The 57,671-nt window shown below is 72.4% G+C and carries 45 protein-coding genes; 23 read left to right on the top strand and 22 right to left on the bottom strand.

Annotated features, from left to right (window positions below; translation table 11 throughout):
* Positions 1–87 precede the first annotated feature (87 nt).
* The 4 genes from ACRWK8_RS17055 to ACRWK8_RS17040 all read left to right on the top strand — a co-directional run bounded on the left by ACRWK8_RS17055 (position 88) and on the right by ACRWK8_RS17040 (position 6,029).
* Positions 88–1,254, top strand: coding sequence for an enolase C-terminal domain-like protein (locus tag ACRWK8_RS17055; protein ID WP_431871461.1), 1,167 nt, complete (start codon positions 88–90; stop codon positions 1,252–1,254).
* A gap of 159 nt (positions 1,255–1,413) precedes the next feature.
* The gene (locus tag ACRWK8_RS17050; protein ID WP_378736719.1) at positions 1,414–3,105 is read left to right on the top strand and encodes an SLC13 family permease; all 1,692 of its coding nucleotides are present in this window, start codon (positions 1,414–1,416) and stop codon (positions 3,103–3,105) included.
* A gap of 648 nt (positions 3,106–3,753) precedes the next feature.
* A complete protein-coding gene (locus tag ACRWK8_RS17045; RefSeq protein ID WP_431871459.1) occupies positions 3,754–5,511 on the top strand; it encodes a hypothetical protein in 1,758 nt (585 codons plus the stop codon).
* Positions 5,512–5,855: 344 nt separating this feature from the next.
* Positions 5,856–6,029, top strand: coding sequence for a hypothetical protein (locus ACRWK8_RS17040; RefSeq protein WP_352388623.1), 174 nt, complete (start codon positions 5,856–5,858; stop codon positions 6,027–6,029).
* 5 nt (positions 6,030–6,034) lie between these two features.
* Here ACRWK8_RS17040 and ACRWK8_RS17035 read toward each other — a convergent pair whose 3' ends face one another.
* Together ACRWK8_RS17035 and ACRWK8_RS17030 are read right to left on the bottom strand one after the other, a co-directional pair.
* A complete protein-coding gene (locus ACRWK8_RS17035) occupies positions 6,035–6,601 on the bottom strand; it encodes a TetR/AcrR family transcriptional regulator (RefSeq protein WP_378736955.1) in 567 nt (188 codons plus the stop codon).
* 182 nt (positions 6,602–6,783) lie between these two features.
* Positions 6,784–8,166: a GH1 family beta-glucosidase gene (locus tag ACRWK8_RS17030; RefSeq protein WP_431871457.1), complete on the bottom strand. Its 1,383-nt coding sequence runs from the start codon at positions 8,164–8,166 to the stop codon at positions 6,784–6,786.
* A 138-nt stretch (positions 8,167–8,304) separates the two neighbouring features.
* Here ACRWK8_RS17030 and ACRWK8_RS17025 point away from each other — a divergent pair, with 138 nt between their 5' ends.
* Positions 8,305–9,891: a hypothetical protein gene (locus tag ACRWK8_RS17025; RefSeq protein WP_431871455.1), complete on the top strand. Its 1,587-nt coding sequence runs from the start codon at positions 8,305–8,307 to the stop codon at positions 9,889–9,891.
* A 7-nt stretch (positions 9,892–9,898) separates the two neighbouring features.
* Here the strand turns inward: ACRWK8_RS17025 and ACRWK8_RS17020 are convergent, their stop codons facing one another.
* The 4 genes from ACRWK8_RS17020 to ACRWK8_RS17005 form a co-directional block, all read right to left on the bottom strand.
* On the bottom strand, positions 9,899–10,984 hold the full coding sequence (locus tag ACRWK8_RS17020; RefSeq protein ID WP_378736728.1) for a magnesium and cobalt transport protein CorA: 1,086 nt from the start codon (positions 10,982–10,984) through the stop codon (positions 9,899–9,901).
* Between the two features lie 99 nt (positions 10,985–11,083).
* On the bottom strand, positions 11,084–11,731 hold the full coding sequence (locus tag ACRWK8_RS17015) for an alpha-ketoglutarate-dependent dioxygenase AlkB family protein (RefSeq protein WP_378736730.1): 648 nt from the start codon (positions 11,729–11,731) through the stop codon (positions 11,084–11,086).
* Positions 11,732–11,817: 86 nt separating this feature from the next.
* Positions 11,818–13,620, bottom strand: a complete 1,803-nt coding sequence (locus ACRWK8_RS17010; RefSeq protein ID WP_431871452.1) for a hypothetical protein — start codon at positions 13,618–13,620, stop codon at positions 11,818–11,820.
* A 308-nt stretch (positions 13,621–13,928) separates the two neighbouring features.
* Entirely contained in the window at positions 13,929–15,029 is a 1,101-nt protein-coding gene (locus tag ACRWK8_RS17005) for an EamA family transporter (protein WP_378736734.1), read from the bottom strand.
* Between the two features lie 71 nt (positions 15,030–15,100).
* Between ACRWK8_RS17005 and ACRWK8_RS17000 the strand changes: the two genes are divergently transcribed.
* Positions 15,101–16,021, top strand: a complete 921-nt coding sequence (locus tag ACRWK8_RS17000) for a LysR family transcriptional regulator (RefSeq protein WP_431871450.1) — start codon at positions 15,101–15,103, stop codon at positions 16,019–16,021.
* 56 nt (positions 16,022–16,077) lie between these two features.
* Here ACRWK8_RS17000 and ACRWK8_RS16995 read toward each other — a convergent pair whose 3' ends face one another.
* Positions 16,078–17,007, bottom strand: coding sequence for a LysR family transcriptional regulator (locus ACRWK8_RS16995; RefSeq protein WP_378736738.1), 930 nt, complete (start codon positions 17,005–17,007; stop codon positions 16,078–16,080).
* A gap of 313 nt (positions 17,008–17,320) precedes the next feature.
* Between ACRWK8_RS16995 and ACRWK8_RS16990 the strand changes: the two genes are divergently transcribed.
* The 3 genes from ACRWK8_RS16990 (at position 17,321) to ACRWK8_RS16980 (ending at position 21,643) form a co-directional block, all read left to right on the top strand.
* Positions 17,321–17,863, top strand: a complete 543-nt coding sequence (locus ACRWK8_RS16990; RefSeq protein WP_378736740.1) for a GNAT family N-acetyltransferase — start codon at positions 17,321–17,323, stop codon at positions 17,861–17,863.
* A gap of 426 nt (positions 17,864–18,289) precedes the next feature.
* On the top strand, positions 18,290–19,465 hold the full coding sequence (locus ACRWK8_RS16985) for a coiled-coil domain-containing protein (RefSeq protein ID WP_431871447.1): 1,176 nt from the start codon (positions 18,290–18,292) through the stop codon (positions 19,463–19,465).
* A gap of 96 nt (positions 19,466–19,561) precedes the next feature.
* The gene (locus ACRWK8_RS16980) at positions 19,562–21,643 is read left to right on the top strand and encodes an FUSC family protein (protein ID WP_431871494.1); all 2,082 of its coding nucleotides are present in this window, start codon (positions 19,562–19,564) and stop codon (positions 21,641–21,643) included.
* A gap of 205 nt (positions 21,644–21,848) precedes the next feature.
* Here ACRWK8_RS16980 and ACRWK8_RS16975 read toward each other — a convergent pair whose 3' ends face one another.
* A complete protein-coding gene (locus tag ACRWK8_RS16975) occupies positions 21,849–22,502 on the bottom strand; it encodes a cyclase family protein (RefSeq protein WP_431871445.1) in 654 nt (217 codons plus the stop codon).
* 246 nt (positions 22,503–22,748) lie between these two features.
* On the opposite strand from ACRWK8_RS16975, the gene ACRWK8_RS16970 reads away from it, so the two are divergent.
* Positions 22,749–23,432: a lysophospholipid acyltransferase family protein gene (locus ACRWK8_RS16970; protein ID WP_378736746.1), complete on the top strand. Its 684-nt coding sequence runs from the start codon at positions 22,749–22,751 to the stop codon at positions 23,430–23,432.
* Between the two features lie 278 nt (positions 23,433–23,710).
* Positions 23,711–25,057 (top strand): FAD-dependent oxidoreductase, encoded by a 1,347-nt coding sequence (locus ACRWK8_RS16965; RefSeq protein WP_378736958.1) that lies wholly within the window; start codon positions 23,711–23,713, stop codon positions 25,055–25,057.
* 904 nt (positions 25,058–25,961) lie between these two features.
* Here the strand turns inward: ACRWK8_RS16965 and ACRWK8_RS16960 are convergent.
* Positions 25,962–26,678 (bottom strand): hypothetical protein, encoded by a 717-nt coding sequence (locus tag ACRWK8_RS16960; RefSeq protein WP_431871443.1) that lies wholly within the window; start codon positions 26,676–26,678, stop codon positions 25,962–25,964.
* A gap of 85 nt (positions 26,679–26,763) precedes the next feature.
* Here ACRWK8_RS16960 and ACRWK8_RS16955 point away from each other — a divergent pair, with 85 nt between their 5' ends.
* Positions 26,764–28,767 carry a penicillin-binding transpeptidase domain-containing protein gene (locus ACRWK8_RS16955; protein ID WP_431871441.1) on the top strand — a complete coding sequence of 668 codons (2,004 nt, stop codon included), beginning with the start codon at positions 26,764–26,766 and terminating at the stop codon, positions 28,765–28,767.
* Positions 28,768–28,836: 69 nt separating this feature from the next.
* Here the strand turns inward: ACRWK8_RS16955 and ACRWK8_RS16950 are convergent, their stop codons facing one another.
* The 6 genes from ACRWK8_RS16950 to ACRWK8_RS16925 form a co-directional block, all read right to left on the bottom strand.
* Entirely contained in the window at positions 28,837–29,160 is a 324-nt protein-coding gene (locus ACRWK8_RS16950) for a DUF3040 domain-containing protein (protein ID WP_378736753.1), read from the bottom strand.
* 179 nt (positions 29,161–29,339) lie between these two features.
* A complete protein-coding gene (locus ACRWK8_RS16945) occupies positions 29,340–30,419 on the bottom strand; it encodes an ABC transporter ATP-binding protein (protein WP_431871438.1) in 1,080 nt (359 codons plus the stop codon).
* Entirely contained in the window at positions 30,416–31,177 is a 762-nt protein-coding gene (locus tag ACRWK8_RS16940) for an ABC transporter permease (RefSeq protein WP_431871491.1), read from the bottom strand. Before ACRWK8_RS16940 ends, ACRWK8_RS16945 begins: the two co-directional genes overlap by 4 nt.
* Positions 31,178–31,278: 101 nt before the next feature.
* A complete protein-coding gene (gene modA / locus ACRWK8_RS16935; RefSeq protein ID WP_431871436.1) occupies positions 31,279–32,121 on the bottom strand; it encodes a molybdate ABC transporter substrate-binding protein in 843 nt (280 codons plus the stop codon).
* On the bottom strand, positions 32,114–32,515 hold the full coding sequence (locus ACRWK8_RS16930) for a TOBE domain-containing protein (RefSeq protein WP_378736762.1): 402 nt from the start codon (positions 32,513–32,515) through the stop codon (positions 32,114–32,116). Before ACRWK8_RS16930 ends, modA begins: the two co-directional genes overlap by 8 nt.
* A 218-nt stretch (positions 32,516–32,733) precedes the next feature.
* Positions 32,734–34,371: a glycoside hydrolase family 10-like protein gene (locus tag ACRWK8_RS16925; RefSeq protein WP_431871434.1), complete on the bottom strand. Its 1,638-nt coding sequence runs from the start codon at positions 34,369–34,371 to the stop codon at positions 32,734–32,736.
* A gap of 319 nt (positions 34,372–34,690) precedes the next feature.
* Between ACRWK8_RS16925 and ACRWK8_RS16920 the strand changes: the two genes are divergently transcribed.
* Together ACRWK8_RS16920 and ACRWK8_RS16915 are read left to right on the top strand one after the other, a co-directional pair.
* Positions 34,691–36,007 (top strand): isochorismate synthase, encoded by a 1,317-nt coding sequence (locus tag ACRWK8_RS16920; protein WP_431871431.1) that lies wholly within the window; start codon positions 34,691–34,693, stop codon positions 36,005–36,007.
* Between the two features lie 117 nt (positions 36,008–36,124).
* Positions 36,125–36,574: a GNAT family N-acetyltransferase gene (locus tag ACRWK8_RS16915; RefSeq protein ID WP_431871429.1), complete on the top strand. Its 450-nt coding sequence runs from the start codon at positions 36,125–36,127 to the stop codon at positions 36,572–36,574.
* Positions 36,575–36,701: 127 nt separating this feature from the next.
* Here ACRWK8_RS16915 and ACRWK8_RS16910 read toward each other — a convergent pair whose 3' ends face one another.
* From ACRWK8_RS16910 to ACRWK8_RS16895, 4 genes are all read right to left on the bottom strand, one after another.
* Positions 36,702–38,720, bottom strand: coding sequence for a PhoX family protein (locus ACRWK8_RS16910; protein ID WP_431871426.1), 2,019 nt, complete (start codon positions 38,718–38,720; stop codon positions 36,702–36,704).
* A gap of 388 nt (positions 38,721–39,108) precedes the next feature.
* Positions 39,109–39,963, bottom strand: coding sequence for an ABC transporter ATP-binding protein (locus ACRWK8_RS16905; protein WP_431871424.1), 855 nt, complete (start codon positions 39,961–39,963; stop codon positions 39,109–39,111).
* Entirely contained in the window at positions 39,960–41,057 is a 1,098-nt protein-coding gene (locus ACRWK8_RS16900) for a FecCD family ABC transporter permease (protein WP_431871422.1), read from the bottom strand. The genes ACRWK8_RS16905 and ACRWK8_RS16900 overlap by 4 nt, the downstream gene beginning before the upstream one ends.
* Positions 41,054–42,130: a FecCD family ABC transporter permease gene (locus ACRWK8_RS16895; RefSeq protein WP_431871420.1), complete on the bottom strand. Its 1,077-nt coding sequence runs from the start codon at positions 42,128–42,130 to the stop codon at positions 41,054–41,056. Before ACRWK8_RS16895 ends, ACRWK8_RS16900 begins: the two co-directional genes overlap by 4 nt.
* Positions 42,131–42,324: 194 nt before the next feature.
* Between ACRWK8_RS16895 and ACRWK8_RS16890 the strand changes: the two genes are divergently transcribed.
* From ACRWK8_RS16890 to ACRWK8_RS16855, 8 genes are all read left to right on the top strand, one after another.
* The gene (locus ACRWK8_RS16890; RefSeq protein ID WP_378736778.1) at positions 42,325–43,356 is read left to right on the top strand and encodes an ABC transporter substrate-binding protein; all 1,032 of its coding nucleotides are present in this window, start codon (positions 42,325–42,327) and stop codon (positions 43,354–43,356) included.
* Positions 43,357–43,451: 95 nt separating this feature from the next.
* Positions 43,452–44,753 (top strand): alanine racemase, encoded by a 1,302-nt coding sequence (locus ACRWK8_RS16885; protein WP_431871417.1) that lies wholly within the window; start codon positions 43,452–43,454, stop codon positions 44,751–44,753.
* Positions 44,754–44,904: 151 nt separating this feature from the next.
* Positions 44,905–45,495 carry a GNAT family N-acetyltransferase gene (locus ACRWK8_RS16880; protein ID WP_378736782.1) on the top strand — a complete coding sequence of 197 codons (591 nt, stop codon included), beginning with the start codon at positions 44,905–44,907 and terminating at the stop codon, positions 45,493–45,495.
* 173 nt (positions 45,496–45,668) lie between these two features.
* On the top strand, positions 45,669–47,216 hold the full coding sequence (locus tag ACRWK8_RS16875; protein ID WP_431871415.1) for a pyridoxal phosphate-dependent decarboxylase family protein: 1,548 nt from the start codon (positions 45,669–45,671) through the stop codon (positions 47,214–47,216).
* A complete protein-coding gene (locus ACRWK8_RS16870) occupies positions 47,213–48,532 on the top strand; it encodes a lysine N(6)-hydroxylase/L-ornithine N(5)-oxygenase family protein (protein ID WP_431871413.1) in 1,320 nt (439 codons plus the stop codon). Before ACRWK8_RS16875 ends, ACRWK8_RS16870 begins: the two co-directional genes overlap by 4 nt.
* A gap of 47 nt (positions 48,533–48,579) precedes the next feature.
* A complete protein-coding gene (locus ACRWK8_RS16865) occupies positions 48,580–50,391 on the top strand; it encodes an IucA/IucC family protein (RefSeq protein ID WP_431871411.1) in 1,812 nt (603 codons plus the stop codon).
* Positions 50,392–50,417: 26 nt separating this feature from the next.
* A complete protein-coding gene (locus ACRWK8_RS16860) occupies positions 50,418–52,307 on the top strand; it encodes an IucA/IucC family protein (protein WP_431871409.1) in 1,890 nt (629 codons plus the stop codon).
* Positions 52,304–53,731, top strand: coding sequence for a glutamine synthetase family protein (locus ACRWK8_RS16855; RefSeq protein ID WP_431871407.1), 1,428 nt, complete (start codon positions 52,304–52,306; stop codon positions 53,729–53,731). The genes ACRWK8_RS16860 and ACRWK8_RS16855 overlap by 4 nt, the downstream gene beginning before the upstream one ends.
* Before the next feature lie 53 nt (positions 53,732–53,784).
* Here ACRWK8_RS16855 and ACRWK8_RS16850 read toward each other — a convergent pair whose 3' ends face one another.
* Complete coding sequence (locus ACRWK8_RS16850) at positions 53,785–54,348, bottom strand: dihydrofolate reductase family protein (protein WP_378736795.1); 564 nt, start codon at positions 54,346–54,348, stop codon at positions 53,785–53,787.
* Positions 54,349–54,517: 169 nt separating this feature from the next.
* Between ACRWK8_RS16850 and ACRWK8_RS16845 the strand changes: the two genes are divergently transcribed.
* Positions 54,518–54,880 carry a Uma2 family endonuclease gene (locus ACRWK8_RS16845; protein WP_431871405.1) on the top strand — a complete coding sequence of 121 codons (363 nt, stop codon included), beginning with the start codon at positions 54,518–54,520 and terminating at the stop codon, positions 54,878–54,880.
* A gap of 58 nt (positions 54,881–54,938) precedes the next feature.
* Here the strand turns inward: ACRWK8_RS16845 and menD are convergent, their stop codons facing one another.
* Both menD and ACRWK8_RS16835 read right to left on the bottom strand, forming a co-directional pair.
* The gene (gene menD / locus ACRWK8_RS16840; RefSeq protein WP_431871403.1) at positions 54,939–56,657 is read right to left on the bottom strand and encodes a 2-succinyl-5-enolpyruvyl-6-hydroxy-3-cyclohexene-1-carboxylic-acid synthase; all 1,719 of its coding nucleotides are present in this window, start codon (positions 56,655–56,657) and stop codon (positions 54,939–54,941) included.
* 186 nt (positions 56,658–56,843) lie between these two features.
* On the bottom strand, positions 56,844–57,671 hold an 828-nt coding region (locus ACRWK8_RS16835; RefSeq protein WP_431871401.1), incomplete at its 5' end, for an o-succinylbenzoate synthase.

Below are 57,671 nucleotides of genomic sequence, written 5' to 3'. Positions count from 1 at the left end.
CACGGGCTTGTGACCCGCGTCTCATGCAGCCTAGACTCCGCCTCGTACTTATAAGGGAGTTATAAGACCTGCGACAGAAGGAGGTCCATGAGAATCGTCTCCGCCCATGTCGGCACCATTCCCATCAGCTCGTCGATGCGCAACGCGTACATCGACTTCAGCAGGATGGACTGCACGATCCTGGCCCTGGTCAGTGACGTGGTGGTCGACGGCAAGCCCCTGGTGGGCTACGGCTTCAACTCCAACGGGCGCTACAACGCCACGGCCATCCTGAACGAACGGGTGCTGCCACGGTTGCGGAACGCCGCGCCGGACGAACTACTGGACGAGCACGGTGCGCTCTCCCCCTCCCGAGCGTGGGAGGTCATGATGCGCAACGAGAAGCCCGGTGGACACGGAGAACGCTCCGTCGCCGTCGGCGTGGCGGACATGGCGCTGCACGACCTCGCCGCCAAGGCGGCGGGCGTGCCGCTCTACCGGTGGATCTCCGACCACCACGGGGACGGCGACCCTGACGAGGACGTCTTCGTCTACGCCGCCGGCGGCTACTACGCCCCCGGCAAGACCCTGGGTGACCTCCAGGACGAGATGCGCGGATTCCTCGACGCCGGATACGAGATCGTCAAGATGAAGATCGGCGGCGCCGACCTGGCCGAGGACCTCAGGCGCATCGAGGCGGTCATCGACGTCCTGGGCGGCGACGGGTCCCGTCTGATGGTGGACGTGAACGGCAAGTTCGACCTGCGGACCGCGCTGGACTACGGCCGGGCCATCGACCAGTACGGCCTGTTCTGGTACGAGGAGGTCGGCGACCCGCTGGACTACGGCCTGAACGCCACCCTGTCGGAGCACTACCGCCACCCCATCGCGACCGGAGAGAACCTGTTCTCGTTGCAGGACGCCCGGAACCTGATCCGCTACGGGGGTATGCGCCCGGACCGGGACTTCATCCAGGTCGACCCGGCGCTGAGCTACGGACTGACCGAGTACCGCCGCGTGCTGGACATGCTCGCCCTGCACGGCTGGTCCTCCCGCCGGTGCGTCCCGCACGGCGGCCACCAGTTCTCGCTGCACATCGCCTCCGCCCTCAAGCTCGGCGGCAACGAGTCCTACCCCGGGGAGTTCCAGCCCACGGGCGGCTTCACCGACGACGCCGTGATCACCGGAGGCCGTGTGGCCCCGGGCGACCTCCCGGGCATCGGACTGGAGGGCAAGGCCCGGTTCCACGAGGTCCTCCGGGGCCTGCACGACTGACTCTCCGACCGACGGCGCTCACGTCCCCTGCGCCGTCCCCGTCAACGTCCGGCCGCGTCGAGGCGACGTGCCGGGGCCCGGTCACCCGCACGACCGACGCTCCCCCGAACTCCCGAACGACCTGTGGCGGGTCGAGCCGAGACCAGAGAAGGTGCAGCCATGGCACTCTCCCATCCGCGTTCCCTGTGGGGAAGCCTGTGGGATTCACACCGGCAGATCAAGGAACTCCTGACGTTCTCCTGGCGCGGCGCGCCCCGACGGACGGAGCTGGTGGCGTCCACCGCGGGCGGGGGCGGGGACAGCGGACCCGCTGAGGCCGTGGGTGGAGCCGAGGCCTCGGAGTCGGCCGAGGAGCCCGACGGCTCCGACCCCGGATACACGCCCGCCCGGATCGTCGGCCTGGTCCTCGGGCCGCTGCTGTTCGTGCTGACGCTGCTGTTCTTCCACCCCGAGGGGCTCTCCCCGGAGGGCCGGGCGGTCCTCGCCACGACCCTCTGGGTCGCGACCTGGTGGATCACCGAGGCGATCCCCATCCCGGTCACGTCCCTGCTCCCCATCGTGCTCCTGCCGCTGTCCGGGGCGCTGGACGGGGACGCCGTGGTCTCGGCCTACGGCAACGACATCATCTTCCTCTTCCTGGGCGGGTTCTCCATCGCGATCGCCATGGAGAAGTGGAACCTCCACCAACGCATCGCCCTCACGATCGTCTCGGCCATCGGCACGAGTCCGCGCCGCATCGTCCTCGGCTTCATGGTCGCGACGGGGTTCCTGTCGATGTGGGTCTCCAACACGGCCGCCACGATGATGATGATCCCGGTCGGACTGGCGGTCGCGTACCAGGCCGCCCGCACCCTGCGGGGCGGGGAGTTCGCCGACGACCTGCCGAAGTTCGAGAAGTCCATGGTCTTCGGCATCGGCTACGCGGCCACCATCGGCGGCCTCGGGACGCTGATCGGCACCCCGCCGCTCGCCATCCTCGCCGCGACCTCCAACGAGCTCTTCGGACAGAGCATCTCGTTCGGTGGCTGGATGCTGTTCGGCGTTCCGATCGCCGTCGCCCTCCTCGCCTTCACCTGGTTCTACCTGACCGGCGTCAAGTTCAGGGTCCGGTTCAGGCACCTCCCCGGGGGCAAGGAGATCATCCGGGAGGAGCGGAGGTCCCTCGGCAGGACGTCCACCGAGGAGAGGGTCGTGTTCGCCGTCTTCCTCGCGGCGGCGTTCCTGTGGGTGACCCGCACCTTCCTCTGGGAGGACCTCCTCCCGGGGATCAGCGACGGTGTGATCGCCATCGCCGCCACGGTGGCCCTGTTCACGCTGCCGACCAGCGGCGGCAGGGACAAGAGGATCCTCCAGTGGGAGGACTCGAAGAGGATCCCCTGGGGCATCCTCCTCCTGTTCGGCGGCGGCCTGGCCATCGCCGCCGGGTTCGTCGAGACCGGCCTCTCCTCGTGGATCGGTGAGCAGTTGCGCGCCCTGGACGGGATCAGCATCGTGCTGATCATCGTCATCGCCACCGCTCTCGTGCTGTTCCTCACGGAGATCACCTCGAACGCCGCGACGGCGACGATGATCCTCCCGGTCATGGCCGCCTTCGCGGTCTCGCTGAACATTCACCCGTACGCGCTGATGGTCCCCTGCGCGATGGCCGCGAACTGCGCGTTCATGCTCCCGGTGGGCACACCGCCGAACGCGATCATGTTCGGCACGGGGAAACTGACGATCATGGAGATGGTGAAGGCCGGTTTCTGGCTGAACTGGGTCGCCCTCGCCCTCATCGTCGGGGGCACCCTCTACGTCCTGCCGTGGCTGTGGGGTATCGACCTGATGACCCTGCCTCCCGCTTTCCAGTGACCCGGCGCGAGGCCCGTCTCCCGGGCCGCACGCGACCGGACCCGTGGAAGCCCGGGGTGTCCGTGAACCGGTGATCGGGCCCGGGAGACTGACCGCCACGTGGAGCCCACCGGTCTCCGAGGCCCCCGCGTACCACCGACCGTCGGCCTTCCGGGCGTGCTCGACCGCCCGGAAGGCCGGCGCCGCGAGGCACCGTCCCGCGAGCGCGTCACGCCGCCGCACCAGGCGATGGCGGTCACGAGCCCGTCCCACACGTCGGCATATCCGTACGTGCGGGCCGCCCTTCAGCCGCCTCCACGAGGCCGACCGAGGGCACGGCTCCGCTGGGCGCCGGTGCGGATCACCCGTCCACCGCGTTCCGCACCGGCGGTCACGCGGGTCCAGGGTACGGACTCCCTCCCTGTTCCCGTGCGCGAATTCGGCAAGATTCTCGTGTGGATCACGTGAGCCGAAGCGGCACCTTTATGTCGTAGATTTCCCGTTTGCGCACCTCGTTCACCTGGAGTTCGGGATCTCCGTCGGTGACCAGTGAATATTTCCGGCCTATCGGACACGAATTCTCGTTCGGGTGATCCCGCCGCACCGCTTTCCCTAGGCTCGCTCCGAAATACCCCTTCTGACGAAGCCCCCCTTCCGCCTAGGAGCGTCATGCCCCCGACACCGGAGACCGTCCTGCCGCGCAACCCCTACCGGAACCTGGTTTTGCTGGCCCTGGCCACGCTCTCCGGGCACGGTGACTCTCCCGGCCTGTGGGAGGACGCACACCGACTGGTGACCGGGGCGCTGCCCCGGGGCCGCCGCCACCCGCGCCCCCACGAGTACGCGAGGACCCGCCGCCGGGTGCTGCGCAGATCGCTCCGCCCCCGGAGCTGGCACCCCCGTGGCCGGGCCGGGCTGCGCGTCTCCCCCTGGGACGGGGCGGGTGGTGAGGCACGCGCACTGGACGCGCTCGACGGGCTGGACGCGCCCGCCCGCGCCGCCTACACCCTGATGCGGCTGGAATCCCTGGAGGCGCGGGCCGCCGCCGACCTCCTCCGGTCCGTCGGGGTCCGGGACGCGGCCGCCGCCGTGGAACGGGCCCGGCGGGCACCGTCCACCCCTCCCCTGCCCGACCCCACGGTGGTGCGGGTGAGCGGCAGGGGGTCGTGGCTGCAGCGGCGCGGACTGGTGGCGACGACCGGCGCCCTGGCACTGGGGGTCGCCGCCGCCCTGGGTCTCACCACCGCCGACCCCGGTGGTGGGACGAGCCCCGCCGTTCTCGCGGGCGCGCCCCGCCTCTCCCCCGCCACCGCCCCGGACACCTGGCGGGAGAGCTTCCGGCTGGACCTGAACGCCTGGCACCCCCGGGGCGGCGCCGTGGAGGACGACGCGCTCCTCCGTCGCGCGCTGACGGCCTGGTCCGAACAGGAGTCCGAAGAACGGGGGCTGCCTCCCGGCGCGCCCCGGGTGCTGTTCGCGGGCACCGTGGCCGACCGTGAGGTCGTCCTGCTGCACGACGGCCCGCGGGTCGCGCGCTACACACGAGGGGACGGAGCGGGAACGGAGGTGGTCGAGGTCTTCCCGGAACCCCCGAACGGTGTGGCCAACTGGCCCGCCCTGCGGCTCGCCGACACCGACGAGGGCACCCACTACCTGCTCCCCCCGTGGGTGACGGAGGCCGCCACCGCCCCGCTCGGGCATCCCGACGCCGACTGGTCCGAGGTGCGCCTCCAGCACGGGGTGACGGAGGCCCTGCCCACCGGCGGGTACTGCGGCGTCGGCCCGGTGCTGCGCCTGCGCGCCCCCGAGGTGGCGCACGGCGAGCCGTACTCGGCCATCGACCTGGGCGGTCCGGACACCGCCCACCTGGGGTACATGCCGCCCCCGCCCTCGGAGATCAGGCGACTCGGCCCGCACGAGGTGCTGGACGCGGAGCGCGGCTTCGACCTGTGGGGAGAACTGGCCTGCGCCGGTGGGACACCGGAGGAGCCGGTGCGGACGGTGACCGCGTGGGAGTTCGCGGTCCAGGAGCTGCCCGGAGGCGGCGAGGGCCGCTGGACCTGCGTGCGCTTCGGGGCGCACGACGGCGGCGGGCTGGCCCGCGCGGTGCTGGTCACACGGACCGACGAGGGCACCCGAACCGTGGTCGCCGGTGAACGCGACGGCGGCTGGTCCTGCAGCAACCTCGACCGCCAGGTGGCGGCGGGCACGTGGTGGCAGGACGACGGGAGCCGGTGGCACTACCTGGCCGCCGCCTCCCGCGAGGCCGCATCGCTCACGGTGGCGGGCGGCGCGGAGGGCGCGGCCGAGGACGGTGAGGGCGTGCTCGCGGTGAGCGGTCCGCGCTCGGAGGAGCCGCCGGGCGGGGAGGTCGATCTGACGGCCCTCGACGCGCACGGTGAGGAGATGACCGTCCTGTCGCGCTGAGGCAGAACGCCCGCCCTACCCGGATTCGCCCGGGATCAACGGGCCGGAGGTCACCTCCCGTGCCCGTGACCGCTTCCGGCCATACTCACATGCGTATGCACGTGCAACTGCACCGTCGGTGATATCACTGGGTACAGAGTCCCCCATTCCGGACGGGAGCCAGGGGGTGGCGAACCGGGTGTTCCAGGTCGGGTTCGCTTTGCCACGAACCTCCCGAGATCCCACGGCGCCGCGGTCTCGGAACCGGAGCGGATCCGCTTTCGGCCACGCGCCGTAGTTAGGGTGAACGCATGTCGATTTGGGCGCGGGGAGATCGTACGGGGCGAGTCGGGGAGGCCCTCCTGATGCTGGAGGGGCAGGGCATCATCGACGGGCTGGAGTTCCTGCCCGCCGAGGAGAAGCCCTACCGTGTGCGCGTCCCCGCCGGGATCGTGCACATGGACGAGGACGAGGCCTCCATGTTCGCGTTCGGGGCGGTCGTCGGGTCCTTCGGCAAACTGGCCCGGCAACCGGCCTGACGCCGCTACCTACGGCCGATCGTGCGCAGGATCGCGTCGAGCAGGAGGTCCCGGACCATCGTCCGGTGTTCCGGGGTGTGCGGCACGGTGAGTTCGTTGTTGAGGGTGGACAGGCACAGCCCCACCGTCATCTCGGCGAGCGGCAGTGCCGGGCGTCCGTCCCTGGGCAGTTCCTCCACGAAGCGGCCCACCTCGATCGCCTCGCGGACCGCCTCGATCCAGGGTCCGATCCGCTCGCGCCACCACCGGCGCTGCTCCCCCGGCTCCGCGCCCAGGCCCGAGGCGGCGGCGAGCAGCGCGCCCGACTCCACCCACAGCTCCGTCCAGGCGTCCACCAGACGGCCCAGGTATCCGTCGATGGACTCCATGCGGCCGAAGGTGAGGTCCACCTGGGAGGCGAAGGCGGTCAACCGCACGTCCACGGCGGCCTGGAGCACCTGGTTCTTGTGGTTGTAGTAGCGGTAGACGGTGGACCGGTCGATGTCGACGCCCTCGGTGATCTCCTTGTAGGTGATCTGACTGAAGGGCTTGGTCCGCAGCAGCTCCACCAGACTGTTCTGCAACTGGAGCATGCGCTGCGCGGCCCGGAGGCTCCCGCTGGTCCCGGAACTCGCGTCCTGCGGCGCCGTCATGTGAGATCCGTCCGTCATGAGCCCCCGCGGCCCTCGTGTGCCAACGCCCTCAAGCTTGCCCCAGATCGGGACGTATGCCAACACGCCGTTGGTCCCCCAGGGAACCCTGTGGGTCGCCCCCGCTACCCTCTGCGGGCCCGGTGCCCGGCCAGGTAGTCCCGGTACCAGTGGTAGCTGTCCTTGGGGTGCCGCTCCAGGCTCTCGTAGTCCACGCGCACCAGTCCGAACCTGCGCTCGTACCCGTAGGCCCACTCGAAGTTGTCCAGCAGCGACCACACGAAGTAGCCCCGGACGTCCACCCCGGCCTCGATCGCGCGCCCCAGGGCCGCCAGATGGTCGCGCAGGTAGGCGACGCGCTCCGTGTCGTGGACCCGGCCGTCGTCGTCCGGGCGGTCCGGTTCGGCCGAACCGTTCTCGGTGATGAGGAGGGGCGGGAGACCCGGGTAGCGGCGGTTGAGGTCCACGAGGAGCTCCTCGAAGGTGTCCGGCACGACCGGCCATCCCATGGTGGTGCGCCGCCACGGGCCGGTGAACTCCACCTGTTCGGCACCGACGTCCACGGCGGTGCGCAGGGCCGGGTCCGGTTCGGTGTGCGGGGCGTCGCGGAACATGAGGGGCCGGTAGAAGTTGACGCCGAGGAAGTCCAGGGGACGGCCGATGATCTCCAGGTCACCCTCCCTGCGGTGGGTGGCGTCGGCCAACGGCCCCCAGACCTCGCGTTCGTTGTCCGGATAGGCGCCGGTGAAGAGGGGGTCGAACCAGGTCCGGTTGTGCGGGGTACGGACGCGTTCGACCGCGGCACGGTCCGCGTCGGAGTCCGTCGCGGGGACCAGGTGGTCGGGGTTGAGGGTGATGCCGACTTCCCCGGCCCCGGCGTCCCGGAGTTCGCCCACGGCCAGCCCGTGGCCGAGGAGCAGGTGGTGGGCGGCGGCGAGGGCGCCGACGCCCTCCCTGGTGCCGGGGGCGTGGCGGCCGACCGCGTGTCCCACGAAGGCGCTGCAGAAGGGCTCGTTGAGGGTGATCCAGCGGTTGACCCGGTCGCCCAGGTGGTCGGCGACGATCCTCGCGTACTCGGAGAAGCGGTGCGCGGTGTCGCGGACCCGCCACCCGCCCTCGTCCTCCAGTGCCTGGGGCAGGTCCCAGTGGTAGAGGGTGAGGGCCGGTTCCACGCCCGCGTCGAGGAGGGAGTCGACCAGACGGTCGTAGAAGGCCAGGCCCCTGGCGTTGGGGCCGCCCCGTCCGTCGGGCTGGACGCGGGGCCAGGAGACGGAGAACCGGTACAGGTCCACGCCGAGCCCGGCGATGAGGGCGACGTCCTCCTCGTAGCGGTGGTAGTGGTCGCAGGCGACGTCGCCGGTCTCCCCGCGGGCCACCCGGCCGGGCGTGCGGCAGTAGGTGTCCCAGATGGACGGTCCGCGGCCGTCCTCGGCGGCGGCGCCCTCGACCTGGTAGGCGGCGGTGGCGGTACCGAACAGGAGGTGCGCGGGGAGTCGCGGTGCGAGCATGGGGACCCTTCTTTTTGGGAGCGCTCCCATACTGACGGTCGAACCGGCCCCTGGCAACCCCCGAACCAGAACGGGTCCGGACCCGTCACACTCCTGGGTGCGCCCCGGCGACCGCCGGAACGCAGGGAAAGGGACGGTATGAGCCACACCGACTACTCGCGCATCCTCCTGTCCAGGGACGGTTCCCAGGACCGGAGGATCCGCGAGCTCCAGGAGGACCTGAGCGTCGCCCACGCGCGGATGGACCGCGAGCGCAGCCGCATGCGGTCCGAACTGGGGCGGGTCAGGGGCACGCTGGAGCAGCGGCTCGACCGGGTGTCGGCCACCCTGGACGCGTTCATCGAGCTCAGCGACGTCCGTGCCATCCTCGCGATGTACGACGCCGCCGCCATGGCCCGTCACCGCACCCTCCAGATGCTGGACGGGACCCCCCTTCCCGGCTTGGACCTCACCGACGTCCCCGGGTACTGGCTGGTCCCGGCCGCACGGGGCCTGCACTCCCTCCTGCGGGACGACCTCCCCCGGGCCCGCATGCACTTCGACGAGGCCGCGAGCGTCGACCCGCCGCGTGCCCGCACCTTCGCGGCGCTGGTCGGCGCGCTCACCCGCGCGGAGCACGCCCGCGCCCTCGGCGAGGGCGTCTCCGCGGACCTGCTGCCCCGGCTTCCCCACCCCGACTCCGAGGTCACCCGCGGCCAGCGCGCCCTGTGGATCCTCACCGCCGACGGCTCCTTCGGGGACGACGCCCGCGAACACCTCCTGCTGTCCACGCTGCGCGGCTGGTCGGTCGAGGAGGTGAGGAGCTCGCTGGTCGTGGAGTGGTCCGTCACCGGCCCGGCCACCCAGGGCCGTGGCGCCCGAGCCTCCCGGAGCGGGGGCTCCACGAACGCCACGCCACGGCGTGAGGCCGCCTCGGCACTGGCTCGCCTGCACGAGCGGATCACCCGGATCACCGCGCTGGGAGGTGAGGACTCCACCGCCGACGCGCTCAGCCCGGACCAGGCCAGTTCCGACTTCCTCCGGGACTCCCTGCGACTGCTCGTGGAGGAGGGCAGCCCGGAGGAGGCGCCCCTGCTGGCCGAGGCCAACCGCCTGCGCGCCGTGATCGAGAACAGCGGCCGGGAAGGGGTCCTCCCGGCGTGGGGGGACGAGGTCGGCACCGTGGGCTCACTCCTCCAGCGGGACCTGACCCGGGAGGACGCGCCCCCGCACCGCCGCACGTTCTCGCTGGTCCTCCTACGCTCCGGCGTCCTGGAGGCCGCCGAGGGGCTGGCGAACCAGGCCGGCGGCGCACTCTCCGAGGAGACGGAGGTGAGACTGCACGGGGTCGCGGTTCGCGTCACGTCCTCCGGAGCCGACCGCCAGCAGGTCGAGGAGGCACGTCGGCGGCTGCGTCAGCGCACCGTCCCCGACGGCGGGCACCGGAGGCTCCTCTGGGGCGCAGCGGCCACCACCGGAGCCCTGCTGTTGCTGTCCCTGCTCTCGGGGAACGGCTTCCTGTGGGCGCTGACAGCGGTCGGCGCGGCCGTCGCCGGATACGCCTTCCTCGTGTCCCGACGGGAGGCGGAGGAAGCCGAGACCGTCCTCCGGCACCAGAGCCGCACGTTGGACCGGCAGGTCGGCACGGCGGTGGACGACTGGCGCCGGACCCGGGCGGAGGCCGAGGAGCACGCGGTGACGGCCCGGCGCGACCTGGAGGCGATCCGTTCCCTGCTCGACCCGTGAACCGGCGTCACAGCCAGTCGTTGCGACGGAACAGGAAGTAGAGCAGCAGTGACGAGAGGAACATGAACGCCAGGACGAGCGGCCAGTTGAACACCCAGTGGAAGCCGGGTTGGGGCGCGATGTTCATGCCGAAGACCGACGCGATCAGCGTGGGGACGACCAGGATGCCGCCCCAGGACGACACCTTCTTCATGGCCTCGTTCTGGGCCCGGTCGACCAGGTTGCTCTCCACGGTCATGATGTTGCTCAACAGCTGGCGGAACCCCTCGACGTGGTCCCGGGCGGCCGCCACGTGGTCGGCCACGTCGCGGAGGTGTTCGCGCAGCTCGCCCCTGTGGTGCTGGCCCGGCCGGGGCATGTTGGGTCCGAACCGCTCGGGTCTGTCGAGGGGTTCCATGATCTCGGCCAGGACCTGGCCGAGCGGATCAACGGCCCGTTGCAGCAGGATGATCTGCCGGGCCAGCCGGTAGGTGCGCTGGGAGGCGTTCCTGGCCCCCGCGAAGACGGCGGTCTCCACCTCGTCGATGTCCTCCTGGAGCGCGGCGACGACCGGCGCGTAGTCGTCCACGACCCGGTCCAGGACGGCGTAGATGACCCCGAGGGCGCCGTGGCCCATCATGTGGGGGTTGGACTCCAGCCGGGAACGGATCTGCTCGAAGTCCACCGAGGGGTCGTGGCGGACGGTGATGACCACGTCGCGGGTGCCGAAGACGTGCACCTCCCCCACCTTGATCGTCTCCAGGCGCTCGTCGTAGGTGGCGGGGCGGAGCACCAGGAAGAACACGTCGCCGTAGGTCTCTGCCTTGGGCCTCTGGTGGGCGACGATCGCGTCCTCCACGGCCAGCCGGGGCAGGTCGAACTCCCGGGCGGCCTCCAGGAGCTGGTCCCGGTTGGGTTCGGTGAGGCTGACCCAGGCCCCCAGTGTGGGGTCGGCGCGCACCGCCGCGTGCGCCTCCGCGAGGGTGGCTGCCTCCTGCTGGCGCTCGCCGGAGCGGTACAGGATGATCCGGCACTCACCGGGGGGCGCGTCGGCGGGGAGCGCCGCCTCCTCCCGGCCCAGCGCCATGGTGCGTTCGGGCGCGGATTCGGTCATGGTCTGCCCTTCCCTGGCTGGCCTGACCTGCCCGATCCTGACGCGGAGGGCGCGGGAGGGCGTTCCGACACGCCGGAGCGCGGTCGGACGACCCCGGGGTCAGTCGCGCAGCCCGGAGGCCCGGATGGTGATGTTGAGCCGACCGTTCAGCCCGAGGGCGGGGTCCGCGGTGCCCGGTCGGGTGCGGGGGACCCCGTGGTAGGCCAGCCGGGAGGGGCCGCCGAAGACGAACAGGTCGCCGCTGCGGAGTTCGACGTCGGTGTAGGGGCGGGTGCGGGTCTCGGTGTTGCCGAACCGGAAGACACAGGAGTCGCCGAGGCTGAGCGAGACCACGGGGGCCGGCGACCGTTCGTCGCGGTCCTGGTGCATACCCATGCGCGCGTCGGCGTCGTAGAAGTTGACGAGGGCGACGTCGTAGGGGTCGCCTTCGTACGGGGCCTCGTAGGCGGCCTCGACGGCGCGCCTGGCCAGGTCTCCGAGCAGGTCGGGGAAGGGCTGGACCGGGGTGCCGTCGGGCAGGGTCCGGGAGTAGGAGTACGGAGCCCACTGCCAGCCGAGCGAGGTCATGGACACGCTCATGACCCCGCCGCGCGGCATGGGGTGGCGGCGGGTCCCGGCCGGTCCGCTGGCCCACTCCCGGCACCTGCGGACCAGGTCGGCCTGGGTGTCCGGGGTGAGCCAGCCGGGCAGGTGGACCGCTCCCGGTGCTACGGGGACGGTCGGTGGTCCGAACAGCGCGTCGTCCATGGGTCCATCATGCACGGACGCCCGCGCTCCCGCCCGTGACCGGGCCCGGCGGGGTCGGCACCGCCGGGGCCCGGGACCGAAAGGGGTCAGCGGCGCATGAGGTCGCGGATGTTGACCACGAGCAGGACGATCACGATGAGGACGATGGGCACGGTGATGGCGATACGCCAGTCCGCGATGAAGGCGGCCACCACCCCGACGACGAGGCCGATCACCACCGCCGCGATCGCGATCCCCGTGAGGTACTGGACGAACTTGCGACGGGCCACGGAGTCGATCGCGGCGAACGCCAGAACCACGCCGAGCATGGCCCAGAGCGTCATCTGCCCGTGGAGCAGGAACAGCGTCAGCGCCAGCGAGATGAGCAGGAGGGGCGTGCTCAACGCGACCCACAGGTGCAGGAAGCGGTTGGCGCGCTGCTCACCCGAGGCGTAGGGCATGTGGGGCGCCTTGAGGTGACCGGTCGGTGACGGCACCAGCGGGGTGTCGCTCTCCAGGGAGCGCAGGAGGGTGTCGCGTTCGTCCGCGAGCAGGGCCCGCTTCTCGTAGATCTCCGCGAGCTCCTTCTCCAGTCCCTCGATCCGCTGGGCGTACTCGCGGGCACGCGGACGGGAGGCGGCCTCCCTCTCGAGGGCCATGCGGGCCGAGTCGAGCTGGCGGAGGCGGTCGCGGCGGCTGACGACGTCGCCGTCCAGGCCCCGCAGGCGCGTCTCCAGGCCGCGCACGTGGGAGCGGAGCTCGGCGCGGGCGGCGCTCTCCGTGGGCGCGACCTTCTGGAGCCCGACCCACGCCAGCGGATCGGCCCAGGAGCGGCGGATGGTGCCGTCGCGCTCGTACCGGGGACCGCTGGGGGCGCGCTCGCCCTCGAAGAAGTCGCGGGTGTCGCGTCCCCACAGGCCACGGAAACCGTGCACCCAGGGGGTGTCCTCGTCGATCAGGACGGCGTTCCACTCGCGGTCGCCGCCGGGGCCGAGACGTTCTCCGTCGCCGCGCGCGTAGTCGACGAAGGGAACACCGATCCCGTGCCGGTTGATGGCGGCGTCGGCGCGGAACAGCCGCTGAGTGAACCTGCGCCACCCGCTCACGAGTCCGCGAAGGAACGCGGGGTCCACCTGGATGAGGTAGTCGCCGGGGAGCATCTGGTGGGAGTGCGAGCCCGCGCCGACGTAGATGAGGGGGTGGACGCCGTCCCGGTGCAGGTCGGGGTCGGCCCAGGAGCGGCGCAGGTCGTCGCCGTGGTACTCGTGCGAGGAGGCGCCGACCCACACCGGCCGGGTGGTGCCGTCGGGGTTCTCCACCACGTAGACGGTGACGCGCTCCCAGTCGGCCTCGTGGTCGTTGACCCCGCCGTAGATCGTGCGCCAGTCGTTCATGGCGTAGAAGAACCAGTACTGGAGGACGATGTAGCCGCCCTCGCGGGTGACGCGGCCGTAGTAGGTCGCGCCGCCGTTGTCCACGCGCTCGCGGTAGCGGGTGACGGCGGCGAAGGTGACACCGCCGGGGACGGCGCCCCGGATGAGGAGGGAGAGCTTCATCAGGATGTCGAGGACGCGGCCGAGCACGCCCACGGCGGCCAGGCGCCCGCTCTTGGGGATGACCGAGCGGGCGATGCCCTTGAACCGCCGGGCCTCCTCGCGCAGTGTCTCCTCCTGGACGAAGCGGAGGTGCTTGTGGCGGCCCGGCCACTCCTCCTCGGCCTGGGAGAGCCGGTCGAGGGTGAGTTCGCCCGCGGGGACGATGACGCTCTCGCGTCCGCCGGGCTCCTCGATCCAGAGACTGCAGCTGCGTACGTAGGCGTCCACGTCGGTGGGGAAGAAGAGTTCCCCCTTGGTGCACATGAGCACTGGTTCGTGGGCGCGCAGGAGTTCGAGGTCAGATTTGGCCGCCATGATTCGGACCAAGTTAGTGCATGGGGAGAGGGCCGCGCGCACTGAGGCGCGGTGCGGCGGAGTGGCGCGTGTCATGCCGCCGCCCGGCCCCGGAGAGGGGTGCGGCGACCTCTTCCGGGGCGGGCTCCCGTGGTGGCGTGCCGAGCCCCGTGCCGGAGACCGCGCGGGGCGGTCAGCTGACCGAGGGCGCGCACCCGTCGCGGCTCCAGGGCGTCCGGGAGGTGCCCCACGACCACCTCGGGAGGTACGAAGCGGTCCCCCGCCGCGCCGCGTCCGCCCTCCTGGGGGCACGCGGTGGGGGACCGGGTTCAGGCGGCCCGTTGGGGCTCGCGGTCCTGCGGGGCGTCGGCCGGGGCCGTGAGGTCCCGCACCTCCACCGGGATCTCCGGAAGCGGATTCCCCTCGTGCTGCGCGCTGGCGGTGGCCAGGGAGTCCGGCGGGAGCTCCCCTCCGGCGGTCGGAGCGCCCTCGGACCCCCGGGTGCGGGCGCGACGTCTCCGTACGGTCTCCCTCTGAGGCACGGCGGGCCTGGACCCCCGGTCCCCCCTGGCGGCACCCACCCCCGCGACCACCACCAGGGCCATGCCCACCAGCTGCACGGCCACCGGCGCCTGGCCGATGACGACCATACCCATCACCAGCGCCACGGCGGGTTCCAGGCTGGAGAAGGTGCTGTACCCGGTCCGGCTCATCCGCTGGAGGGCGATCATCTCCAGCAGGAACGGCACCATCGGGAAGAGCAGCGCGATGAGCAGGGTGAACATCACCAGTTCGAGATCGGGCGCGGCGACGGCCGCCGGAGCGCCCAGCGGCGCGGTGACCAGCGCGCCCACGGTCATCGCCAGGGCGAGACCGTGCACGGCCCCGAACCCAGCCCCGACGCGCTGGGTGAGCACGATGTAGCCGACCACGCAGACCGCGCCGGCCAGCGCGAAGCCGATCCCCGCGAGGTCGAGTTCGCTCTGCCAGGGACGGGTCAGGCAGACCACGCCCACGACCGCGGCGACGATCCACACGAGCTCCCGACGGCGACGCATGGCCGCGACGGCGACCACGAGGGTGCCGAGGAACTCGATGGAGGTGGCGGTGCCGAGCTCGATCCGCGCCGTCGCCTCGGAGTAGAACAGCATCATCCCCGCGCTCGCTGTGCCCAGGATCACCACCGCGCCCAGCTCACGCGGGGTCGCGGCGCGCACGGCACGCCACAGGGAGGGGCCACCGATCGCCAGGAGGAGGAGCGCCGCCCACGTCAGCCGGAGCCAGGTGACCGTCGCCGGGCTCGCCTGGTCGAAGGCGGTCACGGCCAGGGCGCTGCCCGTGTGCAGCGTGAACATGGCGACGAGCAGCATGAACGGCGCCGGGACCTGAATCCGGGCACGGCGGGGCGAGGAGAGGAAGGAGCGGATCACCCGACCATTGGACCCATGTCGTTCGTTTCTGTCCACGGACTGATGGTTGATGAACCGTGTAGTTTAGGTTGATGGATTTCACCCGACTTCGACTGCTCGTCGAACTGGAGCGACTCGGGACCATGGCTGCCGTGTCCGAGGTCACAGGCATGAGCACGTCGGCCGTCTCGAAACACTTCGCCGTCCTGGAGAAGGAGGCGGGGGTCCCCCTCCTCGTCCCGGACGGACGGCGGGTGCGGCTCACGCCGGCCGGGCGCAGGCTCGCGGAGCACGCCGTGGACATCCTGGCCCGAGTGGAGGCGGCCCAGGCGGAGTTCGACGGCGACACCGACCCCGTCGGCCGCGTCGACCTGGTGATGTACACGTCGGCGGCGCCGATCGTGCTCCCGGCCCTCCGCCGTCTGCGGCGCGACCACCCCGGGATCGACATCCGCCTGACCGAGTACGAGTCGGACCAGGCGCTGGACCTCCTCCAGGACGGAGGAGCGGATCTGGGGGTGGTGTACCAGTACAGTCTTCTCCCCCGGGAATTCCCGGGCACGCTCACGGTGTATCCGGTGGGAACGGAGGCGCTCCTGCTCTCCCAGCCGTCCCAGGGGGCGGACAGCCGCACGCTGACCCGGCGCCGCCTGCGCGAGCTCTCCGACGCCTCGTGGATCGCCAGCCCCTTCCGTGGCGACGAGGAGGCCCTGCTGCAACGGATGTGCGCCGACGCCGGGTTCACCCCGAGGATCAGGCACCGTGTGGACACCCTGGAGCTGTTCGAGGAGCTGGTGGCCACCGGGGTGGGCGTGGGCGTGGTACCCCGGCTCTCGACCTCCACCCGGCGCGGGGTCGCGCACGCTCCCCTGGGTGAGCTGGGGGGATTCCGTCAGGTGTTCCTGGCCGGGCGCACCGGCGGTTGGGCGTGGCGACCGATCCGTGTGGTCGCCTCCTACCTGCACCAGGCCGCGGAGGACGTGCTCGACGAGGTCCCGTCGCTCCCGTTCTGAGCCCCGGCCACGCGAGGGTCCGGCCGGGAGCCGGACGACGCGGCCCGCCTCCTGGGTCAGCCCGCGATGGCGAAGGGCCCCACTGAGGGGACCGGGACCTTGCTGGCGGCCTCGCGGACGGCGGTGAGCAGCGGCTCGGGGGTGGACCCGGCCCGGGACAGGACGACGATGTGGCGGCGCGCGGTCTCGCGCACCCCGCGTACGACGATCTGCGGGTGGTTGAGTCCCGTCCACGCGAGCCTCGGCATGAGGGCGACCCCGAGGCCCGCCTGCACCATGGAGAAGACGGCGCTGAAGTCGTCGACGGTGTGCACGACCCGGGGCTGGAAACCGGCCTGGTTCGCGGCGGCGGTCACGCAGGAGTTCCACGCCGTTCCCGGCCCGGACATGATCCAGTCCTCGTCGGCCAGGTCCTCGGCCAGGTGCAGGCTGGTCCGGGTGGCCAGGGGGTGCTGGTAGGGCAGGATCGCGTCGAAGAGCTCGACCATGACCGGGTCGCTCCGGAAGTCCGGGTCACCCGCGGCGGGCAGGTGGCTGGTGGACATCGTGACGGCCACGTCCAGGCGCCCGGAGCGCACCATCTCGGCGCTCTCCTCCGGTTCGGCCTGCACGACCTCGAAGGTCCAGCCGGGGTGGCTGGTGCGCAGGCGGGCCAGGGCCGGGGCGACGAGGTCGCTGATACCGGTGGAGAACGAGCCGACCCGCACGACGCCCCGGTCGCCGTCGGTGTACTCGGCGAGGTCGGCGGCGGCGCGTTCCATCTCCGCGAAGATCACGTGCGCGCGCTTGAGCAGGACCCGGGCGGCGCCGGTGAGCAGGAAGCGGCGCCCCTGACGCTCGACGAGGGGGACCCCGGCCTCCTTGGCCAGGGCGGCGAGCTGCTGGGAGACCGCCGACGGCGTGACGTTGAGGGCCTCCGCGGTGGCGGCCACCGTGCGGTGGTGGTCAAGGGCCTGAAGGAGCTGCAACCGCCGAACGTCGATCATGCGTCCCAATTTAGGACAGAACGAACAGGTTTCGATGGTGTTCCGGTCTGATGAACCAGTGTTTCGTGGTGATTCCTTACACATCGTCCACCGGTGCGCCCGCCTCCGACAGCGAGAGCCCAAGAGGAAAGATTTGGCATTTTTTCTCGACAGAGACGTCGCGCTCCCTTTTTCCTCGTGTCACCCCTGTTCCGGTTGATACCGGCACGTACAGTCAGACCCACAGCTCAACCATGGAGTCGTAGAGCGCGACTCCCGGGGGACCGCACCCCATGCTGCTGGAACGGGTGGGAAGAACATGCAAACTTCGCTGATGACCAAACCTGGCTCGACGAACGTCGGCGTTCTCGGCTTCCGCTACCTCGGCGCCCACGAGGTGGAGGAGCTCGCGGACCTGTGGGGCGCCCTGCACCAGCAGCACACGATGACCGCCCCGCACCTTGAGGACATCATCAGCTCGGTGGGCCTGGACGAGTCCTGGCGCCGCCGCCGCGCCCAGTACCTGGACTGGCTCCGCGATCCCGACACCATGGCGATCCTCGCGGAGCACGGCGGAGACCCGGCCGGGTACGCGATGGTCACCGTCCGCGAGAGCGCGCAGGGCAGCTGGGACCGTGGCGAGCGCGTCGCCGTCGTGCAGACGTTCGCGGTCGACCCCGACTACACGGGCACCGGCGTGGGTTCCAAGCTCCTGGAGGAGGTCCGCCGCCAGCTCGCCTCCACGGGCATCCGCGACATCGAGTTCTCCGCGCTGGCCACCGCTTCCGAGGACATCAGCTTCCTGGAGCAGGAGGGCTTCCGCCCCTTCGTCACCACGATGGTCTGCCGCGTGGACGGTTTCGGCGCCCACGACTAGGGAGTGCTTTTTGGATGCTTTCGCCGGTGGCGGCGGAGCCGCCATCGATGCGAGCGGCCGCCAGGCCATCTCTCGCAAGACGAGGAGCGAGAGCGCCCCTACTGTGCGCTGCTACGCAAGCTCCGCGGCTTCGCACAGCGGGGGCCCGCCCGGGGTTGGCTGTCCGAGCTTCATCGGCGCGGCGAGAGGCAGCCTGGCAACGCGAACGCGGAATGATCCACAAAACACGATCTAGGCCTCCCCCCTCCCTCCCAGGCGGGAGGATCCGCGGTGACGGCCCCACGAACCAGCCCCCGCGCGGTCATACCCACGTCCCGCGCGGGGGCTTCTCCGCGTCCGGGCCCGGGCCGGGTCCGGGCCTCCGTCCGGCGACACCCCGCGACACACCCCGGCGCGGGCGGGCGACGAAGCGCTACGCTCGGGCCCGTGGCCTCCTCCGACTCCAGCACCTGCATCTTCCCCGGTTGTACCCGCCCGGTTCCCCGGGGGTCCTCCCCCGGACGCCCTCCGCAGTACTGCGACCTGCCCGAACACACGCGTTGGCGGGCCTGGAAGGAACGGCAGCGACTGGCCCAGGAGGCCGAGAACGCCGAGGAGGCGGCCCGCGCCGAACCGGACGAGAAGTCGGCGGCCACGGCCCCCGCCCAGGGCGCCGAGCCCGTCACCGCCGCCCGGCTGCGCGCGGACGACCTCCTCACGAGGTTCGCGGTCCAGGCCGAACAGCTCAGCGCCACCCTCGACTCCGCGACCGAGGCCTTCGCGACGATGTCCGACCCGGCCGCCGCCGAGGCGCAGGTGGAGGCGGCCCGGCTGGCCGCCGCCCGGCAGGTGTCGGAGGCCGACTCCGCCCGGTTGGAGGCGGAGAACCGCCGCAGGGAGGCCGAGTCCGCCCGCCGCTCGGCGGAGGAGACGACCGCCGCCGCGGTGACCGCCACCCAGGACGCCGAGCGCATGGCCGAGGAGGCCCTGCACCGCAGGGACACCGCCGAGGCCGAACGTGAACGCCAGGCAGAGCTGGCCCGTACCGCCGTCGCCGAACGCGACGCCGCCGTGGCCGAGGCCAACGCCGGGCTGGCGGCCGCCGAGCGCAGGATCACCGAGACCGCCGAACGCGCGCAGACCGAGCTCCTGCAGGAGCGGGCCGTGTCGGCCGAGCGTCTGGAGCGGGTCCTGGAGGAGTCCGAGCGTCTGCGCGCCGACCTGGCCGAGCAGTCCCGCCGCCGGGACGAGGCCGAGTTGGCCGAGCGCGGCGCCCTGGCCCGCGCCGAACACGCGGAGGAACAGGCGGCGCGGAACGCGAGCACCCTGGAGACCGAGCGTGCCCGGTTGGGCACCGAACTGGAGCGCGCCCACCAGAGGCTGGAGTCCGACCGGGCGGCGGCCGAGGCCGAGCGCGGCCGTCTCACAGCCGAGCTGGAGCGCCTGACCAGCGACCTGGACACCCAGCGCCGCAACGCCGAACTCACCCTCACCGAGGCCAGGGAGGCGGCCTCCGCGCGTCTGTCCGTGGCGGAGGAGGCGCGCGACCGCGCACTGGAGCGTGCCGAGCGGGCGGAGAGCGAGCTCGAAGGCGCGAAGGAGGCCGCGGCTCAGAGTGCCTGATAGGGCACATCTGCGGCCTACGTGCCCTTTCGTCACGGTATTTCGGCTTAGGATGGCCACGTGCGAGATCTGGGAACCACTGGCGAGACCGGCCCGCTGAACCTCGGCGGAGACGAGTCCGCCAAGGCCCCGGAGCGTGTCACGGTGGGTGAGCGACCGCGACCGCGCGTCGACCTCAGGGCGATCTTCGGCCTGGAGTCCGGCCCCTGGGCCTGGACCACCGCGCTCCAGGCGACCGTCGCGATGACCGTCTCCTTCGCCCTGGCCTCGCTGATCTTCGGCCCCCAGATCGGCACGCTCGCCGCCCTGGGCTCCATGACCGTCCTCTACGAGAAGAAGACCCCCTACGCGTACCGCGCCGCCGCCCTGGCCCTGGTGGGTCTGGGGTTCGTCGCGGCGGTGACCGTCAACTCCCTGGCCGCCTCACTCTCCCCATGGGCGGCGGTGGCCTCCATCGGACTGACCGCCGGGATCGCCACCTGGGTGTGCGCCGCCTGGCGGGTGGACAAGCCCGGGACGATGTTCTTCGTGCTGGTCGCCACCATCTCCACCATCGCCCCCGGCGGCCTGGCCGAGGTTCCCCTGCACGCGCTGGTCGCCGCCCTGGGCGCGGCGGTGGGCTGGACCGTGTCGATGTCCGGAGCCCCGCTGCGGGCCCGCCACCCCGAGTACAAGGCGGTGGCCGCGGCCTACCGGGAGCTGGCCACCCTGCTGCGGGCGGTGGGCACCGCAGACCTCGACCACGCCCAGCACGCGGCGTCGGTGGCGCTCGCGGAGGCCTGGCGGATCGTGCTGCTCGGCCAGACGCGCGGCTACCGCACCACGGCCGAGGCCGCGCGCCTGCGGGCGCTGCTGCGCTGGGTCTCCGACATCCACCTGGCCGCGACCCAGGTCTGCATGGCCCGGCCCACCGCGCTGCCCGAACGGGCCGCGGACTTCGCCGACCGGATGGCCCTGGCCGTCGCGGACCCGGCCAGCGCCCCCGATCCGGACTCGCTGGACGACCTTCGCCGGGGCATGCGCCCCCGCTCGCTGGAGGCGCGCCTGTACAACCTGCTGTCGCGCGCGGCCCAGTCCGCGCGACGCGGTTCGGACGAGGAGGAGGACGACAAGCGCACCGCGGACCTCCACGACGACCGCTACCCGGCGCTGTGGAGCTCGCTGCGCTCCAGCCTGAGCGGCGACTCGCTGATCCGCCCGACCGCGCTGCGCATGTGGCTGACGGTGACCCTCGCGGGCGCGTTCGGGCTCTCGATGGGCCTGGACCACTACTACTGGGTGGCCCTGACCACCACGGCGGTCCTCCAGGGCGGCAACGTGGTGCTGACCATGAACCGGTCGGTCCAGCGCTCGCTGGGCACGCTGCTCGGTGTGCTGGGCGGCGTCGCGCTGCTCACCCTCGACCTGCCCCTCGTCGCGGTGATCGTCCTGGCCGGGCTGTTCCAGGGCGCCACCCAGCTGGTGGTGGGACGCAACTTCTTCTACGGGTCGGTGCTGCTGACCCCGATGGCGCTGATGCTGTCGTACACCGCCAACCCCTACCCGGTGGCCGAGCTCGCGGGCTCCAGGATCATCGACACCCTGGCGGGATCGGCCTTCGGCATGGCGGGCTCACTGCTGCTGTGGCGGCGGGCCTCCGCCACCCGGCTGCCACAGGCGATCGCGAACGTGCTGGAGAGCACCCGCCAGTGCATGATGGCGGTGCTGGACCAGGACGTGGAGATCACCGAGGAGCGCCGCTACCGTCTGCGCCGTGACATGCGGGCCGCCCTGGTCAGCCTGCGCGGTGTCTACGACAGCGCGATCGGCGACGTCCCCCGGGCCGCCTCCACGCGTCCGCTGTGGCCGGTGGTGGTGGCCACCCAGCGGATCGGCTACCTGGCCCTGGCCGCCCTGTCGCAGGACCGCAGCCCCGACCCCGCGGGGGCCATCACCCTCCAGCGGGTGGACCTGGCCTTCCACGAGCTCATCTCCGCGATGGAGGAGCGCCGCACCCCGAGGCTGGGCGCCCTGCCGCGCCTGCCCGCCTACCCGAGGATCAACATGGAGCTGCGGGCGCTGGCCAACTCCATGACCAGCGCCGTCGCCCAGGACGAGCGCTCCGCCCAGCAGGAGGCCGAACGTCGGGCCCAGCGCGAGCGGCGCCGAGCCCAGAAGGACGTCGACGCCGACCTCTAGCCCGGCCCCGCGCGGTCGCCCTAGGGAGTGTTTTTTTGGATGCTTTCGCCGGTGGCGGCGGAGCCGCCATCGATGCGAGCGGCCGCCAGGCCATCTCTCGCAAGTCGATGAGCGAAGGCCAGCCCGGGGTTGGCTGTCCGAGCTTCATCGGCGCGGCGAGAGGCAGCCTGGCAACGCGAGCGCGGAATGATCCAAAAAACACGACCTAGGGGACCACGGCGAAGGCGCGCACCGGGAACGCCGCCACTCCCCGCACCTTGGCGGGGACCGCGTGGAACCGGAAGCCCTCCTCCGGCAGCTGGTCGAGGAGGCACAGGTGGGTGACGATCGGGACACCCGCCGCCAGCAGCGCGGCCTGGACGGGGCGGGAGCCCTCGGTGGAGGGCGCGGTGTCGTCGACGCTGACCGAGTCGACGCCGACCAGGGTTGCGCCCGACTCCACCAGGGCCTTGGCGGCGGTCTCGGTCAGGTGCGGATGGTCGAACGAACCGTAGGCCTCGGTGCGCCAGTGCCGGTCCCAGCCGGTACGGACCAGGACGGCCCGCCCGCGCAGGTCGAGCCCCGCGAAGGCCTCGGGACCGATCTGACGTCCCTCGGTGGCGGTGACCACCACTCCGGGGAGGTCCGCGACGCGTTCCAGGTCGAGGTCGGCGGGGTCGGCCCCGTCCCGGTAGCGGTGGGCGGGGATCTCGACGTGGGTGCCGGTGGCCCCCACCATGCTGACGCGGCCGCTGCTGTCTCCGTGGCCGGGGACGGCCCCCGCGACGGTGGTGCTCTCCTCGATCACCGGCCGCGGCAGGCCGGGACACGTGCTCATCCCGTCGGTGATCTGGTGGCTGACGTCGACCAGTTTCGCCATGGCTGTCTTCCTCGTTCGCGTCCGGAGGGGACCCCCGACCTGGATCAGAGGTCTAGACCATAAGCCTAGCGCGCGTGTCCCAGGTCACGGCAGTGGTCGGCGACACCGACTTCGACGAACCCGGCCCCGGCGGATCACCACGAACCCGGATAAGCTCTGGTGGCGCGGTCACGGGCGACCCACCCCCTCGTCGCCGCACACCGCGCTCCCACGCGAGTTCCGCGACCCACCGAGAAGGGGCTACCTGTGTCACCGTACGGAGCGGCCAAGGCCGTCGTCGCACCCGTCACCCGTGTGATGTGGCCCCAGAAGGTGGAGGGCGCGCACCTGGTCCCGGAGGACGGCCCGGTGATCCTGGCCGCCAACCACCTGTCGAACTTCGACCCCCTCTTCCTCGGCCTGGCCTGCCCCCGGCAGGTGCGGTTCATCGCGAAGAAGGAGCTCTTCGACGAGAGCACGTTCCTGCGAAGACTGCTCTCCCGCGCCCTCAGGGCGCTGGGGCCGGTCTCGGTGGACCGCCGTCCCGGACAGAGCTCCCAGGAGGCCATGAACAACAGCGTGGAGGTCATCAAGGGCGGCGAGGTGTTCGGCATTTTCCCCGAGGGCTCCCGCTCCCCCGACGGCCGCCTGTACAAGGGACAGACGGGTCTGGCCTGGCTGGCGTTGAGCACGGGGGCTCCCGTGGTCCCGGTCGCGCTCACCGGCACCGGGCACATCCTTCCCCCCGGCCGCAGGCTTCCGTCCTTCAACCGGGTGGGTGTGCGTTTCGGGGCGCCGGTGGACCTGTCACCCTGGGAGGGCCAGGCGGACAGGGCGAAGGCGCGTCGGGAGTCGACCGACGCGATCATGGGCGCGATCGCGAAGCTGTCCGGACAGGAGCGGATCTCCCGGTACGCTGCCTCAGTCAAGGCGGAGCTCGAACAGCAGTGACTTTCCCCACAGCCCCCACGGGGCTGAATCCCCCTTGACGAGGCGTTGACCCCAGACTGAGGGGCCCTTTCGGTGAGGCCACACACGGCCTCTCGCCTGGATCGCGGCCACGGGGTGGCGATCCGGAGCCTTTCCCCTCCCTGGCGGGGAGAGCAGAATTCCCTACCCTTATAGTAGGTTTTTCCGGTGGTGACATCGGATAGATTAGGCAAGCCTTACCTATGGCGTCCGACCCTGGCGCGAAGACTTGGAGCTGTGCGATGACGCGACCACTGCGAGTGGGAATCGTTGGTGCGGGCCCCGCGGGAATCTACGCCGCGGACCTGCTCACCAAGGACGAGACCCTGTCCTCGTGCGGCACGTCCGTCAGCATCGACATCCTCGACAAGCTGCCGTCCCCCTACGGCCTGGTCCGCTACGGCGTGGCCCCGGACCACCCCCGGATCAAGCAGATCCAGGGGGCCCTGCACAAGATCCTCGACAAGCCGGAGATCACCTTCTACGGCAACGTCGAGTACGGCGTGGACCTCAAGCTGGAGGACCTGCGCCGCCACTACGACGCGGTCGTCTTCGCCACCGGCAGCGACCGCGACCGTCCCCTGGACATCCCCGGCGTCGACCTGCCCGGCAGCCACGGCGCCGCCGACTTCGTCTTCTGGTACGACTCCCACCCGGACGTCGCCCCCTCCTGGCACGTCGACGGCACCAGCGTGGCCGTGATCGGCGCGGGCAACGTGGCCGTGGACGTCGCGCGCATCCTGGCCAAGGACGCCGACGACCTGCTGTCCACCGACATCACCGACAACGTGTACGAGGGTCTGCGCGCCAAGCAGATCACCGACGTGCACGTGTTCGCCCGCCGGGGCATCGCCCAGTGCAAGGCCACCCCGATGGAGCTGCGCGAGCTGGACAAGCAGCCCGGCGTCGAGGTCCTGGTGTACGCCGAGGACTTCGACATGGACGAGGGCAGCCTCCAGGCCTGCGAGGAGTCCAACCAGGTCAAGACCAACGTCAAGGTCCTCCAGAACTGGGCGATCCGGGACGAGCGCGGGGCCGAGCGCCGCCTGCACCTGCACTTCCTGCACTCGCCCGTGGAGATCCTCGGTGAGGACCGGGTCAGCGGTATCCGCACCGAGCGCATGGAGCTGACCGGAGACGGCAGCGTCAAGGGCACCGGCGAGTTCGTGGACACCGAGGTCCAGGCCGTCTACCGGGCCATCGGCTACCTGGGCTCGCCCCTGACCGACCTGCCCTTCGACGAGGACCGGGGGGTCGTCCCCAACTCCGGGGGCCGGGTCCTGGACCTGGACGAGAAGCACGTGGACGGCGTGTACGCCACCGGCTGGATCAAGCGCGGCCCGGTCGGCCTCATCGGCCACACCAAGGGCGACGCCCTGGAGACCGTGACCAACCTCGTGGCCGACCGCGAGGCCTTCACCCCCGCCGCCGAGCCCGACCCGGCGGCCTTCCGGTCCCTGCTCGCCGAGCGCGGTGTCGAGTACACCACCTGGGAGGGCTGGAAGCGCATCGAGGCCCGCGAGGAGGAGCTGGGCGCCGAGCGCGGCCGCAAGCGCCTCAAGCTGCTCAGCCGTGAGGAACAGACCAGCGTCGCACGCCAGGCGTAGCCGCGTGTGAGCTTCCCGGCCGGTCCCGTACCCCTTTGCGGGACCGGCCCTTCGTCTTTACCCGATCTTCGCCATGTGGCACCGTGAGATTGCGCATGGAGCTCTCCCCGGGTTCGTGGAACAACTCCTCGGGCGTATGGGTTAGAGTCACTGTTGGTCGGTGTGGTAGCAAGTGTCCCCCGGGCCTCAACTATTGCCTTCGCGGAATACCGTGTCCGGCACCCGCCCCTCGCGGGTGGGCTGATCGGACGGCCAGGAGCCCCGTTGTGCCCCGCGCCGAGAGGCGACCGCCATGCCGACCTCATCCTCGTGCCCCGCTCCCACCGAGGTGGGAGCGGGGCATCGTGGTATCTCCAGGAAAACGCAACGAAGGACGGTCAGGCGTGGACGAACGGTCCCCCCGGCAGCCGGATTCCTCCGGGCCGCCCGAGGATTCGAACGGTACGGAGGCGCGTCGGTCGCGCCCGGAGAACCCCTACCGCATCCCGGAACGGCCCTCGGCTCCCCGCCCCTCGGACACCGGGAACTTCGGGTTCGAACACCCGCGCCCGGTGGACCCGCCGGTGTCGCCGGTCTCCGAACCCGGGGAGTCGTGGAGCGCTGACGCCGGTCAGCATGGCGGCGGCGAGTCCGCGCCCGGCGACGGTCACGACGGGTCGGACGAACCCTGGGGCACCCCGTACCGGGGTGCGCCCCAGGGGTCCGAACGGGATTCCGTGCCCACCGCCGACGAGCCCCGCGAGCCGTGGGACACTCCCGGCACGCCCTCGTCCCCGAGCTGGGGTTCGTCGCCCGAATCCCGGGCGTCGTCGGAGAACTGGGACGCACCCGAGGCCTCCTCCGACAGCTGGGACGCACCTGCCCCGGCCTCCTCCCGGGACGGCTGGGACGCTCCCGCGTCCCCTCAGGTCACTTCGGAGAGCTGGTCCGGTTCGGCTGAGGAGCAGGAGCCGTGGGGTACCCCGGTCCCGCCCTCGAACGAGGACCCGGCGGACAGCTGGGGGTCGCCCCCGCCGCTCTCCGAGTCGAGCCGTGGATCCACCTCCGAGCCACCGGCGCCGCAGACCTCAGCCAACGGCTGGGACTCCCCCACGACCTCGACCGAAAGCTGGGAGTCGACCACCGACTCACAGGCCACGCGGAACGAGTGGAACGCCCCGTCCGGTCCACAGGCACCAGCCGACACCTGGGGAACCACCGCCCCCTCGACCGAAAGCTGGGGATCAGCCCCCGTCCCCCACGCCACGCGCGAGGAGTGGAACACCCCGTCCGGTCCACAGGCACCAGCCAACGGCTGGGACTCCCCCACGACCTCGACCGAAAGCTGGGAGTCGACCACCGACTCACAGGCCACGCGGAACGAGTGGAACACCTCCTCCGGCCCACAGGCACCAGCCGACACCTGGGGAACCACCGCCCCCTCGACCGAAAGCTGGGGAACCACCGCCCCCTCGACCGAAAGCTGGGGAACCACCGCCCAGGCCTCCGAGCCCGGCTGGGGAACCACCCCCGAGCCGCAGCCCTCGACGGACGGCTGGGGCGCGCCCGCGGATGCGTCGTCTGCGCAGTACGGCTGGGACGCCTCGTCCGGGCCGCAGACGCCCTCGGACAGCTGGGGCACGCCGGTCCCGCCTCCGGGATCGCGCGAGGGCGCGCACGCCTCCGGTGAGGAGCCCCACGAGCCGTGGGGCACCCCGGTCGCACCCGTGCCCAGGGACACCCCCGGGCACGCTCCCCAGGACGGCTGGGCCCGGACGGCCCAGGGCCACGAGCCCGTCGGTCCCCCCGCCGAGTCCTGGGAGACCCCGTACGGGGGCCAGCCCGCCTACCAGGGCGACACCCCCTACCCGGGGTCCGCTCCCGATCAGCACGGCGAGCCCGGGGCACAGGAGCGGAACGGTCAGGGTGCTGGCTACGAGTACCTCTACGGCGGAGCCGGAGCGCCCGACGGACCCGGCGGCCCCGAGGGCCCGCGGGGGCCCGGTGGTCCCGGTGACGACGACGGCTACGACGGCTACGACGGCTACGACCAGGGGCCGCCGCCCAGGAAGTCCCGGCGCGGACTTGTCATCGGCGTGGTCGCGACCGTGGTCGTGCTCGCCCTGGTCGGCGCGGGAGCCGGTTGGTACGTCTACACGCTGCCGCAGCCCGAGGAGGCCACTTCCGAGTTCGAGGCCGCCTGGGAGGAGCAGGACTTCGCCCGTCTGGCCGCCGTCACCACCGGTGACGACGCCGAGGCGATCCTCGGCGGAATCGACTCCGGCCTGGGTGTGGACGGTGTCGACGTCGAGGTCGGCTCCCCCACCACCGACGGCGGCACCGGCAGCGCCCCCTACGAGGTCACGCTGTCGCTGACCAACGCCAGTGACTTCGGCTGGGAGGGTGAGCTCCCGTTGGTGCGGGAGGACGGCGAGTGGCTGGTCGAGTTCTCCCCCGAGGTCGCCTACCCCGGGCTCGGTGAGGGCCAGATCCTCACCCGCACGGCCGTGTGGGGCGAGCGCGGACAGGTCCTGGCCGCCGACGGCACCCGTCTGGACGCCCCGGACGTGTCCGGTTCGATCCAGATGATCGTGGGCGAGCTGGGCGAGGCCGACGAGGACGACGTCGAGCGGCTGGGTCCGGCGTACGACGTGGGTGACACCATCGGCAAGACCGGACTCCAGCGCACCTACGAGGAGCGGCTGGCCGGGGAGGCCGCCACGACCATCGTGATGGTGGACGCGGCCGAGGTCGAGGGCGGCGAGGCTCCGGAGGTCACAGAGGAGAACACCGTCGCCTCCCTGGACGGCTCCGACGGTGAGTCCATCACCACCAGTTTCGACATGGGCGTCCAGAACGCGGCCGCCAACGCGATCATCGACGCCGACGACCCCGCCGGTCTGGTGGCGGTCCGCCCCTCGACCGGTGAGGTCCTGGCGGCGGTGAACGTGCCCGGCGGCTTCAACCGCGCCTTCGAGGGCCAGTACCCGCCGGGGTCGGCCTTCAAGATCGTCACCTACAGCTCGCTCCTGGACAACGGTCTGTCGGTGGACGCCACCATGGACTGCCCGGAGGAGTACGAGCTGGGCGGGTGGCCGTTCCGCAACGCGGGCGGCGGAGAGTACGGCCAGCAGTCGGTGTCGGAGGCGTTCGCGACCTCCTGCAACACCGCGCTGGTGCACGAGATCGGCCAGATCCTGAACCCGGAGACCCTCCAGGCCAGCGCCGAGCAGTTCGGGATGAACGCTCCGCTGGACATCGGTGTCACCACCCAGGAGCCGAGCTTCCCGCCCGTGGACAGCACCACCATGATGGGCGCCCAGGGCATCGGGCAGGGCCAGATCCTCACCTCGCCGCTGCACATGGCGACGGTCCCCGCCGCCGTCGCGGACGGCTCGTGGCGTCAGCCGGTGCTGGTCACCGAGCCCGCCAGGGACGACCTACGCGAGCCCCAGGCGATCGGGAACGCCGAGGCCCTGCGTCCGATGATGCGCGAGGTCATCACGGACGGCACGGCCAAGGACGCCGGATTCCAGGGAGACGTGTTCGGCAAGACCGGCTCCGCCGAGTTCGGCACCGCCGACGACGCCGACGAGGACGACGAACTGCCCACCCACGCGTGGATGGTCGGTTACAAGGGCGACGTGGCCTTCGCCCTCGTGGTCGAGGGTGGCGGAGGCGGTGGGTCGGTCGCCGGCCCGCTGGCCGCCAAGTTCACCAACGCGCTGTAGCCGGGCGCGCGTGTGGCCCCGCTCGGAGACGCTCCGGGCGGGGCCTTCGTCGTGGTGTGGCGCCGGCGGTCAGTCGGCGGGCGCGGGGACGCGGTCCGCTGTGCCGCCCTCCGGCGCCGGTTCGGTGCCCTGTGAGGTCTCCGCGGGGCGTGGAACGTCCGGCTGCGGGGCGCTCGGCGTGAGCACGAACAGCAGGACCAGCAGCCCGGCGGTGAAAGCGGCGATCAGTCCGCAGGCGACCCAGGGCCGCCAACTTCGCAGACCGGGGTCGATGGGGGCGTCGGGATCATCGCTCCCGAAGGCCTCCAGGCGTCCGGCCAGCGCCGGAGCCTCCTCGCTGAGCTGTCGCTCTATTTCCGCGAGGATGCGTCGTTCGTGCTCTCGCAGGGACATGGAACCCTCCTCGGCCATGAGGGAAGGACTGTCGTCACCGGATGTCCTGAGTCTCCCCCGGGTACGGTCCGGATATCCAAGGGTTCGGCGTATTTTCGCACCGCATTTCACTGTTGATGGCAGATAAAGCGATTTGTTCCATGATGTGAGAACCGCGTTCCGCCCCGGGGCGCCTCCGCTCAGTCCGGGTAGCACTCCACCTCGGCGGCCTTGACCCCCGCCCAGACCGTGTCCCCCCGGGCCAGCCCCAGCTCGGCCAGGGCGGCGGGGGTGATGTCCGCCACCAGGGAGAGCGGCCCCGTCAGGTGCACGCGGACCTGGTCGCCGAAGCGCTCGATCCCCTCCACTGTCAGCCGCCACACGTTGCGCGTGCTGCCATGGGGGTGCTCCGGGTACAGGGCCACCGCGCGCGGCGGGAAGGCCACCAGGGCGGGGCCCTCGTGCGGTTCGCGCACCGCGACCCGGGCGACGCCGTCCCCGTCCGGACCGGCCGCCAGGGCGACCGACTCCCCCTCGCCCCGACCACGGAAGAGGTTGAGCCCCACCAGGCGGGCGACGTAGGAGGTGCGCGGGCGCCGGGCCACCTCGGCGGGTTCACCACGCTGCACGACCCGGCCCGACTCGATCACGGCGATACGGTCGGCCAGAACCATGGCGTCCAGGGGGTCGTGGGTGACCAGGACCGTCACACCGTCGAAGTCCTCCAGAAGGTGGCGCAGCCTGGCCCGGACGTCGATCCGGGTGCTGGCGTCCAGGGCCGCCATCGGTTCGTCCAGCAGCAGCAGGCGCGGCCGGACCGCCAGGGCACGGGCCAGCGCCACCCGCTGTGCCTGGCCTCCGGACAGCTGCCGGGGCCGCGCGTGGGCGTGGTCGGCCAGGTCCATGTGGTCCAGCAGTTCGGCGGCGCGGGAGCGCGCCTCGGTCCTGCCCGCTCCCTGGCAGCGCGGTCCGAAGGCGACGTTGTCCAGGGCGCTGAGGTGCTCGAAGAGCAGGTAGTCCTGGAAGACCATGCCGATGGGCCGGTGCTCGACGGCGGTGGCGGTCTCGTCGACGCCGTCCACCCGGACGTGTCCCCCGGAGAGCGGGACCAGCCCGGCCAGGGCGCGCAGCGCGGACGACTTGCCCGCCCCGTTGGGGCCGAGCAGGGCGACGATCTCCCCCGGTTCCGCGGACAGGGTCACGTCCAGGGCGAAGGCGCCCCGGGTGAGGCGCAGGTCGGCGTCGAGCCCGCGGGCGGTGGTCGGGGCGGTGGGCCTCACGAGGCGTTCACCCACCTTTCGCGCAGGGTGGCCAGGACCACCAGGGACACCAGGAGCAGGACGAGGCTGAGCACGATGGCGGCCTCGGGGTCGCGCTGCATGGCCATGTAGACGGCCAGCGGCATGGTCTGGGTGGCGCCGGGGAAGTTCCCGGCGAAGGTGATGGTCGCGCCGAACTCACCGAGGGCGCGCGCCCAGCAGAGCACGGCCCCCGCCCCGATCCCGGGCAGCACCATCGGCAGGGTGACGCGGGTGAAGACGGTCACGCGGTCGGCGCCCAGGGTGGCGGCGGCCTCCTCATAGCGGCGGTCCGCACCGCGCAGGGCTCCCTCCACGCTGATCACGAGGAACGGCATGGCCACGAACACCTGCGCGATGACCACGGCGGCGGGCGTGAACGGCAGGGTGAGCCCGAACCAGGCGTCCAGGTACCGGCCCACCAGACCGTTGCGGCCCAGCACCAGCAGCAGGGCCACACCGCCCACCACGGGCGGGATCACCAGGGGGACGGTCACCAGGGCCCGGACGAACCTGCGGCCGGGGAACTCGGTGCGGGCCAGCAGCCAGGCGAGGGGGACTCCGAGCAGGAGCGAGACGACGGTGGCCACGGTGGCGGTGGACAGCGACAGCCACAGGGCCGCGAGCACGGTGGGGTCGGTGACGCGGGCGCCCATGGTGGGCCAGGGCGCGCGGACCAGCATCCCGGCGAAGGGCAGGACGAGGAAGAGCACGCCCGCGACGGCGGGGACGACCAGGATCCAGGGGACCCGCCCGGACTTCGGGCGCGGGGCCCGCCCGGACTTCGGGCGCGGGGCCCGCCCGCGCGAGGCGGGCCCGGAGCGGCCGGGTGTCGCGGCGCTCACGGTGTGCCGAAGCCCGCGTCCCGGAGGACGGCCGCGCCCTCGTCGGAGGTGACCGCCTCGACCCACGCGCTGGCGAGCGCGGAGTCGCCGGAACTCGACAGTACGCCGATCGGATAGTCGTTCACGGCCTCCTCGGCCTCGGGGAACTCCAGTCCCTCGACCCGGTCCCCCGAGGAGATGACGTCCGTGGAGTAGACCAGGCCCGCGTCCACCTCACCCAGTTCGACCTTGGTGAGGACGGCGCGGACGTCCTCCTCGTAGGTGACCGGGGTGACGTCCAGGCCGGAGGCGTCCAGCGCGGCCGTGGTCGCGGCCCCGCAGGGCACCTCCTCGGCGCAGAAGGCCACCTGCACGCCGTCGTCCGCGAGGTCGGCCAGGTTCTCGATCCCGGCGGGATTGTCCGGCGGCACGGCGATCCGCAGGGTGTTGGTGACGAAGACCAGCCCGTCCTCGCCGTGTTCGGCCGCCCAGTCGGCGTTCAGGCCCTCGCCCGCGACCACCTGTTCCATGGTGGCGGTGTTGGCGGCGGCGAACACGTCTGCGGGTGCCCCGGAGTTGATCTGCTGGGCCAGCTCGCTGCTGCCCGCGAAGTTGAAGGTGACCTCGACGTCGGGGTGCCGGTCCCGGAAGTCCTCCGCGATCTCGGTGAAGACGTCGGTGAGGGAGGCGGCGGCGAAGACGGTGAGCTCCCCGGTGAGGGCCCCCGCGGAGTCGGCGCCGTCACCGGGCTCGGTGTCCTCGGCGCCACAGGCGGTCAGGACGACGCAGAGGGCCGCGACGGCGGCGAGCCCGGACGCTGGGGGACGGTGGCCGGTGCGGTGGGGGACGCTCTCACGCATGGAGTTCTCCGGTGGTCTCGACGATGACGTTGGTGGACTTCACGACGGCCGTGGCCGCGCTCCCGATCTCCAGGCCGAGCTCGTCGGCCGCCTCGCGGCTCATCAGGGAGACCACCCGGTGCGGTCCGGCCTGGATCTCGACGCTGGCCATGACCTGGTCGCGGACCACCTGGGTGACCAGACCGCGGAAGCGGTTGCGCGCGGAGGAGACGCGGCGGCCCGGGTCCTCGTCGGCCCCGGCCCGCATGAACGCGGCGAGCTCGGCGCCGTCCACGTGACGGCGGCCGGAGGCGTCACGGGTGGCGGCCAGGCGGCCGGAGTCCACCCATCGGCGCACGGTGTCGGCGCTGACGCCGAGCAGGTCGGCGGCCTCGCTGATCTGGAAGGTCGGCATGGGAAAGAACCTACTACTCGCACATACGAGGTTTTGACGTACTTGGACCTGGCAAATCATAGCTTCGTGGCCCGTATTCGGCGAATATGCCAGACGGAGCCCGACGCGCGACAGGCGGGACCGGGGGCGGGCAGGTCCGGAGGTGGACCCCCGGACACACGAGAACGGGCCCGCCCCCCGTGTGGGGAGCGGACCCGTCGGCCCCGTCGGTTCGGAGGTCAGCCGCGCGGGGCGGCGATCTCGCTGACCGGGCCCTCGGCCCGGTAGTCGTCCAGGGCGGTGACCACGTATCCGGCGCCGTCGTCCAGCGGCTCGGTGTCGGTCAGCGTGGGCTCACCGGTCATGCCGACCAGGTTCTCCGGGGCGAGCGCGGCGCAGTAGGCCTCCTCGTCACCGGCCTCCAGCGCTCGGGCGGCCTCGGCGGGCAGACGGTAGACCGCGTAGAAACGGGCGTCGTCGATGGCCTGCCACTCCACCTTCACCTCACCGTCCCCGACCTCGGCCGAGACCTCGGTGGGAGCGCCGACCCGGGGGCCGTCGTCCTCGGGTGACTCGATCACCGGAGGCAGCGCGGGCTGGGCGTAGTGGGACTCCTTCAGGTGGTCCACCGCGTCCGGGTTGTCGCGCATGCTCTTGATGGAGAAGTAGACGTCACCGGAGACCTCGTCGAGCCCGCCCGAGTAGTCGAGCTGGGTGCTCAGCGCGTCGTCGTCGGTCCAGCCGCTCTCCCCGAGACGGTAGGCGCCCTGGCCCACGTACAGGTCCACGTCGGTGCCCTCGACCTCGTTGGCCCACCAGTCGGTCATGGCCTCGTAGTCGGCGGTGGAGAAGCCCCGCTCCCAGTACAGCTGGGGCGCGACGTAGTCCACGGTCCCCTCCTGGATCCAGGTGCGGGTGTCCGCGTACTGCGCGTCGTAGGACTGCAGGCCCGAGCTGGGCGAGCCCGACGCGTCGGTGCTGTCGTTGCGCCAGATGCCGAACGGGGAGACGCCGAAGCTCACCCACGGCTTGGTCTCCTGGATCTGGCCGTGCACGTCGCGCATGAGCTGGTCGACGTTGTCACGCCGCCAGTCGCCCCGGTCGTCGAAGTCGCCCCCGTGCTCCTCCCAGGTGGCGTCGTCGTCGAAGGTCGCGCCCTCCTGCGGGTACGGGTAGAAGAAGTCGTCGAAGTGCATGCCGTCGACGTCGTAGCGTTCGACGACGTCCATGATGACGGAGGTGACCCACTCCCGGACCTCGGGGTTGCCCGGGTCCACGTAGGCCTCCTTGCCGAAGTCCACCAGCCAGTCGGGGTTCTGCTTGACGGGGTGGTCGTCGGCGAGGTTCTCGACGTCGGGGTCCTGGAGGCCGACCCGGTACGGGTTGAACCAGGCGTGCAGCTCCAGGCCGCGCTTGTGCGCCTCCTCCACCGCGTACTCCAGCGGGTCGTACCCCGGGTCGCCGCCCTGCTCACCGGTGAGGTAGCGCGCCCACGGTTCGAGCTCGGACTCGTACACGGCGTCTGCGGTGGGCCGGGCGTGCAGGAACACGGCGTTGAGGCCCATGTCGACGGACTCGTCGAGCCACTCGTCGAGTTCGGCCTTCTGCTCGTCGGCAGAGAGGCCCGGCTCGGAGGGCCAGTCGATGTTACGGACGGTGGTGAGCCAGGCGCCGCGCATCTGACGCTTGTCGTCGTCGGTCCCGCACTGGGCGGGCGCGGCGATGCCCTCGCCACCGGGGACGGCGGCCTCGGCTCCCGCCTCGGGGCCACCCTCCTTAGCGGAGCACCCCGCCAGCAGCACCGCGGCCGCCGCGGCGGCCGCCGCCCATCGCACTCCGGCTCGCGGCGTACCCACGTCCCGTGCCTTCGAACGCATCAACAACAGATCTCCTTCGGGAGGTCCGCGTGTCGCCGTCCGCTTGGCGCCACGCCGCGAACCACAGTAGGGCAAGATGTCAATTTTCGGACACGATTCGGCCATAATGTGGATAACGTCGCACGCGGTGCTCAACGGGAATCTTTTGCCAGGTCAACGAAGCACCGCCGGGGCGGCGCTTCCGGCAGGCCACACCCCGGTCCGGGCAAAGTTCTCCCCCGGGGCCACGACGAGGCCGGGGAACGGTCCCACCGTGAAACGCCCTGACGGGACCGACCCGGGACACGACGTCCCAGGCCACGTCCTAGAATCGAGTCCCGTGAACGCCGTGCCGCACCCCCAGAAGCAGAGCCATCCGAACCCCGACGCCAGGAAGCTGTTCGTCCGCACCGTCGCCCTGCGTGACCGCGCCGACAGCAGTCTGGTCCGACGTCTTCCCGACGGGGTACCGCTCGCCTGGCTGTCGGGGGACGACGGCATCGTGGGCTGGGGCGAGGCCGCCCGGCTGGAGTGCGCACCGCTTCCGGAGGGCACCGCGCCCACCGACACCAGCCGGTTCGACGAGGCGGCGCGCTGGTTCGACGCCCTGCTGGAGCGCGCCGAGGTCGAGGACGAGGTCGACCTGCCCGGCACGGGACTGGTCACCTTCGGCACGTTCACGTTCGCGCCCACCTCCGCGGGTTCGACGCTGATCGTGCCGCGTGTGGTCGTGGGCCGCCGTGCCGGGCGCACCTGGTTGACCACCGTCACCGACGAGCCCGGCACCCATCCCGAGGAACTGCTGCGTCCCGGTTCCGCGCCGCGTCCCGTCGGCCCCGTGCGGTGGCGTCCCGGTTCGCTGACCCGCGAGGAGTGGATGGGCGCCGTGGCCGGGACGGTCGCGCGCATCCGCGCCGGTGAACTGGAGAAGGCCGTACTGGCCCGGGACTCCTTCGCCGACGCCGACGCCCCCGTCGACGTGCGCGTGCTGTTGGAGAGGCTGCGCACCCGCTTCCCCGCCTGCTTCACGTTCTCCGTGGGCGGCATGGTCGGCGCCACCCCCGAACTCCTCCTGCGCCGTGAGGGCGACCAGCTCACCTCCCTGGTCCTGGCCGGGACCCGTCCCCGGGGCGAGGACACCGAGTCCGACCAGCGCCTGGGTCAGGAGATGCTGGCCTCCGCCAAGGACGTCGAGGAGCACGGGCTGGCGGTGGACTCCCTGCGGGCCGCCCTGGAGCCACTCTCCGAGGAGCTGGTGGTCCCGGCCTGGCCGCACCTGCTCAGACTCGCCAACGTGCAGCACCTGGCCACGCGCGCGCACGCCCGCCTCTCCCCGGAGGTGTCCGCCCTGGACGCGGTGGCGGCGCTGCACCCCACGGCCGCCGTGGGCGGTACCCCCACCGCGACGGCGATGCGCCTCATCGCGGAGGTGGAGGGCATGGACCGGGGCGGATACGCCGGGCCGGTGGGCTGGCTGGACGGCGCGGGCAACTCCGAGTGGGGGATCGCGCTGCGCTGTGCCCACGTGGACGGCGCCCACGCGCGCCTGTACGCGGGCGGGGGGATCGTGGCCGGTTCGGACCCGGTCTCGGAGGTGGCCGAGGCCGAGTCGAAGTTCCGGGTGATGCGTGAGGCCCTGACCGACCCCGAGGCCTGAGCCCCGGGGCCAGCCCTGGCCAGGGCTCGGGGGCCGGAGGCCGGGGCCCGTTCCCCGGCCGGGTACGCGCGGTCGGCGGTTCACACGGGGGAAACACGGGCACGGCAGGCTCGCGGTATGCACGTCACACTGGTCCCCTGGGACGATCCCGACGCCGTCGCGCTCCGCCTCGGCCAGCGGCGGGAGATCGCCGCACGCTACGCCACCCCGGACTCCGAGCCGGGGACCCCGCCCTCCGCCGACGACATCGCGGTGTTCGCGGTGGTGCGCGACGACGACGGCACCGCCGTGGGCTGCGGCGGCCTGCGGGACCTGGGTGACGGACGCGGCGAGGTCAAGCGCATGTTCGTGCGACCGGAGAGCCGGGGCTCGGGCGCGTCGGGGGCCCTGCTGAGCGTCCTGGAGGGGTGGGCCCGCGAGCGGGGCTGGACGTGTCTGCGTCTGGAGACCGGCGACCGCCAGCCGGACGCGGTGCGGTTCTACACGAAGGCCGGGTACGGCCCCATCGCCGCCTTCGGCGCCTACGCGGACGCCCCCGGCTCACTGTGCTTCGAGCGGGCCCTGTGAGGCGCCGGCCCGTGTGAGGCGCCCGCACGAGGAACCGGCCCCGGTTCCTCCCCCACGACGGAGGGAACCGGGGCCGGTGGTCTGCTCCGGGCCGACACGGCCCGGTCGCACCCTCCGGGTGCGGTGATCAGGTGCCGATGTCGCGGCCGCCCTTGTGCCAGGCGCACACCACGGACGGGCGGGGGAAGTCCCCGTCCGGCCAGAGGCTGGTCGGCTGCTCGACCGTGCCGTTCTCGCCCGGGTGCTGCGGCGCGAGGAAGACGGTCTTCTGGTCCTCGGTGATCAGCGGGCCGCACGTCTCGGCCTCGACCGGGACGGTGGCGAAGGTCCGCAGTTCGCCACGGAAGCGGCCCTCGACCGGGACCACGTGCAGGGCGTCGTTGATGCCCAGGCTGCCCGGCTGTCCGTCGGTGGAGATCCACAGGTTGCCGTGCTTGTCGAAGGCCACGTTGTCGGGCGCCGAGATCGGCATGACCCTGGACTTGTCGAACCCGGCGAAGTAGGTGGACTCGTCCTCGGGGTCGCCGCAGACGATCGGCACGATCCAGGTGAACGTGGTGGCCCCGGAGTCGGAACCGTCCTCGATGATCTCCAGGACGTGTCCGAACTTGTTGGGGCCGCGCGGGTTGGGTTCGTCGGCCTGGCCGGGCTCACGCGCGCTGTTGTTGGTCAGCGCGCAGTAGACCTTGCCGGTCACCGGGCTGGGCTCGAAGTCCTCGGGGCGGTCCATCTTGGTGGGGCCGACCCGGTCGGCGGCCAGACGGGTGTGGATCAGCACCTCCGCCACGGAGAAGCCCTCCACGAAGCTCTCGGTGTCGGTGCAGAGCGGGATCCACTCGCCGGTGCCGTCGAACTCGCCGTCGGAGGGCAGCGCGCCCGTGCCGTCGATCTCGTCGGAGGGGCTGTTGCCCTCCAGCCGGGCCACGTAGAGCGTGCCGGAGTCCAGCAGCGTCATGTTGTGTCTGCGGGAGCCCTCGACGTACTTCTTGGCGCTGACGAACTTATAGATGTAGTCGAAGCGCTCGTCGTCACCCATGTACGCGGCCACGCGGCCGTCCTCGGTGAGGTTGACGTTGGCGCCCTCGTGCTTGAAGCGGCCCAGCATGGTGCGCTTGGCCGGGGTGGAGTCGGGGTCGTGCGGGTCGATCTCCACGATGTAGCCGAAGCGGTGCGCCTCGTTGGGGTGCTTGGAGAGGTCGAAGCGCTCGTCCACGCGGTCCCAGCGGCGCCCTCCACGGCTGGTGGAGAAGCCGTAGCGGGCGTAGGGCTCGGTGTCGGGTGCGGCGACGAAGTACTGGTTGTAGTTCTCCTCGCCGCTGAGGATGGTGCCCCAGGGGGTGGTGCCGCCCGCGCAGTTGTTGAGCATGCCCAGGACCCGCGTGCCCTCGGGGTCGGCCTCGGTGCGCAGCAGTTCGTCCCCGGCGGCGGGGCCGGTGAGCCGGAACTCCGTGCCGAGGTGGACGCGCCGGTTGAAGGCCCGTTCGCCTTCGGAGAGCACCCACTGGCCGGTGCCGTCCACCCGGTCCAGTTCCACCACGGAACCGCCGTGGGCGGCCATCGCCACGCGGATCCACTCGAGGTCGGCGTCCGCGCCGTCGGAGTAGCCGCGGAACATCAGTTCCTCGTTGGTGTACTCGTGGTTGACCCACAACAGGCCGCTGTCGTCGTCCAGCGGAAGGAAGCCGACGTAGTCGCAGTTGTAGCCGAACTGCCGCTCCTGGGCCTCGGCGGTCTGGTTGTCGAAGTCGAACTCCGGGGCGTCGGGCAGGACGGGGTCGCCCCAGCGCACGATCACGTGGTGGTCGTAGCCCTCGGGGACCGTGACCGCGTCGAGGTTGTTGGGCTGGACGCTCTTGAAGGTGGGGCGGGGCGAGGGGTGCGGTCGGCCGGGGCCTCTGTCCGCGGCGGCCGGGCTCAGGGCGGCCAGGCCGAGGGCGCCGGCTCCGGCGCCGACCGCCGCTCCCCTGAGCGCGGTGCGCCGGGAGAGCACGCCCTGGAAGATGTCACCGAAGTACGCGTTGTCGCTCCTGTTGGGAGCGGGGTGGAAGCAGGCGTTGCCGCACCGGTACTCGCAGGTCTTGGGGGAACGTCCTCCTCCGACTCCGAGCAGGGGCAGGAGGCGGCGGCGGGGCGCGGATGGGGTCACACGTTCTCCTCGGGGATCGTGACCGCTCACGCGCCCCGTCGGGCTGCGGGGCTCCGCTCGGAGGCGCGACAGCGATCGTGCAGGAGGTCCTGCCTGGTCGCTCACGACCTTGGCCGAGTTTTCACACGCGATGGTGAAACCCGGGTGAACGCGTCGACAACTCCCCAGGCACGCCCGGGGGCATCACCCAGCAAAGTCGTACGAACACACACCGTCGGACCACTTGTGGTGATCCTCGCCTACCGACTCGATCACGTCCAGATGCCTCGCCCGGCGTCGCGGGTGTCTTCTGACGATCTGACCGCATGTGTCACGCCACATGTGCCCCATGCCTCCCCTGAGCCAGTCGCGCTCGAAGCGGTACGTCCCTCCTCGACGGCTCGGCGGGTCAGCGTCCCGCGCGGCCCACGGGGACCACGAGCGGGCCTCCGGAGACCGGGTCCTCGGTGACGACGGCCTCCAGGTCGAAGGCCTCGCGCAGCAGTGCGGGGGTGAGCACCTCGGCGGGCGTCCCGCTGGCCACCACCCGACCGTCACGCATGGTGATGATGGTGTCCGCGTAGCGGGCCGCGAGGTTGAGGTCGTGCAGGACCATCACGATGGTGCGGCCGCCCTGCCGGTGCAGGTCGCGGACGAGGTCCAGGACGTCCACCTGGTGGACCAGGTCCAGGAACGTGGTGGGCTCGTCCAGCAGCAGCAGGTCCGTGCCCTGGGCCAGGACCATGGAGATCCACGCGCGCTGGCGCTGGCCGCCGGACAGCTCCTGGAGCGGGGTGTCGGCCAGCTCCAGGAGGCCGGTCCGTTCCAGGGCGGTGGAGACGGCCCGGTGGTCGTCCCCCGACCACTGCCGGTACCACTTCTGGGAGGGGTGACGCCCGCGCGCGACGAGGTCCGCGACGGTGAGGCCGTCGGGGGCGGTCGGCTGCTGCGGCAGGACCCCCAGCACCTGGGCCACCTCCCGTGTGGGCACCCGGTGGATGTCGCGGCCGTCGAGCTCCACCACACCGGCGCGTGGGCGCATGAGGCGGCCCAGGGCGCGGAGCATGGTGGACTTCCCGCAGCCGTTGGGTCCGATCACGCAGGTGACGGTGCCCTCGACGATGTCGGCGTCCAGACCGTCGACGATGGTGCGTTCGTCGTAGGCCAGGGTGAGGCCGCGGGCGCTCAGCCGCGCCCTGGGCGCGTCGGCCATGGCGGGCGCCGTGTCCGGGAGCGGGCTCGGGTGGGTCTGTTCGGTGGTCACGCCTGGACCTTTCGGTTGCCGCGGACGAGGAGGTACACGAGGTAGAGGGCGCCCAGGCAGCCGGTGACGATGCCGACGGGGAGCTGGACGGTGCCGAAGAGGTTGCGGGCCACGAGGTCGGCCCCGGCCACCAGGGCGGCCCCGACCAGGGCCGAGAGCAGGACCGGCGGCCGTGCCGCGCGACCCAGTCTCAGGGCGATCTGCGGGGCCGCCAGCGACACGAAGAGGATGGGCCCGGCCGCCGAGGTGCCGAACGCGGCGAGGAGCACGGCCAGCGCGAGCATGCCCGTGCGGGCGGCCTCCACGCGCACACCGAGGCTGCGGGTGACGTCGTCGTCGAAGGAGAGGGCGTCCAGCGTGCGCGCACCGGCCAGGGCCAGCGGCAGCAGGACGGCGAGGGCGACCGCCACGGGCAGGGCGTGGGTCCAGGTGCGCATGGAGAGGCTGCCCGCGATCCACACCATGGCCCGGCCGCTGTCGTTGACCTCCCCGAGGGTGAGCATCCAGAGGGTGACGTTCATCAGGACGGTGGACACGCCCACGCCCACCAGCAGGAGGCGGAAGCCGTCGACGCCGCCGCGCCAGGCCAGCCCGTAGCAGAGCGCCCCGGCGGCCAGGCCGCCGATCAGCGCCAGCGCGGGGACCCCGATCTGGGCGAGGGGGCCGCTGACGATCCCGTAGCTGCCGCCGAAGGCCATCACCGCCACCACGCCCGCGCTGGCGCCGTGGGTGACCCCGAGCAGGTCGGGGCTGGCCAGCGGGTTACGCATGATCGCCTGGGTGATGGCTCCGGCGGCGGCCAGCGCCGCGCCCGCGAGCAGGCCGACCACCACGCGCGGCATCCGCACCCGCCAGATGGTGAAGTACTCGTCGTAGCTGGTGCCGACGACGTTGGCCCACACCTGGCCGGGGGCGACGAAGACGTCCCCGACGGAGAGGTTGAGCCCGGTCAGGGCCACGACCACCACGGCGGTGAGCGTCGCGACGGCGACCAGGCGCGGGCGGAGCGGGACCGTGACGGGGCCGAGGGTGATCGCCCGGGCCCGGCGTGCCAGGGGGTCGCGCGGGGGCGGGGGGTCGAGGGTGGCGGTCACAGCGCGAACAACCTCCGGCGGCGGACGACGTGGATGAAGAAGGGGGCGCCGACCAGGGCGAGGACCACCCCGACCTGGAGTTCGCCGGGCGGGGCGAGGAACCGGCCGAGGATGTCGGCGGCGAGGAGGAGGACCGCGCCCATGAGGGCCGAGTAGGGGATCAGCCAGCGGTAGTCGGCGCCGACGATGCCCCGTGCCAGGTGCGGGACGATGAGGCCGACGAAGGCGATGGGACCGCAGGCCGCGACGGTGATGCCGGTCAGGAGGGTGATGGCGGCCAGGCCGACGAGGCGGGCCCGTCCGATGCGGAACCCCAGGGCGCGGGCGGTGTCCTCGCCCAGGGCCAGGGCGTTGAGGGCACGGGCGTTGACCAGGGCGAGCACGGCGCCGACGAGGACGACGGGGACCATCTGGGGGATGATCGACGGGTCGCGGCCGGAGAGGGATCCGACCCTCCAGAACCGGAAGTTCTCCATGGTGGACTGGTCGAGCAGGACCAGCCCGGAGGCGATCGAGTAGGCCATCCAACTGATGGCGGTTCCGGCGAGCGCCAGGGTGACGGGGGTGGGTCCGCGTCCGGGGACCGAGGCCACCGCGTACACGACGACCACGGCGGCACCGGCCCCGGCGAAGGCGAACCAGGCCTGGGTGTGCAGGGCGGTGACACCGAAGAAGTGGATGCCCGCCACGACGGCGAGGGCGGCGCCGAAGGTCACCCCGAGGATGCTGGGGTCGCCCAGGGGGTTGCGGGTGTGGCCCTGCATGAGGGCGCCGCCGAGGCCGAGGCTGATCCCGGCCAGGAGGCCGAGCACGGTGCGGGGCAGGCGGATCTCGTTGACGATCGTGTCGGCCTCGGGCCCCGCGCCGGTCGTCAGGGCCTGCCAGACGGTGACGGGGTCGAGGGTGCGGGCGCCCACGAGCACGCTGGCGGCGAGGGCGACGGCGAGCAGCGATGTGAGCAGCACCAGGCCGCCCAGTCGGCGCGATCGTCGGGCGTCGACGGCGGAACGCGCCGGTTCCCGGGAACGCGTTGCCCCGCCCGCTTCCTGGGTCGGGACTGTGGTCCGGCTCACCCGGCCTCCCCTCAGAGAAAAGGCCAGGCAGACCTAAGTTAGGTTTGCCTAGCCACACTTGGATGATCTAAGTTTGCCACGGTTCACACCAGAGAGTCACCCCGTCCGACCGTTCGTCAAGTTCCGGCAGCTCGTCGCGGCAACCTCGACGGAGCGGCACCGGGACCACCCACACCCCTTCGGGAGCCCCCACCATGAACCACCCCCTCCTCCCCCGCCGCCCGGGGCTGGCCGCGCTGGCGGCGGTCTCCTCACTGGCGCTGCTCACCGCGTGCGGCGCGGCCGGCCCCGGCGAGGACGCCGACGGCGGTGACGGCTCCGGCGACGGCGGGTCCGCCGAGGGATTCCCCCTCACCGTCGACCACGCCATGGGTTCCACCGAGATCCCGGCCGCCCCCGAGCGGGTGCTGCCGCTGGACTTCACGTACGTGGACGCCACCCTCGCCCTGGGCGGGAACGTGGTGGGCTACACGCAGATCGCGGAGAACCAGGACGGTCTGCCCGAGTACCTGTTCGAGAGCGACTGGAACACCGGCGACGCCGACGGGGCCGAGTCGGTCGGACTGCTGTGGGAGATCAGCCCCGAGCTGGTCGCCCAGACCCGGCCGGACCTGATCCTGTCCGCCGAGGTCCGCCACGGCGACGGCTACGACCAGCTCGCCGAGGTCGCGCCCACCGTGATGTCCGAGGACACCGGCGTCTCCTGGAAGGACAACCTGCGCCTGACCGGCGCGGCCCTGGGCCAGTCCGAGGAGGCCGAGCGCCTGATCACCGAGTTCGAGGACCGCGCGGCCGCCATCGGGGAGGAGATCGCCGAGACCCACGACGGAGGGGCCCCCACGGTGTCCGTGGTCCGCTTCGCCGGGGACGCCGAGGGCGTGCGCCTGTACACGCGCAACTCCTACGTGGGAGTGATCCTGGACGACCTGGGCCTGCCCGCCGGCGAGCACACCGAGACCGACTCCGAGGAGATCGCGACCTACCACAGCCCCGAGCGCCTGCTCGACCTGGAGGCCGACCGGATCCTGGTGGCCACCTACGACGACGGCGCGGGCGAGGTGGACGAGTCCAAGGACGACTACGTCACCAACCCGCTGTGGGACCAGCTGGAGGGCGAGAAGACCGACGTGGACGACGACTACTGGATGTCCGGCGTGGGCCTGATCTCCGCTCACGCGGTCCTCGACGACGTGGCCGAGGTCTTCGACGTCGACCCCCGGAACTGACCACCCTCGCGGGGCCCGGGCTCCGGGCCCCCCTGCCCTGCCCTGACCCGCGCACAGTCCGTGCGCGGACCATGACACGCCGAGAGGGAACCACCATGGAACCGCCCCGCTCCTTCGAGCACACGCCCGCCCTGTCCGCCGACGTCCTCCCGGAGGCGGTCCGCCGGGCCGCCCTGGAACTGGCGGCCTCCCCCGGTTCCGGGTACGTCTACGACCCGGCCCTGGCCGCCGACCGCGTGCGCACGCTGCGCGCGGCCCTGCCGGACTGGGCCCGCGTGTACTTCGCGGTGAAGTCCAACGGGTTCGCCCCGGTGCTGTCGCACCTGTCCGAGGCCGTGGACGGGTTCGAGGCGGCGTCGTTGAGCGAGGCCCGCACGGCCCTGGCCGCCCTGCGCGAACGGGAGGGGTCCGAGGGCGCCGACGGCGGTTCCGCCCGCGGCGAGCGGATCGCGGTGAGCGGTCCGGGCAAGACCCCGGAGATGCTCTCGGGCCTGGCCCGGCTGCGGGCCGAGCGGGGCGCCGACGTGGTGGTCAACGTCGAGAGCGAACTGGAGCTGCACCGGACCGCCGCCGCGGCCCGTGCGGCGGACGTCGTGCTCCCGGTGACGCTGCGCGTGAATCCCGAGCGGGTGCCGGTGAGCGGGTCCCTGGTGATGGGCGGCGCGCCGAGCCCCTTCGGTCTGCCCGAGCCCCGGGTTCCGGAGGCGGTGGCGACCGCGATGTCGCTGCCCGAGCTGGACCTGGTGGGGTTCCACGTCCACGCGGTGAGCGGCAACACCGACGCCGTGGCGCACGCCGCCTACGTGCTCTGGTGCCTGGAGTGGGCGGCGGAGACCGCCAAGCGCCACGGCGTGGACCTGCGTGTGGTGGACGTGGGCGGGGGGCTCGGGGTGCCGTTCGAGGAGGGTGACGGTGAGTTCGACCTCGCCGCCCTGGGCGCGGCCCTGACCGCGCTGCCCGACCCGGGGGTGGAGGTGGTGTTCGAGCCCGGCCGGTGGATCGCCGCGCCGACCGGCTGGTACGCGGCTCGGGTGACCGACGTGAAGTCGGCCTACGGCGAGCACTTCGCGGTGGTGCGCGGCGGCATCAACCAGTTCCAACTGCCCACCTCCTGGGAGATCAGGCACAACTTCGCCGTCGTGGAGGGCGGGGACTGGCCCCGGGACCTGCCGCGCCCCGGGGTGGAGGGTGTCTCGGTGACGGTCTCAGGAGAGCTGTGTACACCCGAGGACGTGCTGGCCAGGGACGTGCGGGTGGCGTCGCTGCGTGCGGGTGACGTGGTGGTCTTCCCCAACGCGGGCGCCTACGGCCACGAGTTCGCGATGCCCGCGTTCCTGGCGCATCCGGGTGCGCCGAGGAGGACGGTCGACACCCGCCGCACCCGCGCCCAAACGTGAACTTGAGCACTCCGACGGAGCATTGACTTGATTAGGTTAGCCTGCCCTAATTGAACCCGGCCACACCACGTCACCGAAACACCACGGTCGTTCCGGCGACACACCCACTCCCCCGCGGCACCCCGAGGACCCCGACGAAAGAGCGCCCCCGATGCCCGTGACACCCGCTCCCACGTCCGCACCAGCGCCGGATGCCCAGTGGCACCTGGAGAACCTCCGGGGCCACGACGTCCAGGCCGACCCGAAGCCCTGGATCCAGGCCTACGAGACGGTCTACGCCGACTCCCTGCACCTGCCCGACCACCGGGAGCCCACCTTCGGCGAACGCCTGGCGTTCAGCGCCTCCCGCCCCGGCTTCCGTCTCACGGCCTGCCGTGTCGACGACGAACCGGCCGGATTCGCCTACGGGTACACGCTGCCCGTCACCACGGGCTGGTGGGACGGCTTCGAGCCCCGGCCCGGCGTCGACGCCGGAGAGACCACCCGGGAGCACCCCGGACGCACCCTCGCCCTGTGTGAGGTGCTGGTCCACGACCGCTTCCGCGGCCGGGGCGTGGCGCGCCGGGCCCTGACCCTGCTGATGGCGGGCCGCCGGGAGGAGCGGGCCACCGCACTGGTGGCCGAGGGCAACACCCGTGCCCTGGACCTCTTCCTCGCCAACGGCTGGCGGCACGTGGGCGAGGTCGCCCCGCACCCGGGCTGGCGCGGACACCACGCCCTGGTCCTGCCCCTGCCTTCCTGACCAGGCCCCCGGCCCACCCCCCGACCGACTCGGCCCGCGCCCTCCAGCAGGACGCGCGCCCCCGCACCGCGGCTCCTCCTCTGAACCGTCCGGCACGGCAGCACCCGGAACGGTCGCCGCACCTCCACCCGCCCCGAGCGTTCCGCACCCGGACCCACAGGAGCCCGACACCCATGCCCATCACACAGAGTGACTCGACTCTGACCATGAGCACCTCCGGTGACACCGAGACCGACCCGCCCGTCCCCCTCCTCGCCTCCCGGCTGGCCGGGGCACCCGGCGGACCCGCCACGGTCGCCGCCCTCGTGGGGAGGGCCACCGAGGCACTGACCACAGCCGCCGCCCTCCGCGGCGGCCCCCTGCCCGCACAGGGCCCCGCCGAGGTCGCCGAGCGGGTCCGCGCGGCACTGGGCCCCCTCCTCCCCGAACCCGACGCCTCCGCCGAGGCCGTCCTGGAACGACTCACCCACGCGCTGACCCTCGGCGCCGCCGACCCCGCCCACCCCCACTGCGCGGCCCATCTGCACTGTCCTCCCCTGGCCGTCGCGGTCGCCGCCGACACCGTCGCCTCGGTCCTCAACCAGTCCATGGACTCCTGGGACCAGGCGCCCGCGGCCACCGCGCTGGAGACCGAGGTGGTGGCCGAACTGGCCGGGCTGGTCGGCTACGACGGGGCCGGCGCGGGCGGCGTCGTCACCTCGGGCGGCACCGAGTCCAACCTGACCGCCCTGCTCCTCGCCCGCGACCACGCCCTGCCCGGAGCGGGCCGCCACGGACTGACCGGGGCCTCCGGCACGGCCCGGCCCCGCGTGCTGTGCGGGGAGGTGGCGCACTTCTCCGTTCAGCGCTCCGCCGCCCTCCTCGGGCTGGGCGAGGACGCCGTGGTCACCGTCGAGGTGGACGAGCGGCACCGCATGCGGCCCGAGGCGCTGCGCGCCGCCCTCGAACGCGTCCGTGCGGACGGCGACACGGCCGTGGCCGTGGTCGCCACCGCCGGTACCACCGACCTGGGCGGCGTCGACCCGCTCGACGCGGTCTCCCGCGTCTGCCGGGAGTCCGGCGTGTGGCTGCACGTGGACGCCGCCTACGGTGGCGGCGCCCTGTTCTCCCCGCGCCTGCGCACCCTGCTCACCGGGATCGAGAACGCCGACTCGGTCAGCCTGGACCTGCACAAGCTCGGCTGGCAGCCGGTGGCCGCAGGAATGCTCCTCACTCGCGAGCGCGCCCTGTTCGCTCCGCTGTCACGCTCGGTGGACTACCTCAACCCGACCGACGACGAGGAGGCGGGCTACCCCAGCCTGCTCGGCTACTCGCTGCGCACCACCCGCCGGGCGGACGTCCTCAAGATCGCCGTCACCCTGCGCGCCCTGGGCACCGCCGGGCTGGGCCGTCTGGTCGAGGCCTGCCACGACCTAGCGCTGGAGACCGCCGACCTGGTCACCGCCCATCCGGACCTCGAACTCCTGGCCACGCCCAGCCTCACCACGGTGGTCTTCCGCTACCGCGCCGGAGAGCACGCGGACTCCGTCAACGCGCGTCTGCGCCGCCGCCTGCTCGAACAGGGCCGCGCCGTGGTGGGCCGCACCGCCGTGCACGGACGGGTGTGGCTCAAGCTCACCCTGCTCAACCCCGACACGACCGCCGACGACACCGCCGCGCTGCTCGACGAGGTGGCCAGGGCGGGCACCGCCGAACGGACCGTCCCCGAGGAGACCCGTTGACCTTCCCGCACGACGACCCCCGCGTCCATGACCTCGTGGGGGTCGGGCTGGGCCCGTTCAACCTCGCCCTGGCCGCCCTCTCCGACGCGGTCCCCGGGCTCTCCGCGCGTTTCCTGGAGGCCCGCCCGGACTTCTCCTGGCACCCCGGGCTCCTGCTGGAGGGTGCCCGCCTCCAGGTGCCCTTCCTCGCTGACCTGGTGAGCATGGTGGACCCGACCAGCCGGTGGTCGTTCCTGTCCTACCTGCGTGAACACGACCGCCTCTTCCCCTTCTACTTCGCCGAGCACTTCCACGTGCCCCGGCGCGAGTACGACGACTACTGCCGGTGGGTGGCGCACAGTCTGGACTCCTGCCGCTTCGACGCCGAGGTCACCGCCGTGCGGGCGGAGGACGGCGTGTTCACCGTCGAGTACGCCCGAGCCGACGGTTCCCGGGAGGCCGTGCGGGGCCGCGCCCTGGTGATCGGGATCGGCACCGCTCCGGTGCTGCCCGAACCCCTGCGCGCACTGGAGGGCGACCGCGTCCTGCACGCCGCCGACTACCTCGACCACACGGCCGCGCTGGCCGGGGCGGACGACGTGACCGTGGTCGGCTCCGGCCAGTCGGGCGCCGAGGTCTTCCTCGACCTGCTGCGCTCCCCCGACCACCGCGACACCCGGGTGCGCTGGCTGACCCGCTCGCCCGCCTTCGCCCCCATGGAGTACTCCAAGCTCGGCCTGGAGCACTTCACCCCCGACTACACGGCCTACTTCCACGCCCTGCCGGAACCCGTGCGGGACCGCCTGGTGCCCGAGCAGTGGCAGCTGTACAAGGGCGTCAGCGCCGACACCATCGCGGAGATCCACGACGTGCTCTACGAGCGCGGCATCGGCGGCGGAGAGGTCGGCGCCTCCCTGGCCGCGCAGTGCGAGCTCGTCGACGCCCGCGCCGAGGGGAGTGGCTACGAACTGCGCTTCCGCCACCGTGAGCAGGGGCGCGCGTTCACGGTGCGCACCGACGCGGTGGTGGCCGCCTCCGGGTACGCCCAGCGCGCGCCCGACTTCCTCGCCCCGGTGGCCAAGTTCCTGCGCACGGACGCGCGCGGGCGGCACCTGATCGGTCCGGACCACCGTCTGGAGACCGACCCCGCGCTGTCCGCCCCCATCCACGTGCAGAACGCGGAGCTGCACACCCACGGCGTCGGCACCCCGGACCTGGGCCTGGGTGCCTGGCGGGCCGCCACCATCCTCAACAGCCTCACCGGACGCACCGTGTACCGGCTCCCCGAACGCACCGCCTACCAGACCTTCGGTGTTCCGGACGAGGAGCGCCCGTGACCAGCCCGCCCACCACACCGACCGACCACCGGACGGAAGGGAACCCCTTGCCCGAGACCGCACCCGCCACCACCGACCCCGCCACCACCGACGCCGAGAACTGGCGCCGGGCCGGGCGTCGCCTGCTCGCCCACATGGTCGGTGAGATGGCCTACGAGGAGATGGTCGTCCCCGAGGCCGCTGCCGACACGGCCCCCGGTGCCTCCCCCGCCTGGACCCTGGCCGTGGACGGCGGCGTCTCCTACGGCTTCACCGCGCGCCGGGGCGGGTTCGGCTCCTGGCACGTGGATCCCGACTCCCTCGTCCGCCGGACCCGCGAGGCCGAGGCGCCCGCCTGGGACCCCGCCCTGTTCGTGACCGACGCCCAGGCCACCGTGGGCCTGCCCGGTGACTCCCTGGCCGAGGTGGTCCGCGACCTCCTGGCCACCCACGCGGCCGACGCCCGGCTGGTCTCCTCCGCCCTCGGTGCCGCCGAGCTCGCGGACCTCCCGTACGAGGACCTGGAAGGACACCAGACCGGCCACCCCTGCATCTTCGTCAACAAGGGACGCCTGGGGTTCTCCGCCGACGACGCCGCCCGCTACACCCCCGAGGCCCGGGGCGCGTTCCACCTCGTGTGGATCGCGGTCCACCCCGACCTCGGGCGCTTCCAGTCCATGGCCGACACCGAACGGCACGGCCTGCTCACCCGCGAACTCGACGAGGACCAGCGGACGGAGTTCGCGGAGGCCGTGCGGGCGCGCGGCGGCGACCCCGACGCCTTCCTGTGGATGCCGGTCCACCCCTTCCAGTGGGACGAGGTGGTCGCCCCGCTGTTCGCCTCCGAGATCGCCCTCGGCACGGTGGTGCGCCTCGGCCCGAGCCGCGACCGCTACCGCCCCTTCCAGTCCATCCGCACCCTGATGAACCTGGACCGGCCCGACCGCCTCAACGTCAAGGTGCCCCTGATGATCCGCAACACCCTGGTGTGGCGCGGTCTCTCGGGGACCCAGACCGGGTGCGCCCCGCACACCAGCACCTGGTTGCGCTCGCTCGCCGAGCGTGACCCGTACCTCGCCGAGACCGGGGTGATCATGCTCGCGGAGCGCGCCTCGGCGACCGTCCCCCACCCCGTGTTCGACCAGATGCCGCAGGCCCCCTACCGCTTCCACGAACTCCTGGGCACGATCTGGCGCGAGCCGATCCACGGCCACCTCGCCCCCGGGGAGCGGGCCCGCACCATGGCGTGTCTGCTTCTGGAGGGCGCCGACGGGCGTGCGCTCGTGACCGAGCTGGTCGAGCGCTCGGGGTTGGCGCCGCAGGTGTGGCTGGAGCGGTTCCTGGGAGCGCTGTTCCCCCCGGTCCTGCACTACCTGCACCGCTACGGGGCCTCCTTCACCCCCCACGGCGAGAACGTCGTGCTGGTCTTCGACGGCGACGAGACCCCCGTCCGCGTCGCGCTGAAGGACTTCGGCTCCGACGTCGAGCTGCTCCCCTTCGACCTGCCCGAGTACGCCGAGATCCCCGACCACGTGCGCTCGGTGCTGCACCGGTGGAAGCCCGAGGAGCTGGCCCACTCGGTGTTGTCCGCGATCTGCGCGGGCCACCTGCGGTTCCTCGCCGACATCGTCGAACGCGAGCTGGGCGTACCCGGCGAGACGCTGTGGCGGCTCGCCCGCGAGCAGGTCCTGGCCTACCAGGAGCGCTTCCCCGAGCTGGCCGACCGCTTCGCGATGTTCGACCTCCTCGCGCCCAAGGTGGGCCGGGTCGCCCTGAACCGCGAGCAGCTGATGGGCGGCGGTTTCCACGAGCGCGCCGAACGCGACGCCGAGTTCGACGTCATGCACGGCCTGGTCGACAACCCCCTCGCGCAGCCGTGACCACCACCAGCCCGGAGAACCCGCCGATGACCACCCAGAACCCGACCCGCGCCCAGGTATCGGCCCCCTCCGGGGGCCCGGCCGCCGCCGACCCGGATCCGCTGCCGGTCCCCCCGGAACTCACCGCCGAGCACTGGGACCGCGCCAGCGACCACCTGGCCGCCAAGATGCTCGCGGAACTCTGCTTCGAGTACGCCCTGCGCCCCGAACCCGGCGGTCCGGGGATCTGGCGGGCCCCCGTGCACCCCGGCGCCGCCTACGTGTTCGAGGGACGGCGCACCACCATGGACGGCTGGCGGGTCCACCCCGGCACCGTCGAACGCGAGGCCGCCGACGGCACACGGACCGCAGCCGCGCCCTTCACGCTCCTGCGCGACCTCGGCGCGGCCGGGATCGTCTCACCGGACGTGGAGGCGTTCACCGTCGGAGAGCTCACCGCCACCCTGAGCGGGGACGCCCGCCTGGCCTCCTCCCGCACCTCCAGCGCCGCTCTGGCCGCGCTCCCCCACGCCGAACTGGAGGGGCACCAGACCGGCCACCCCTGGATCTTCGCCAACAAGGGCCGGGTCGGCTTCTCCGCCCGCGACCGCGCCCTGTTCCCGCCCGAGGCCCGGCGCCCCGCGCGGATGCCCTGGATCGCCGTGCACCGCTCCCTGGCCGAACACCACGGAGTCCCGGGCCTGGACCAGGAGACCCTGCGCGCCCGCGAACTGGGGCCCGAACTGACCTCCGCGTTCACCGCCCGGCTGGAGCGGACCCTGCGGGGCTCCGGCACCGAAGCGACGGAGTTCGTGTGGCTGCCAGTCCACCCCTGGCAGTGGGACGAGGTGGTCGTGCCGCTGTTCGCCGCCGAGATCTCCCACCGCCTCGTCGTGCCCCTGGGCGAGGCGGCCGACGACTACCTGCCGCAGCAGTCCATCCGCACCTTCACCAACCTCGACCGTCCCGACCGGCTCAACGTCAAGCTCTCGCTGGCCATCCTCAACACGATGGTCTACCGGGGCATCCCCACCGAGCTGTGCCGGGCGGCACCGGCCAGCACCGGGTGGGTGCACGCCCTGCGCGACCGCGACCCCTTCCTCTCCGAGCGCTGCCGGGTGGTCCTGCCCGGCGAGGTCGCGGCCGTGGCCGTGCGCCACCCCGTCCTGGAGGACATCCCCGACGCCCCCTACCGGCACCGCCAGCTGCTCGGCGCCCTGTGGCGCGAGCCGGTCACCGAACAGCTCGACCCCGGGGAGCGCGCCCGTACCCTGGCCGCGCTGCTGCACGTGGACGGCGAGGGGCGGGCCCTCGTCAGCGAACTCGTGGAACGCTCCGGTCTGAGTGCGGAGGAGTGGCTGCGCGCGCTGTTCGCGGCGCTGCTGCCGCCGATCCTGCACCTGCTGTACCGGTACGGGCTGGCCTTCAACCCGCACGGGGAGAACGCGATCGTGGTCCACGACGGGAACGACCGCCCGGTCCGGCTCGCCGTCAAGGACTTCGTGGACGACATGAAACTCCTCGACACCGACCTGCCCGAGTACGCGGACCTGCCCGAGGAGACGCTGGGCGTGCTCATGCGCTTCGACGCCCGCGAACTCACCTCCTCGGTCGCCAAGTCCCTGTTCGTCGGCCACTTCCGCTACCTCGCGCCGCTGGTCCAAGAGCACCTGGACGTGCCCGAGGCGCGGTTCTGGGACCTGGTGCGCGCGGAGGTCACGCGCTACCAGGAGGAGTTCCCCGAGCTGGCCGCGCGCTTCGCGGTGTTCGACCTGCTCGCCCCCGAGTACGAGCGCGTGTGCCTGAACCGGGAGCGCCTCCTGGGCGACGGCTACCACGACCGGGCCGAACGCGACGCGGAGTTCCACCTGGACGCGCCGCCCATCCCCAACCCGCTCCACCGGGCCCCCGCCACCAGTCCCGAGGAGGCCCGATGAACCGGATCGTGGGCGACGGACTGCCGCCGCTGACCGAGACGCTGCCGCCCTCCCCACCGCCGCCGCCCTTCCCGGTACCGCTCGAACGCCTGCGCGCCGACGTGGAGTCGGGGGCGATCACCGACGTGATCGTGGCCCTGCCCGACCTCCAGGGGCGGGTGCAGGGAAGCCGGATCAACCCCCGGGACTTCCTCTCACGGACGCTGGACCACGGCTTCGACGCCTGCCTGTACCTGCTCGCCACGGACGTCGAGATGGAGTCGCGCCCCGGCTACGCCGTCGACCCCTGGGACGGCGGGCTCGGGGACCTCTCCGTGCTGCCCGACCCCGGCACCCTGCGCTACCTGCCCTGGGACCCGGGCACCGCCCTGGTGCTCGGTGACGCCCGCGACGCCGGGGGTACCCCGGTGCCGGTGGCGCCCCGCCAGGTGCTGCGCACCCAGCTGGACCGGCTCACCGAACGCGGCTGGCGCGCCCTGGCCGGGACGGAGCTGGAGTTCCTGGTGTTCCGCGACTCCTACCAGGAGGCCTTCGAGGCCGACTACCGGGGCCTGACCACCGCGACCCGCTTCAACTCCGACTACGCGGTGCCCGAGGTCACCGAGATCGACCCGCTCATGCGGCGCATCCGCACCGCCATGGAGCGCACCGGCATGACCGTGGAGTCGGCCCGGGGCGAGTGCCACCCCGGCCAGTACGAGATCGTCTTCCGCTACGACGACGCCCTGCGCACCTGCGACAACCACGTCGTGTACAAGGCGGGGGCCAGGGCGCTGGCGGCGCAGGCCGGAGTCGCGCTGACCTTCATGGCCAAGTACGACGGCGGCGAGGGCAACTCCTGCCACGTGCACCTGTCGCTGCGCGACGAGACCGGCCACCCGGTCTTCGCCGACGACGGCGCGGGCCGGTACGGCATGTCCAAGCACATGGAGCACTTCGTCGCCGGGCAGCTGGCCTGCGCCCGGGACTTCGCCCTGCTCCACGCGCCCAACGTCAACTCGTACAAGCGCCTGTCACCGCAGGCCTACGCCCCGAACACCGTCACCTGGGGTCTGGACAACCGCACCTGCCCGGTACGGGTGATCGGGTCGGGCGAGTCCGCGCGGATCGAGTTCCGGGTGCCGGGCGGGGACGCCAACCCCCACCTGACCGTCGCGGGGATCATCGCGGCGGGCCTGTACGGCATCGACCAGGCGCTGCCCCTGCCCGAACCCACGGTGGGGGACGCCTCGGCCAGTGGTGCCGCCCGCCTGCCCGCCTCCCTGGAGGAGGCCGTCCGGGCCTGGGAGGACAGTGAGATCGCCCTGGCCTGCTTCGGCCCGGAGGTGGTGCGCAATCAGGCGGCGGCGGGCCGCGCCGAGCTCGCGGCCTTCTCCGCCACGGTCACCGACCTCGAACGCCGTCGCCACTTCGAGCGGGGGTAGGCCGTGAGCGCCCCGCCGGAACGGTCCGGCGGGGCCTCGACCCCCCTCGCGGGTCAGCGTGCCACGCGGTAGCGGAGGTAGACGATCCCCGCGCCGACGGTCCGCGACTCGACGAGACGCAGGTCCTGCCGACGCTCGCCCCGGGGAAAGAACGGGGTGCCACCGCCCACCAGCACCGGGTACACCCGGAGCCGGAACTCGTCGACCAGTCCCAGGTCGGCCACCTCGGCGGCCAGGGTCGCGCCGCCGACGGCGATGTCCCCCTCGCCGGGCTCGGCCCTCAGGCGCGCGATCACCTCCGCCGGACCATCGGACGCCAGGCGGGTGTTGCCCCGCACCTCGGACAGCGTGGAGGAGAACACCACCTTGGGGAGCGCCCGCCAGATCCGGGCGAACTCGACCGTCGAGTGGTCGTGTGCCGGGTTCTGGTCGACGGTCTCCCAGTAGGCCATCGTCTCGTAGAGCCGCCGCCCCAACAGGTAGACGCCGACGCGGCGCACCTCGTCGGTCGCGAGGGTGAAGACCTCCTCGTCCGGTACCGACCAGTCGAAGGAGCCGTCCGGCCCGACGACGTAGCCGTCCAGGGACACACCCATCGAATAGACCACGTCGCGCATCGCACGCCCTCCTCGGTAACGGTCCCGTCAGTATGGCCGCCGAACCCCCGGGAACCCGTCACGACGCGCGCCGTCCTCAGCACCGGCGCCACCGCGAGGGACCCGGGCGTGTCCCGGCCCCGTGGGCGACCGCCTCCCCGGGTCCTGGTGCATCCTCTGGGTAGGAACCTTGGCTGAAAGCGACACCAGGAAGCGGCCTGAGCCGGACCTGATGCTGGTCCGTACGGACGCGTTCCGGAAGCTGGAGCAGACGTGGTTCCCGCCCGAGGCGGTGGAGCTGGCGGTCGAGGTGGTCTCCAAGGAGTCGGAGGTACGGGACCGGGAACGCAAGCCCGAGCTCTACGCGCGGGCCGGTGTGCGCTTCTACTGGCGCGTCGAGCAGGACGGGAACGACGCGGTGGTCTACGAGTACGAGAAGGACCCGGCCAGCCCCTCCGGCGATTACGGCAGGCCGACCATCCACCGGAAGTCGCTCAGGACCTCCGTTCCGCTGAAGCTGGAGTGCGACCTGACCGACATTCTGGACCGCTGACCGGCGGACGAAGGGGGAGGCACGGTGCTCCGTGCCTCCCCCTTCGTGCGACGCTCCGCTAGGGCAGAGCGCCGAGCGCGTGGTCCACCGCGTCCTGGAGGCGGCGCCGCAACGCCGCGCTGCCCGCTCTGGTCGTGCGGACCTCCACCATGCGCGGACCCTCGCCGAGGAGCGCCTTGGGCAGGTCGGTGGCCCACTCGACCCGGGTGTAGGGCAGGTCCGCCACGGCCGCCACCCTCTCCATGGAGACGCCGTGCGGGGTGCCGAACACCCGCTCGAAGTCGGGGTGACCCGCCTGTTCCAGGCCCGAGAAGATGCCGCCGCCGTCGTTGTTGACCACGATGATCGCGAGGTCGGGTCGGGGCTCGCCCGGGCCGATGATCAGACCGTTCTGGTCGTGCAGCATCGCCAGGTCGCCGAGCAGGGCGAAGGCCTGGCCCCCGCCCTCCCGCTGGTGGGCCAGGGCCGCGCCGATCGCCGTGGACACCGTCCCGTCGATCCCGCTCACACCCCTGTTGCCGACCAGCCGCACGCCGCAGCGGGCACCCATCGTGGCGTCGAGGTCGCGGATGGGCATGCTCGCACCGGCGAAGAGCAGTGAGCCCTCGGAAAGCTGGGAGACGAGGTCACGTGCCAGGCGCGGCTCGGTCAGGGTCTCCTCCGCGTCCAGCAGCCCGTCGATGACCCCTCGGGCGACCGCCTCGGCGCGCTCCCACGAACGCGACCAGTCGGTGCGGCGCGGGTGCGCCCAGTCCAGACCGGCGGGCGGGGCCACCGCCGCGACCACGTCGGTGGCCGTGCGCACGGGGTCGGAGAAGTCGTTGGCCAGGCTCGCCGCCGGGTCGCCCAGGGCTCCGGCCGTGACCACCACGTGGCGGTCGGCACGGCGCAGGAACGCCAGCACCTGCCGGGACAGGTTGGGCCGCCCCACGCTCACGACCAGCTCGGGGGTGTGCTCCTCGGAGAACCCCGGGGAGGCCAGCAGCTGCCGGTAGGTGGAGGCCGCGCCCGCCCGGCGGGCGTTGGAGGTGGGTTCGGCCAGCAGGGGCCAGCCGGTCACCTCGGACAGGGCCAGGAAGGGGACGGGGTCGTAGTCGCCGTCCCCGCACACGATCACGCCGCGCTCGACGTCCGGCAGGACCAGCGGCGCGGGCTCGGTGAACGGGCCGGGACGCGAGATCCAGGGGCGGCCGTCCGGGCGGCCGTCCAGCGGCGCCGTCCAGGTCGGGGTGGCGGAGGGCTCGTCCGGGGTGAGCGGGTCGCGGAAGGCCACGTTGAGGTGGACCGGGCCGGGACGACCGCCGGTCGCCGACGCCCAGGCCCGACAGGTCAGGGAGCGCCAGTACGCCACCATGCCCGGGGCCGGGTCGGGCGTGCCGACCTCCGCGAACATCCGCACGGCGCCGCCGTACAGGCCGATCTGGTCGACGGTCTGGTTGGCGCCCGTTCCGCGCAGCTCCGGAGGCCGGTCCGCGGTGAGCACCAGCAGCGGGACCCCGCTCTCGTCCGCCTCCAGGACCGCGGGGTGGAGGTTGGCGGCCGCGGTGCCGGACGTGCACACCACCGCCACGGGGCGGCGCGAGGCACGGGCCAGGCCGAGGGCGAGGAATGAGGCCGAACGCTCGTCCACACGCACGTGGACCCGGATGCCGGAGTGGGCGACCAGGGCCAGCGCCAAGGGCGTCGAGCGCGATCCGGGAGCGACGACGGCCTCGACCATCCCGCAGCGGGCCAGTTCGTCGACGAGGACCCGAGCCAGGGCGGTAGACGGATTCATCAGAGTCTTTCGTTCGTCAAGGTATGTACCAGTATCCCCGTGCGGTGCGACCCGGTCGAACGGACCCGGTCCCCTCCAGTGAACCCCGTTCGGTTCCGAACGGCGAGGGATCCGGGCTGTGATCTCCTGCCCACGGGGGACGGTCGCACGTCACCCCGGGGCACCCGGCGCCGACCCCGTCCGTGGTCAGGACGAGTCGGAGGGGGTCCGCCCCGCCGCCTCGGCGGCCTCGGCCCGTGCGCGCCAGGCGCCCGGATCGGTCTCGACCGCCGCCAGCGCCGCCTCGTCCACCACGGCCGGACGGACCGGGAGGAACCCGTCCACGGGCAGCAGCGGGTCGGCGGTGACGTCGGCGTTCAGCATCTGCATGGTGGCCAGACCGCAGGCGTAGGGCAGCTCGGGCAGGCACGCGGCCAGGGCCACCCCCGCCGCCAGGCCCACCGACGTCTCCACGGCGCTGGAGACCACCACCGGAAGTCCACAGGCCTCTGCCACCCGCAGTGCGGCGCGGACGCCGCCCAGGGGCTGCACCTTGAGCACGACGATGTCCGCCGCCTCGGAGGCACGCACACGAAGCGGGTCCTCCGCGCGCCGGACGGACTCGTCGGCGGCCACCGGCACGTCCACCCGGCGGCGGACGGCGGCCAACTCGTCCAGGGAAGCGGAGGGCTGCTCCACGTACTCCAGGTCGAACCGGTCCAGCTCGCGCGTCATCCGCACGGCGGTGTCCACGTCCCAGGCCCCGTTGGCGTCCACCCGCACCCGGCCGGAGGGGCCGATCGCGGAGCGGACCGCCTCGACCCTGGCCACGTCCTCGCGCCAGTCCTGGCCCTTCTCCGCGACCTTGACCTTGGCGGTGGCGCAGCCGCCCGCCGCGACGATCGCGGCGGCGCGCCCGGGGTCCACGGCGGGCACGGTCACGTTGACGGGGACCCGGTCGCGCACGGGCTCCGGCCAGCCGTGGGGGGGGGGGGGGGGGGGGGGGGGGGGGGGGGGGGGGGGGGGGGGGGGGGG

Origin of the sequence: Nocardiopsis eucommiae, assembly GCF_965344335.1 — a bacterium.
GTDB lineage: Bacteria > Actinomycetota > Actinomycetes > Streptosporangiales > Streptosporangiaceae > Nocardiopsis > Nocardiopsis eucommiae.
Note: the sequence above shows the minus strand (reverse complement) of the source record. Positions and strands in the feature narration are given on the sequence as shown.

Coding starts and splice junctions, on each gene's coding strand:
- ACRWK8_RS17055 (WP_431871461.1), top strand. CDS start 88: ATGAGAATCGTCTCCGCCCATGTCGGCACCATTCCCATCAGCTCGTCG.
- ACRWK8_RS17050 (WP_378736719.1), top strand. CDS start 1,414: ATGGCACTCTCCCATCCGCGTTCCCTGTGGGGAAGCCTGTGGGATTCA.
- ACRWK8_RS17045 (WP_431871459.1), top strand. CDS start 3,754: ATGCCCCCGACACCGGAGACCGTCCTGCCGCGCAACCCCTACCGGAAC.
- ACRWK8_RS17040 (WP_352388623.1), top strand. CDS start 5,856: ATGCTGGAGGGGCAGGGCATCATCGACGGGCTGGAGTTCCTGCCCGCC.
- ACRWK8_RS17035 (WP_378736955.1), bottom strand. CDS start 6,601: ATGCTCCAGTTGCAGAACAGTCTGGTGGAGCTGCTGCGGACCAAGCCC.
- ACRWK8_RS17030 (WP_431871457.1), bottom strand. CDS start 8,166: ATGCTCGCACCGCGACTCCCCGCGCACCTCCTGTTCGGTACCGCCACC.
- ACRWK8_RS17025 (WP_431871455.1), top strand. CDS start 8,305: ATGAGCCACACCGACTACTCGCGCATCCTCCTGTCCAGGGACGGTTCC.
- ACRWK8_RS17020 (WP_378736728.1), bottom strand. CDS start 10,984: ATGACCGAATCCGCGCCCGAACGCACCATGGCGCTGGGCCGGGAGGAG.
- ACRWK8_RS17015 (WP_378736730.1), bottom strand. CDS start 11,731: ATGGACGACGCGCTGTTCGGACCACCGACCGTCCCCGTAGCACCGGGA.
- ACRWK8_RS17010 (WP_431871452.1), bottom strand. CDS start 13,620: ATGGCGGCCAAATCTGACCTCGAACTCCTGCGCGCCCACGAACCAGTG.
- ACRWK8_RS17000 (WP_431871450.1), top strand. CDS start 15,101: ATGGATTTCACCCGACTTCGACTGCTCGTCGAACTGGAGCGACTCGGG.
- ACRWK8_RS16995 (WP_378736738.1), bottom strand. CDS start 17,007: ATGATCGACGTTCGGCGGTTGCAGCTCCTTCAGGCCCTTGACCACCAC.
- ACRWK8_RS16990 (WP_378736740.1), top strand. CDS start 17,321: ATGACCAAACCTGGCTCGACGAACGTCGGCGTTCTCGGCTTCCGCTAC.
- ACRWK8_RS16975 (WP_431871445.1), bottom strand. CDS start 22,502: ATGGCGAAACTGGTCGACGTCAGCCACCAGATCACCGACGGGATGAGC.
- ACRWK8_RS16950 (WP_378736753.1), bottom strand. CDS start 29,160: ATGTCCCTGCGAGAGCACGAACGACGCATCCTCGCGGAAATAGAGCGA.
- modA (WP_431871436.1), bottom strand. CDS start 32,121: ATGCGTGAGAGCGTCCCCCACCGCACCGGCCACCGTCCCCCAGCGTCC.
- ACRWK8_RS16930 (WP_378736762.1), bottom strand. CDS start 32,515: ATGCCGACCTTCCAGATCAGCGAGGCCGCCGACCTGCTCGGCGTCAGC.
- ACRWK8_RS16925 (WP_431871434.1), bottom strand. CDS start 34,371: ATGCGTTCGAAGGCACGGGACGTGGGTACGCCGCGAGCCGGAGTGCGA.
- ACRWK8_RS16915 (WP_431871429.1), top strand. CDS start 36,125: ATGCACGTCACACTGGTCCCCTGGGACGATCCCGACGCCGTCGCGCTC.
- ACRWK8_RS16890 (WP_378736778.1), top strand. CDS start 42,325: ATGAACCACCCCCTCCTCCCCCGCCGCCCGGGGCTGGCCGCGCTGGCG.
- ACRWK8_RS16885 (WP_431871417.1), top strand. CDS start 43,452: ATGGAACCGCCCCGCTCCTTCGAGCACACGCCCGCCCTGTCCGCCGAC.
- ACRWK8_RS16880 (WP_378736782.1), top strand. CDS start 44,905: ATGCCCGTGACACCCGCTCCCACGTCCGCACCAGCGCCGGATGCCCAG.
- ACRWK8_RS16875 (WP_431871415.1), top strand. CDS start 45,669: ATGCCCATCACACAGAGTGACTCGACTCTGACCATGAGCACCTCCGGT.
- ACRWK8_RS16860 (WP_431871409.1), top strand. CDS start 50,418: ATGACCACCCAGAACCCGACCCGCGCCCAGGTATCGGCCCCCTCCGGG.
- ACRWK8_RS16855 (WP_431871407.1), top strand. CDS start 52,304: ATGAACCGGATCGTGGGCGACGGACTGCCGCCGCTGACCGAGACGCTG.
- ACRWK8_RS16850 (WP_378736795.1), bottom strand. CDS start 54,348: ATGCGCGACGTGGTCTATTCGATGGGTGTGTCCCTGGACGGCTACGTC.
- menD (WP_431871403.1), bottom strand. CDS start 56,657: ATGAATCCGTCTACCGCCCTGGCTCGGGTCCTCGTCGACGAACTGGCC.